The organism is Gordonia sp. IITR100 (assembly GCF_002009645.1).
GTDB classification, from domain to species: domain Bacteria; phylum Actinomycetota; class Actinomycetes; order Mycobacteriales; family Mycobacteriaceae; genus Gordonia; species Gordonia hongkongensis.
This window is the reverse complement of record NZ_MVKV01000006.1, coordinates 1-57,671: the sequence shown is the minus strand read 5'-3', so window position 1 is coordinate 57,671 and position 57,671 is coordinate 1. Positions and strand designations below refer to the sequence as shown.

Genomic DNA, 57,671 nt, shown 5'->3' with positions numbered 1-57,671 from the left:
TCATGGCCGACTCCTTGTGGTTGCGGGTCCTCGCGCGAAGAGTAGGCATGGGTGCGCTCGCAGAACGTCTCACCTTGAGACGACTGCCCGGCCGGGAAGAAGTCTCACTTGATGGCGACAGGGTTGACAGGAGAACCGGTGGCCTCGTTGATCTTCAGCGGCGCGGCCACGTAGAAGAACGTGTAGACCCCGTCGTCGGCGCAATCGGCGGCGAGCTTCTCGAGGTCGCAGATCTCGGTGAACGCCACGCCGAGGTTGCGCATGAGCGCGTTGTGCAGCACCAGAGCGGCGCCGTTGTTCGGGTCCACGGTCACCTCGTTCGCGATGGTGTCGGTCACGAGATTCGGTATCTCCATCTCCTGGAACCAGGACACGAGTTCGCGGGAGTAGACGAGGCCGGATTCGCAGAAGTCGCTGTAGAACTCGACGGCGTTCTCGAAGAACAGTTGCAGGTGATTGGTTCGGATCACCACGATGTCGCGCGGTTGGATCTCCGTGCCCTGGTACTCGGCACACGCGATCAGATCCTCGTGGTCGAACGTCTCGTACGGCTCCAGGTAGGCCTTACCCCGGTGACGTGCGATGTCGAGGAGCACGGCGCGACCGACCACTCCACGCTCGGCGATCGGCGCGACGCTGGCCCTCGACAAGCCCCCGATCGTGGTCCTCGAGTCGTACCCGTTCCAGATCTGGCCGTCGTACCAGACGTGGCCGAGCGCGTCGTACTGCGTGGAACCCTGGAGCGATGCGGTGAGCTTGTCGTCGGCGCAGTGCATGCCGCCGGGGAAAGCAGGCCCTTTGCCGTCATCCCAGTGCGATTCGTCAAGGGTCATCTCGCGAGTGGCAGGGCTACGACCCGGCCACACGGGGTCACCGTGGGGATCGCCGATCAGGCGCTGAAGCGTGAACACCGCGCCCCGCCTGATCTGTGCCGCGCCCGCCAAGACCTGTGCGGCCGTCAGATGGTTCAGGCTGCCCACCTCGTCATCGGGTCCCCATCTGCCCCAATTGGTGGGCGAGTCGGCGAGGATCTCGCTGAGATCGGGCACGGCGGCATCTGCCATCGATTCACCTTCCGCAGGGTGTCAGCGCGCGACGCGCGCTGGATGTGCAATCGGGTGCCGAACGGCAACGCTGACGTGCGTCGAAACAGCACCCGCAATACGGCATGTGATCCGTAACACTTTTGGGACTTGTTACCCTGCCGACTCACCGAATACGACCGTAGTTTGGACGAATGACCCGTGATGTATACGTCGAAGACCTCGTACCCGGTGACCGGATTCGCCTCGAAGGCACCCCGCGAGTGGTTCGCACCACCAGCCGTCTCGATGACAACCAGCTACGCATCGAGCTCGTCAAGGGCCACGACGACCTGAGTGAGGTCGTACTGGACCGGACGGTCAAGCTCCAGGTCAACTGAGGCTCGAGCCAGCGCATCCCGATGGCGCGGACGACCTATGGGTCAGGCCGCCCGAGCCCCGCCGAGATCGCCGAACACCGCCTGATTGTGGTCGAAGGCCGCGATCGCCTCGGCGACGAGACGGTCGATACTCTTCGCGTCGAGGGGTAGTGCGTCGAGCCGTGCCCGGTAGGCGTCCTTGTAGCGCTTGAGCTTGTCGATCTCGTCGAACGAGTAGAAGCTCAGCGCCGCGTCGTCGACCCCGTAGTGCTCTCGCATGCGGTGGGCCACCACCTGGCCACCGCTGAGGTCGCCGAGATAGCGCGTGTAGTGATGAGCCACGTAGCGCGCCGGGTCGGTGCGGGTTGATTCGATCGCGGCCACATAGCGCGCCACCGCCGGCAGCGGCGACGCCGTCGACGGGTCGATGCCGAAGGAGGCGAGGTCGGCGCCGAGGCGTTGCAGGCGAAGCAGTTTCGGGTCGAGCACGGCGTCGGCCACCGGGTCCCCCGCCAGGTCGGCACCGACACGCTCGAGCGCCTCGTAGACGAAGTACAACTGGACCGCCAGGCGCTGATACTCGCCGGAGTCCAACCGGCCCGACATCAGATCGTCGATGAACGGCGCATGCTCGGCGCGCTCGTGCGCCACCGCGGTGGCCGAACGCAGACGTTCGGAGATACTCGGGCGGTCGTGTGGTCCGACGTTCTCGGGATCGGGCGTCATGATGCCACCAGTGTTACCACCAGAGTCCGGTGATCGGAACCCGGCAGGTAGTGGGTGTCCATCGACGTGGCCACGAAACCGCGCAGGATGACCCGGTCGATGGCGACCAGCGGCCGGTTGCCGAGCTGCTTGTCGGTGGGATAGCTCGGCAGGAACCCGGCACCGGCCATGTCGGTGCCGTCGACGAGCCCGTTGGTCAGCAGGCTGCGGTACTTCGCGTGATTCCAGGTGGAGTTGTAGTCCCCGATCGCGATCACCCGGCCGGGTGGGAGCTCGGCGAAATGTGCGGCGAGCGTGTCCATGTCGTCGTGCCAGTCCCAGTTGCGACCCCACAGCGGCGCCGCCGGGTGGATGGCCAGGACCTGGGTCCCGGCGGCGCCGGGCAGGTCGGTGCGGGCCTGCAGGTTGTGCAGCACCGTCCCCGGGATGTTGTATCGCTCGTCCAGCGGGCGCTTGCTGAACATCGCGGTGCCGGCCGCGTAGGTGTATGGGATCGCGAACTCGTGCGGCAGGGTCCGGCCGATCTCGCTGCGCCGCAGACGTTCCAGCGCCTCGGGGGTGACCTCTTGGAGGGACACGAGGTCCGGATCGGCGTCGGCGACGATCTTCTCGAGCGCACCCAGGTCGCCTCCGCCGAAGAGGAGGTTGGCGGAGACGACGGTGAACCGCTCGCCGGACGGCGCCGCGTTGGCGATGACGAGCGGCACCTGGGTGTAGGCCAGGCCGCCGACGGCCACGATCGCGATCGCCAGCATGAACCAGCGCCGCAGGACCGCGAAGACGACGATCGCGATCACTCCGGGGATCAACGCGAACTGCACGGCGCTGGTGAGGTACAGCGCGACGTCACCGCGGGACGGGTAGAAGTGCAGGAACACGCCCAGCACCACGCCGGCGAGCATCGCCCACCCCAGGACGTACGCGGCCGCCCACAGAAATCTCGTCATCGCTCCCCCATGTGATCCGGTGTTCCCCCGCCGGAGTCAGCTGCGCCCTTCCACGCCCGTCCGCTTCTCTCCGCGCTCAGGCCCCGAAGACCTTCAGCACCACGGCCTTGGCCCGGCGCGTCACCCGGAGATAATTCTCCAGGAACTCGTTGGCCTGGTCCTCCGGCCATCCCGCGGCAAACGCGATCTGGCGCAGTTGTGCACCCGGCCCAGGTAGTTGATCGATCGGCTTGCCACGCACCAGGACCAGCGCGTTGCGCGCCTTCGTCGCGGTCGTCCAGGCGTCCTTCAACAGCGCGACGTCGTTCTCCGACAACAACTCCGCCGCGCCGATGGCATCCAGTGAGTCCAGCGTCGACGTGTTGTGCAGGCTCCGATAGCGGTGCGCATACTTCAGCTGCAGGAGCTGCACCGTCCACTCGATGTCGGCGAGACCACCGCGGCCGAGCTTGGTGTGGGTGGCCGGGTCGGCTCCGCGCGGCAGTCGCTCGGCGTCCACGCGGGCCTTGATCCGGCGGATCTCCCGAACGGCGTCGTTGCTGACACCGCCGGCCGGATACCGCACGTGGTCGATCATGTGCAGGAAGTCGATGCCGAGCGCCTCGTCGCCTGCGACCTGGTGCGCGCGCAGCAACGCCTGGACCTCCCAGGGCTGGGCCCATTGCGCGTAGTACGCGGCGTAGGACGCGAGGGTTCGCACGATGGGGCCGTTCCGGCCCTCGGGCCGTAGTCCGGTGTCGACCTCCAGCGGCGGGTCCGCGCTGGGGCTGCCGAGCATCGACCGCACGTTCTCCGCGATCGTCTGTGCCCACTTGAGTGCCTCGGACTCCTCGGCGTCTCGATCGGGCTGGCAGACGAACATCACGTCGGCGTCCGAGCCGTAGCCGAGTTCGCCGCCACCGAGCCGGCCCATGCCGATCACCGCGATGCGCGCCGGCGCCCGAGTTCCCCGCTCGCGCTCGGAGATGTTGATAGCCACGGTGAGCGCTGCGTTGAGCACCGCCGCCCACACGCTGGACAGTGCCTTGCAGACGGCAGGCACGTCCAACAGTCCCAGTACGTCGGCGGACGCGATGCGGACGAGCTCGGCGCGCCGATGCGAACGCGCTACGGCCACAGCGCGTTTCATGTCCTGCTGGCGGACCGTCGAGGCGACGAGGCCCTTGGCGACGTCCTCGGGGCGCACGTTGCACAGCTTGGGCCCGTCCGGCCCGTCGGAGTACTGGTGGATCACCTCGGGGGAACGCATCAGCATGTTCGCGATGTACTCCGACGTCCCGAGCACCTTCATCAGCCGCGCCGCCACCACGCCGTCGTCGCGCAGCAGTCGCAGGAACCAGTCGGTGTCGTCCATCACGTCGCACAGCCGGCGGTAGTTCAGCAGGCCGGCATCGGGATCCGGTGTGTCCCCGATGTGTTCGAGCAACTGCGGCAGGATGAGCAGCTGGATCTGACCACGGCGTCCCGGCGCGTTCGACAGCGCGCGGATATGGCTCAGTGCCCGATCGGGTTTCGCGTAACCCAGTGCGGCCAGCCGCCTCTCGGCGGAGGTGTCGGTCAGGGTGAGCTCGTCGGTCTTGAAGCGCGTGACCGCCTCGAGCAGCGGGCGGTAGAACAGCTTCTGGTGCAAGCGGCGGACCCGCAGGCTCTGGTGGCGGATCTGTTCGCGCAGCACCCCAGTCGCGTCGAGTTCGCCCTCTCGCCGGATGTGCGCGGCGCGGGCGAGCCAGCGCAACGCCTCGTGGTCGTCGGGCTGCGGCAACAGATGCGTCCGGGACATGCGCTGCAGCTGCAGCCGATGTTCGAGGAGACGCAAGAACTGGTACGACGCACTGAGATTCGCGGCGTCGTCGCGTCCGACGTAACCGCCCGCGGTGAGCGCGGCCAGCGCATCGACGGTCGGCATCACGCGCAGGTTCTCGTCCACCCGGCCGTGCACCATCTGCAGGAGCTGGACCGCGAACTCGACGTCGCGCAGACTGCCGCGCCCCAGTTTGAGGTTGCGCTCGCGCTCGTCCTCGGGGAGCAGGGATTCGACGCGGCGGCGCATCTTCTGCACCTCGGGCACGAAGTCGGGCCGCTCGGCCGCCTTCCACACCATCGGTTTGACCGCGGCGATGTAGTCGTCGGCGAGCTGCATGTCGCCGGTCATCGCCCGTGCCTTCAGGAGTGCCTGGAACTCCCAGGTCTTGGCCCAGCGCTCGTAATAGGCCACATGCGATTCGAGCGTCCGCGTCAGCGCGCCGGACTTGCCCTCTGGCCGTAGCGCGGCGTCGACCTCGAAGAACGCGAGCGAACCGATGCGCATCATCTCGCCGGCGATGCGCGCGGCGGTGCCGTCGGCCGGGTCACTGACGAAGATGACGTCGACGTCGCTGACGTAGTTCAGTTCGCGCGCACCGCATTTGCCCATCGCGACGACGGCGAGCCGGACCGGGATGGGATCGTCCCCACAGACCTCGGCGAAGGCGACGGCGAGGGCGGCGGTCAGGGCGGCGTCGGCGCAGTCGGACAGGTAGGCACCCACCTCGGGCAACCACATCACCGGTTCGTCCTCGACGGTCGAGGCGACGTCGTGGGCCGCGAGTTGCAGGATCAGGTTGCGGTAGGCCAGGCGGAGGGCGATGACGGCCTTCGGGCCGGTGAGCGCCGACCGGTACACCCGGTTGCCCTTCTCGACCTCGCCCGGAACGGGCTCGGCACCGACCGAGGCGAGCATCAGACGGTCTACCTCGGCACGGTCGGGCAACTCGTCGGCGAGCAGGAGCCGCCAGCTCGACGGTTCGGCGACCAGGTGATCGGCGAGCGCGTCCGACGAACCGATGACCGCGAACAGGCGCCCACGGAATGCGCGCTCCGCGCGCACCAGGCCGTCGATCTCGGACCACTCGTCGCCGACGGCGCTGCGCAACCGCACGAGCGTACGGAGGGCCAGGTCGGCGTCGGGAGACCGCGACAGGGCCCACAACACGTCGACCGATTCTGGCGTGTTCCACCCGAGATCGGCGAGGTTCCGGGGTGCGGAGTCGTCGAGCAGACCCAGCCGGCCCGCGCTGGGGACGGTGCTGCGTCCGGCTCGCCCCGGGGGTCCCGATCGTGTTGTCACATCACAAAAGTAGCGACCGGATCCGATCGGCACGACATCGCGGTCCCCGACCGGGCAAGGCAGCCCTTACAGCGGCAGGTAGTTCTGCAGCTCGAACGGGGTCACGAGGCTGCGGTAGTTCGTCCATTCCGTCCACTTGTTGCGCAGGAAGTAGTCGAACACGTGCTCGCCGAGGGCCTCGGCGACCAGCTCCGAGTTCTCCATCTCCTTCAGCGCGTCGGCCAGGCTGCCGGGGAGTTCCTTGTAGCCCATCGCGCGACGCTCGGCCGAGGTGAGCGCCCAGACGTCGTCCTCGGCCTCGTCGGGCAGCTCGTAGTCCTCGTTGATGCCCTTGAGCCCGGCGGCCAGCAGCACCGCGAAGGTCAGGTATGGATTGCAGGCGGAGTCGGGGCTGCGGACCTCGATGCGGCGCGAGGACGCCTTGTTCGGCGTGTAGAGCGGGAGTCGGATCAGCGCCGAGCGGTTGGCGCCGCCCCAGGTGGCCGCGGTCGGCGCCTCGCCACCGTGGATGAGCCGCTTGTAGCTGTTCACCCACTGGTTGGTGACCGCGCTGATCTCGGAGGCGTGATGCAGGATGCCGGCGATGAACTTCTTTCCGGTGGCCGAGAGCTGCATCGGGTCGTCGGGGTTGTGGAAGGCGTTGAGGTCGCCCTCGAACAGGCTGAGGTGGGTGTGCATCGCCGACCCGGGATGCTCACTGAACGGCTTGGGCATGAACGTCGCCCAGACGCCCTCGTTGATCGCGACCTCCTTGATGAGGTAGCGGAACGTCATGACGTTGTCGGCCATCGACAGCGCGTCGGCGTAGCGCAGGTCGATCTCCTGCTGACCGGGCGCACCCTCGTGATGGGAAAACTCGACCGAGATGCCCATCGACTCCAGGGCCTCGATCGCATGCCGCCGGAAGTTGGGCGCGGCGTCGTGGACGGCCTGGTCGAAGTACCCCCCGGAGTCCGCCGGAGTCGGCACCGACCCGTCCAGGGGCGCTTCCTTGAGGAGGAAGAACTCGATCTCGGGGTGGACGTAGCAGCTGAAGCCGAGGTCGGCGGCCTTGTTGAGCTGCCGGCGCAGCACATGCCTTGAGTCGGCCCAACTGGGAGTGCCGTCGGGCATCGCGATGTCGCAGAACATGCGTGCGGAATGGTGCCGACCGGCCGAGGTTGTCCACGGCAGCACCTGGAAGGTCGACGGATCAGGCTTGGCCACGGTGTCGGCTTCCGAGACCCGGGAGAATCCCTCGATGGACGAGCCGTCGAAGCCGATACCCTCGGCGAACGCGCCCTCGAGTTCGGCCGGGGCGATCGCCACGGACTTCAGATAACCGAGGACGTCGGTGAACCACAGTCGGACGAAGCGGATGTCGCGCTCTTCGAGGGTCCGCAGCACGAATTCCTTTTGGCGATCCATGGTCGCCGACATTAGAAGTACGCTGTTAAATCCGTGTTACACGCGCAATTCCAACTCGATGTGCTGCAGTTTTACGGACTCAATCCCACATCGTGAGACGTCCGACCAGTAGCTGGGACGCGGGGCCGGGCACGAAATCCCAAGTGAACTGCCGACAGAGTCGCACACGGCGCTCTCGACCCCGTCCGCGCGTGTGACCAATCGCATAAACATGGCAGGTCACAACAGGTCGTCCTAGTGAAACAATTGCCTACGTCCGTGTTCAACCCGGGTACCCGCCGCGCCCTCTCCGGCCAGTCGGGACTCGAGGCAGAAAAGAGACAACGATGTCCGATTTTTCGGTATACGGCGCGTCCGCCCCCGCCCAGTCCGCCAAGCGACGCGTGACCCGCATCCACCACCTCGCGCAAATGAAGGCCGAGGGCGAGAAGTGGTCGATGCTCACCGCATACGACTACTCCTCCGCCCGCATCTTCGACGCCGCCGAGATCCCCGTCCTGCTCGTCGGCGACTCCGCCGCCAACGTCGTCCTGGGCTACGACACCACCATCCCGGTCACCGTTGACGAGATGATCCCGCTCATCCGCGCCGTCGTACGGGGCGCACCGCATGCACTGGTCGTCGCCGACATGCCGTTCGGCAGCTACGAGATCGGTCCGCAACACGCGCTCGAGAACGCGTTCCGGATCTTCAAGGAGACCGGTGCGCACGCGGTGAAACTCGAAGGCGGCGAACGCGTCGCCCCGCAGATCGCGGCGCTGACCGCGGCCGGCATCCCGGTCATGGCCCACATCGGGTTCACCCCGCAGAGCGTCAACGGGCTCGGCGGCTTCCGTGTCCAGGGCCGCGGGGACGGCGCCGATCAGCTCGTCGCCGACGCCATCGCCGTCCAGGAGGCGGGCGCCTTCGCCGTGGTGATGGAGATGGTGCCGGCCGAGCTCGCCGGGCAGATCACCCGCAAGCTGACCATCCCGACCGTCGGCATCGGCGCGGGCAACGAGACCGACGCGCAGGTGCTCGTGTGGCAGGACATGGCCGGACTCACCCACGGCAAGACCGCGAAGTTCGTCAAGCGCTTCGCCGATGTCGGAGGTGAATTGCGGTCGGCCGCCGAGCAATACGCCGACGAGGTGCGCCGCGGAGTGTTCCCCGGCCCCGAACACAGCTACTGAGAGCCCGGACGCCAGCACTACGCTGGCGTCCATGCGGAACTTCTACCCGGAGATCGAGCCCTACGCCTCCGGCCATCTCGACGTCGGCGACGGCCAGCAGATCCACTGGGAGACCTCCGGCAACCCGGACGGCAAACCCGCCGTGTTCGTGCACGGCGGACCCGGGGGCGGGACGTCCCCCGCGCAGCGCCGGTTCTTCGACCCGGCGAGGTACCGGATCGTCCTGTTCGACCAGCGCGGCTGCGGACAGTCCCGGCCCCACATCGCCGACGGCGCGGACCTCACCGTCAACACGACACCCCATCTCATCGCCGACATGGAGCGCCTCCGTACTCATCTCGGGATCGACCGCTGGCAGGTCTTCGGCGGTTCCTGGGGTTCGACACTCGGTCTGGCCTACGCGCAGGCCCATCCCGACCGGGTCACCGAACTCGTGCTGCGCGGCATCTTCCTGCTGCGGCGCAGCGAGATCGACTGGTACTACAACGGCGGGGCCGCCAACATCTACCCCGATCTGTGGGAGAGCTACCTCGAGCCCATCCCCGTCGACGAACGCGACGGGGACCTCGTCGCGGCCTATCACCGCCTGCTCACCTCCGGGGACGCCGCGACGGCCCGCGCCGCCGCCCGCGCCTGGACGGGTTGGGAGCAGGCGACCAGCTATCTCCTCCCCCGCCCCGACGAGGAGTCGGACGGTTCCTCGACGGACGACCCCCAGAAAAAGGACACCGACCGCTTCGACCTCGCCTTCGCATCGATCGAGAACCACTACTTCGTCAATCACGGATTCCTGCGCGACGGTCAGCTCCTCGACGAGATCGACACGATCGCCTCCATCCCCGGCGTGATCGTGCAGGGCCGCTACGACGTCGTGTGCCCGATGCGCAGCGCCTGGGACCTGCACCGCGCCTGGCCGGCTGCCGATCTCCGCATCGTCGCCGACGCCGGGCACGCGTCGTACGAGCCGGGTATCAGACATCACCTGATCGAGGCCACGGACCGGTTCGCGCGGTAGCCGACGCCAGTACTCCGCGCGCACCACTAAGCTCGACGGACAGCCGTCGAGAAACCAGGAGGAACAGGTGGCCGCATCCGAGCAGGTCGAGGTGGAGCTGAAGTTCGACGTGGACGCCGGACACGTGGCCCCCGACCTGCGGGTGCTGCCCGGCGTCGTCTCGGCGACGACCCCTGAGACGTTCTCACTCGACGCCACCTACTTCGACACCGAGAACCTCGACCTCGCCGGCAACAAGATCACCATGCGGCGGCGTACCGGCGGAAGCGACCAGGGCTGGCACCTCAAGCGCCCCACGGGCATTCCGGGAACCCGGCGAGAGCTGCACGTGGGCTTCGACGAGGCTCCCGCGGACGGCGACGTCCCCGCCGCACTGTCGACGCCGGTCCTGGCCCACATCCGCGAACGCACCCTGATGCCGGTCGCCGTCATCTCCACGACGCGCACCGTGACCCGGTTGCTCGGCGCCGACGACGAGCCGCTCGCCGAACTCGCCGAGGACCTCGTCACCGCCCAGTCGCTCCTGCCCGGCGGTCACAGCCAGCAGTGGGCGGAGTGGGAGTTCGAGCTCCTCGCCGGTGGCACGCCGAAGCTCCTGAAGGCCGCCGACAAGGCGCTGCGTGCCGGGGGCGGCCGCGAGGCGTCGAGCGCGTCGAAACTCGCCCGTGCGATCGGCGCCACCCCGACCGTGCACGAACCGCGCCTGTCCAAGCGGCCCACCGCACTCGAACTCGTCGTCACCGACATTGCGCTGCATCGCAATTCGCTGGTCGACTACGATCCGCTGGTGCGCGTCGACGCCCCCGACGCGGTGCACCAGATGCGCGTGGCGTGCCGCCGCCTGCGCAGCGTGTTGTCGGGCTTCCCCACCGTCCTCGACGCCGAGCGCACCGCCCACATCGGCGCCGAGTTGAAGCTGCTCGCCCAGATCCTCGGCGACGCACGCGATTCAGAGGTGCAGCTCGAGTTGAGCGAATCACTGCTGCGTGGCGAGAACGCCTCGCCGGAGCTGCTCGCCGAGCTCGCCGGCACCGAGGTCACCGCCCACGATCGCGCCCTGCGCGCGGCACACGCCGCGATGACGTCGAAGCGGTACTTCGCCCTGCTCGACAGCATCGACGGCCTGATCGCGTCGCCCCCACCGGGCCCCGACGCCGACATCCCGGCCACCACGGTCGTCGACAAGGCGATCGCCCGCAGCCGCAAGCACATCCACCGCGCACAGGCTCGTCTCGCCGGCTTCGCCGAGGGTTCCGACGAGTGGGAGGAGCAGCTGCACACCATCCGCAAGCGGGCCAAGCGGCTGCGCTACAGCATCGACGCGACCGAACCGCTCGGCAAGAAGAAGTATCGCGAGGTCGGCGTGGCGGCCAAGAAGATCCAGTCCGCGCTGGGCGATTTCAACGACACCCGGATCAACCGGACGCGACTCGCACAGATCGCCTCGGCCGGCACCCTCGGCGGCCCCGACATGTTCGTACTCGGCCGGATCGACGCCCGGCTCGAGGCCGACGGGCACCGCGCGATCGCCGCGTACCGCCGAGTCGCCAAGGAACTCTGACCGAACACCTCACACCTCGCGGAACTCCACCGTCCGAGTCACTTCGTCGGCTTTGGTGAGTTCGACGGCCACGCGGTCGCCGGGGCGTAGATCACCCGCGCTGCGCGCGACCACCGGCGGATCGGACAGGAAGATCTGCGCCTGCCTGCGCTCGGTCGCGCCCGACATCACGACCGCGTCGAACCGCTCACCCACCCGCTCACGCAAGATGACGGCTTCCGCCAGGTCGATGCTCGCGCGATCCGCGGTGGCGCCGAGAGTGTCGGCCGACCGCAGGATCTTGGGCAGCGTCGGCAACGCGCGGTGCACCCAGTCCGGTACCGGCGTACCGGATGCGATCGCCAGACACACCTCGGTGGCGAACCGGTCCCCGAGCCGCCGCAGCGGTGCGGTGACATGGGCATAGAGCCCACCGATCGCCGAATGCCGCATCAGCGCGTCATCGACGGGCTCGTCGGGTCCGGTGAGGGCGAGGTAGTTGGCACCCCGCATGAGCCCGGCCGCGGCCGATTGCAGGGCGAGCGTGCTCGGCTCGCCACCCGGTAGCCCCGCCAGGAACCGGCCCACCGGCAAGCCGGCCGGCCACTGAACCCCGAGGGCCCGGGCAGCGGCACGCAGATCCTCGATCGCGTCCTCCTCGGCCGGCGGCAGGGTGCGCAGCAGCCCGACACCGGCCTCGGCCATGATCGTGCCCGCGCACATCCCGGCCAGCAGCGACACCTGCGAGTTCCACATGTCGGCGGGTGTGTGTGCCTCGAGATCAAGACGCCACCCGTCGGCCGTGCGGACGACCGTCTGGTCGGGCAGGTCGAGTTCGACCGCGCCCCGCGCCAGCGCGACCTCGCGTCGCAGTTCGCCGAATGCGGGCAGGGCGGCGATGGCGGGATGCAGCCGGCCGGCGGCGGCATCGGCCGAGACCCCGGCGTAGTCGAGGCGCGCGACCGAGGCGATGCGGGACCGCCGCACCCGGACATCGGTCACCGATCCGTCGCCGGCCACCCGGATGGTCCACAGCACACACAGTCTGACCTGCTCCGGCAGAAGGGAACCCGCGCCCTCGGACAGTGCGCGAGGGTGCAACGGGACCGACCCGTCCGGGAAGTACACGGTCGCGCCGCGTCGCCGGCTCTCCTGGTCGAGAGCACCTTCGGGGGTGATCAGGGCCGCGACATCGGCGATCGCGTAGTCGACGACGAACCCGTCGCCGTCGGCGGTGAGGTGCACCGCCTGGTCGAGATCCCGGGACGTCGGCGGGTCGATCGTGACGAAGGGGACGCCGGTGTGGTCCTCGCGGACGTCGGCGTACCGGTCGGCACCCGGAGCGCCGGAGTCGATCATCTGCGCGGTGGCCCGGGCTTCGGCGAGGGCATCGTCGCCGTACTCCTCGTCGACGCCCAGTTCGGTGCGTATACCGGCGAAGTCGATGTCGGGGGCGGAGAGGATGCGCTTCACTCCCCCAACCCTAGAGAAGAGTGAGGCGAACGAGTCGGCACGTAAGCCGGATCCTGTTCCCGCACGGTCGTGAGACCGCGTGGGCGGCGACCATCCATCTGGGCACACCGTCGCCGGGTACCTCGAGCGGCCCACCCGCGGGCTGGGGCGAGCAGCCCTCGTGACGCCCGCGCACACGCACCGTGAGGTGCCTGCTTCGGCCTTGCTCCGGGTGGGGTTTACCGAGCCGGCACGGTCACCCGTGCCGCTGGTGCGCTCTTACCGCACCGTTTCACCCTTACCGACCTCGCGGCCGGCGGTCTGTTCTCTGTGGCACTGTCCCGCGGGTCACCCCGGGTTGCCGTTGACAACCACCCTGCTCTGCGGAGTCCGGACTTTCCTCGATGCGCGGCGTGGCGGGAGACCGCCCGTTCCGCGCACCGCGGCCGCCCGGCCGACTCGTTCGCGCACTCAGGATACGCCCGGGGCGACGGCACAAAACATCCGCGGTCAGACGCGCCAGTGCGCGGCGTCGTTGACGAGCCGCACAACGGAGCCGCCGTCGTCGAAGTACTCGGCGATCGACACCGACGCGAGGTCGAGGTGCAGCCGGAACAGGAGTTCGGGTCCGACGCCGAGCGCGTCCTGCAGCAGTGTCTTGATGGGCGTGACATGCGAGACCAGCACGACGGTCTGACCCGGATACTTCTGCAGCAGTTCCGTTTTCGTGGCGTCGATCCGCTCGGCGACCTGCGTGAAGCTTTCCCCGCCGGGCGCGGGCACGGTGATGTCGGACAGCCACGCGCGGTGCAGATCCGGGTCACGCTGCGACGCCTCGGTGAACGTCAGACCCTCCCAGTCACCGAAGTCGTTCTCGATCAGCCCGGGATGTTCGACGACGTCGATCCCGGTCAGGGCGGCGACCTCCTCGGCCGTCGACCGTGCACGCCGCAGCGGCGAGGTCACGATCGCGGCGATCCCCTCCTCGCGCACCACGCGCGCGGCGGCGGCGCGGGCCTGGCGTCGGCCCTCGTCGGTGAGGTCGGGATTGCCCCGCCCGGAGTAGCGCCGCTCCACCGACAGCGGCGTCTGGCCGTGCCGGAGCAGGATCAACCGGGTCGGATCGCTGCGCCGACCCTGCCACGACGGCGCCTTGGTCGCCGAATCTCCCTCGGGGACAGACTCTTCGGCGGTCGCGGTCACGAATCTAGATCCCGGACTCGGCGGTGCGCACGAGGATCGCGCCGCACTCTTCGCACCGGATCACCTCGTCGGACTGTGCCGCGGCGATGGTGGCGATGGTCCCGCGGTCGAGTTCCATCCGGCATGCACCGCATCGGCGTGCCCGCAGCAGGCCGGCGCCGATGCGGCCGCCGGCGCGTTGCTTGTCGTACATCGCGAGCAGCGGCGCATCGATCTCGGCTTCGAGGGTCTCGCGGCGCTCCCGCGCGCGCGACAGGTCCTCGTCGATGGTCTCGAGCGACTTGTCGCGCCGGACCTGCGCTTCGGCGACCTTCTCTTCGAGGTGGCTGATGGTCGCCGCGGCCCGGGTGCGTTCGGACTCGACGGCCTCCTGCTGCTCCATCAGCGACAGCATCTCGTCCTCGAGCACCGCTCGCCGACGACCCAGGCCCGCGAGCTCGTGTTGCAACTCCGACAACGCTTTCGGCGCCAGGCCACCGGCGGTCAACAGGGCCGAGTCCTTGGCCTCACGGTTGGCCATACCGGTCACCTCGGAGTCGATCCGGCGGTACTCGCGTCCGAGGTCCTCGGCGGCGATCTCCGCGCGCACCAGATCGTCACGGGCGGCATCGATCGCGGAATTGTGTTCGGCGATCTCGGCGTCCTCCGGCAGGGTCTTGCGGCGATGAACGAGACGATTGATCTCGGCATCGGAGTCCGCGAGATCGAGCAGCAGTCGCTGCACGGCGGCGTCGACTTTCATTGCGGTCTCCTCTTCGGCGAAAGTCCCCCCACCGTACGCGGGGGGCGCGCGAGAGCCGGCGGCGGCTCGGTTTCTCCCGAGTCAGCCCGCACTGTGCAGCGCGAACGGATCGGTCGGCGCCTCGAAGACACTCACCGGCGTGCCCAATTCGGCCTCGAGCAACGCTTCGACCTGCGCACACCACGGGAACTCGGTCGCCCAGTGTCCGGCGTCGACCAGGGCCGGCCCACCGTCGCGCAGACTCTCGTCGACCGGATGATGACGGAGATCACCGGTCAGGTAGACGTCGACGCCGAGACCGTGGACACGTCCGAGCAAGGAGTCCCCGGCCCCGCCGCACACCGCGACGGTCCGCACCAGCGCGTCCGGGTCTCCCGCGGCGCGGACACCCGCCGGGGTTCGCAACACCCGGGCGGCCTCGGCGACGAAGTCGCGCAACGTCATCGGCTCGGTGAGCGACCCGACGCGACCCAGCCCGACGTCGCTGCCCAGGTCGGCCAGTTCGAACACGTCGAAGGCCGGCTCCTCGTACGGGTGCGCGTCGCGTAAGGCGCGCAAGACGCCGGCCCGCAGTCCGCGCGAGGCGACCATCTCGACCCGCGCCTCGTCGACGTGGGTGCGCATCCCGATCTCGCCGATCGTCGGTGAGGCGTCGTCGCCGGCCTCGAATTGCCCGGTTCCGACGACCGTCCACGAGCAGTCCCGGTAGTCGCCGATCGCCCCCGCACCCGCGGCGAACATCGCCTCGCTGACCTGCTCGACGTTGCCCTCCGGCACCATCACGACCCACTTGTCCATTGCCGCAACCGGTTTCGGGTCGATGGGGACGGTGCCGCGCAGCCCGAGCCGGTCGGCCAGCGCGTCGGAGACGCCGGGCCGCGCACTGTCGGCGTTGGTGTGTGCGCACAGTAGCGCGATCCCGTTGCGGATCAGCCGATGGACGATCCGGCCCTTGGGGGTGTCGGCGGCCACGGTGGTGACACCGCGCAGGAGGAGCGGGTGATGGGCGACGACGATCCCTGCGCCGGCCGCGACCGCGGCGTCGACCACCGCATCGGTGACGTCCACGCACACCAGCACGCCGCGCGCCGGGTCGGCCCGGTCGCCACACACCAGACCGACCGCATCCCACGATTCGGCGAGGGCGGGCGGATAAGCCCGCTCCACGACGTCGACCACGTCGCCCACCGTCACAGTCGCGTCAGACGCGTTCGCCGGTTCCACTGTCGATCTCCTCTCGTACCAACTCGATCGCCCGCGTGAGCGCGCGGACCTGCGGAAGTGCCCGGACGGCAAGACGAAGATGCGAGTCGCCGAGGCCGACGAAATTGGCGCAGCTGCGCACCGCGAATCCGTGGCGGATCAGCCGCTGCTTCACCTCGGTGGCGTGGTTCATCTCGACGAGCAGGAAGGGCGCCGCGGGCTCGGCCGCCACTCGGAGCCCGATCCGCGTCAGCTCGGCGACCATCTCGCTGCGCTCGTCGGCGACCCGCCGCGCGACCGCGGCGCAGTATCGCTGCCCCTGTTGCTCGACACAGGCGGTCAGCGCGGCCAGCGCGGGGGTCGACACGGCCCACGGTCGTCGGCCGGCACGGAGTCGATCGAGCAGGTCGACCGGCCCGAGCAGATAACCCGCGCGGAGTCCAGCGAGACCGAAAGTCTTTGTCACACTGCGGATCACGAGTAGGTCGGGCCAGTCGACCGAGGCGAGGGACTGGGGTTCGAGTGACCCGTCGGCGCCCAGGGTGAGGTCGGCGAAGGCCTCGTCGACGACGAGGATCCGTCCCGGCCTGCGCAATGCGGCGATGGCCTCGACCGGGTGCAGCACCGACGTCGGGTTCGTGGGATTGCCCATGATGACGAGATCGGCGTCGTCCGGCACGGTGGTCCCGCTGTCTCCCGGACCGGGCAGCTCCCAGGGTGCGGTCAGCGCGACCTGCGTGATCGGGATGCCCGCGGCGCGGAGCACGACCTCCGGCTCGGTGAACGACGGCTGGATCAGGGCCGCGTGACGAGCCCCCAGTCGCGGGAGCATCTCGAACCCGTCGGCGGCTCCGGAGAGCAGCAGCACTTCCTCGGGGCGACGGCCGTGTGCTGCGGCGATCGCGTCGACGGCGCGTCGCTCCTGCACTCCGGTCGGATATCGCGCGAGATCGTCGAGTCCCGACCGGATGGCGTCGAGGACGAACGCGGGCGGTGTACCGCGGACGTTCACGGCGAAGTCGACGAGCCCCGGCGCGGCGTCCTGGTCGCCGTGACGTTCCGGGTCGGTCAGATCGGCGCGCGGCGGCGGTGTCCCGGCCGGGCCGGTCTCGACGTCGAGCGCGTCGTACCCAACTGTCATGTGTTCAGACCTTACGTGCACGATGGAGAGGTGACGACGACGCCGGATCCCCGCCATCCCGAGACCGTCCTACTCGTCGACCTCGACGGCACGGTCACCGACAGTTTCGCAGGTATCGAGAACAGCTTTCGGCATGCTCTCGCCGTGGTCGGGGCGCCCGAGCCCGATCCGCGCATCGTGGCCGGCATCGCCGGGCCGCCGATGATCGACACGCTGGATGCCCTGGGACTCTCGCCCGAGACGGCCGACAAGGCGATGCGCGCGTACCGAGAGCGATACACCGAGGTGGGCTGGTTGGAGAACTCGGTGTTCGACGGGATGGCCGAGTTGCTCGCCGATCTGGCCGCCGGCGGCCGGACCCTGGCGATCGCGACGTCGAAGAACCAGACCACCGCGCGTCGGATCCTCGAGCACTTCGGTCTGGCCGGACACTTCCGCTACATCGCCGGGGCCAGCGACGACGGCACCCGCCGCGAGAAAGCCGACGTGATCGCCTCCGCCCTCGCCGAACTCGGACTGCCCACCGACCCGCAGACCGGGCACGTGACCACTCCGGTCGTGATGATCGGCGACCGCAGCCATGACGTGCTGGGCGCGGCCGAATTCGGCATCTCAGCGATTCTCGTGCGGTGGGGTTACGCTCTGGGCGGGGAGGACCAGGGTGCGACCTGGGTGGTCGAGTCCGTGGCCGAACTCCGCGACGTCCTGGGTGCGTGACCAGCACCCGACGATCAGCGCAGGCGCAATCGACTTGTTGGGGTAGCAGTGTCTGACGAACTTCACATCTGCTTCGTGTGTACGGGCAACATCTGCCGGTCACCGATGGCGCAGAACATCTTCCGAACGGCACTCGACGACGCCGGACTCGGCGGCAAGGTGCGCGTGTCCAGTTGCGGGACGAGCGGCTATCACATCGGTGAGCCGGCCGACAATCGCGCGCGAACCGAATTGGTCGCGCACGGCTACTCCGACGCACATGTCGCCGCGTTGATCGGACCCGAACATTTCGAGGCCGACCTTCTGCTCGCGATGGACGAGGGCCACGTGCGCGAACTCGAACGCAAACGTCTCGGCGACCGCACACGACTGCTGCGCTCGTTCGATCCGTCCGCGCCCGCCGACGACCTCGATCTCGCCGACCCGTACTACGGCACCCCCGACGACTTCGTGGTGACACGCGAACAGATCGAGGGTTCGATGCCGGGCCTGATCGACTGGGTGCGGGCCGAACTCGGGGTGTCCTGATCCGAAAGAACCACAAAACCGCCGGTCTGTCCTCTGCTCCCTGAGGAGCGCCCGCATTGACAAGACTCGTTGCCCTCGGAGCGAGCCCAACTACTGCTCCCTGAGGAGCGCCCGCATTGACAAGACTCGTTGCCCTCGGAGCGAGCCCAACTACTGCTCCCTGAGGAGGCCGGAGCTTGCGGAGGCCGTCACGAAGGGTCTTGAAGAGGTCGGTTGCGAAGACCCTTCGTGACGCGCCCTCCGCAAGCTCCAGGCGCTCCTCAGGGAGCAGGGGGCGGGTCGTTCTTTCGGATCAGGGACTCAGTCTCAGGCCGCCGGCGCGATGAGATTGTGCACGAAGCGGATCTTTGTCAGAACCGTCTCGGGCAGCACGAACGGGTAGAGGTCGGGATGGCCCATCGACCGGTTGATCTGGTTGAGCGCCCACGTCAGCGGTAGCCACTCGTCGATGACCCGGTCGAATCCCACGTCCCCGGGCGGCACCCCGTCGAAGGTCGTGCCCGCGGGCGCCATGGCGAACGCCGCTGCGGTGTCGAGCGTGTCGCGGATGTGCAGGTAGTGCGCGAACGTCTCCGCGAAATCCTCCGCCGGGTGCATCGTCGCGTATGAGGACACGAAGTCCTGCCGCCAGCCCTCGGGAGCGCCCTCGCTGTAGTGGCGGTCGAGAGCCGCCTGATAGTCGTCGTCGGGGTTTCCGAACAGCTCCTCGAAGCCCGCTCGTCGCTCGTCGGTGATGAGGACGAGTTGGTAGTAGTGGCCGATCTCATGCCGGAAGTGCCCGAGGACGGTCCGGTACGGTTCGGCGAGTTCGACGCGCATCTGTTCGCGGTGGACGTCGTCCCCCTCGGCGAGGTCGAGGGTGATGACGCCGTTCGCATGACCGGTGATGACCGACTGCTTCGCACTGGAGAGCAGGTCGAAGGCCAGCCCGGACTCCGGGTTCTCCTCCCGGGTCTCGATGGGGAGCCCGAGTTCGTCGAGTTCCAGGATGAGGCGACGCTTGGCGGTCTCGGTCTGGCCGAAGATGACCAGCGCCTCGGGATCGTCGTCGCCGGGACGGGTACGGGTGAGGCGGCACGACTCACACATGGTCGGCTTGCCGCTCCACTTCACCAGCCAATTGCATTGCGCGACCTTGGTATTGGCACAGCGTTCGAGCAGCACGCCGTCCACCTCCACGCGCGCCTGGTCGTCGAGGACGTGGATGGTCCTGGTCTTCAGCCAGAAGCCGAGCGGGCTCCGGCAGTTCAGACACAGACTGTTCTCGAAGGAGAGACGCTGACCGCACTTCAAGCAGAGGAAGTCTCGCATTTCGATCAGGCTACCCCCGCTCGGTAGCCTGGGCGGTGTGCACGTACTGCGAACGATCCTCCGGCCCGGGTGGATTGCCCTCGGTCTCGTGGTCGCGGCGTTCGCGGTGGCCTGCTTCACCCTGCTCGCGCCCTGGCAGCTGGGCAAGAACTCCGACACCGAACGCCGCAACGACCTGATCCGCACTGCCACGTCGATCGAGACGGCACCGTTGGCGGAGGTGGCGCCGTCGTCGACCTTCGTGCCGTCCTCGGAGTGGCGTTCGGTCGCGGTGACCGGGCGGTACCTGACGGACCGGCAGGCTCTCGTCCGGCTCCGCAACGTCGATCAGCGCCCCGCGGTGGAGGTGCTCACCCCGTTCGCGGTCAGCGGGTCCGACCGGGTCATCCTCGTCAACCGCGGTTTCGTCCGCCCGGTCGAGGGAGCGGTCCCCGACATCCCGGCCCCGCCCGTCGGCGAGCAAACCGTCGACGGCCGCATCCGGGCCGCCGAGAGCGTGAGCACCGACCGCGGCACACGCGTCGAGAACGGCGCACTGACCGTCGCGACCATCAACCCGGGGCTGGTGTCCGCGGCGACGTCCACCCCGATGGACGACTTCTACCTGCAGCTCTCCCCCGACCAGCCGGGCTCGCTCGGCGAGATCCCGCTGCCCCAGCTCGACACCGGCCCCTACCTGTCGTACGGCCTGCAGTGGCTCGCCTTCGGCGTGATGGCCCCCCTCGGCGTCGGCTACTTCCTCTACTCCGAGATCCGCGCCCGTCGCCGGGCTGCCGCTGCGGCCACCGAGACATCGGCGACCGCGGCCGCCGACACCGCCGTCGACCAGCCGTCCGACCCGGTCGCCGCTGCCACCACGACCGTCGAGTCCCGCTCCCAGCGCCGGCAGCACCGTCGAGAGGAATTGCGGGCCGCCGCCGGGACGACGGTGACCCAGCAGGTCGGCGACATCGGCCATGGCCCGCGCGCCGGTGACGAATCCGGCGACGTCCGCGACAAGCTCACCCGGCGATACGGCGGCTGAGCCGCCTCGCCGCGGCTCCGACGCCCGGTCGTACCACGGCGACGACCGCGCAGGTGAGCACCGTCGCGCGTTGCACGCGCCGCGACAAGGCGACCGCGGCCCGGAGATCGGCCGGCCCCGGCGCCGGTCCGGAACCGAGCGTCGGACGCATCTCGACGCCGTACGGGTAGACGGTCCGACCGCCCAGCTGCACCCCCAGCGCCCCGGCGAACCCGGCTTCGACGACCCCCGCGTTCGGACTCGGGTGGGCACTGCTGTCCCGGCGCCACGCCGCGATCGTCCGCCGCGGGGCGCCGCCGATCACCACCAGCAGCGAACCCGCCAGCCGCGCGGGCAGCAGGTTCACGAGATCGTCGAGGCGCGCGGCCGCCCAGCCGAAGTTCCGGTAGCGCTCACTCCGATAGCCGACCATCGCATCGAGCGTGTTGACCGCCCGATACCCCAGCACTCCGGGGACACCCGCCAGTGCACCCCACACCAGCGGACCGACGGTCGCATCGGAGGTGTTCTCGGCGATCGACTCGAGAGCTGCACGGCAGAGCCCCGCCTCGTCGAGTGACTCCGGGTCCCGGCCGCACAGGCTGGGAATGAGCGCTCGCGCACCCTCGAGGTCCTCGGCCTCCAACGCTTGCGCGACCGCATCGCCGACCCGACACAGCGACGTGCCGCCCAGCGCCACCCACGTCGACGCCGCGGTCACCGCGACGCCGACGACGCCTGCAGATCGCCGACCGGGCAACGCCGCGAGCGCCACCGTCGAACCGACCATCACCCCGACCAGCCCGACGCCCGCCGCCCGCGAGTCCCGGTACATACGCCGCTCGACCGCACCCGTCAGCCGTCCGAATCCGGCCACCGGGTGACCGCGCGACGGATCACCGAACAGCTCGTCGAGCACGAACCCGGCCACCAACCCCGCCGCGGTGACGTCACCACGACGGCGATCGGGGTGCGGACTACGGAAACGCGACGGTCTGGGCACCGCGCGATGGTATCCACAGATGGTCGTGCCACACTTGGCCCCCGTGGCCCGGACAACCGCACACCCGACACCCGGTCGGTACGACATCGACACCGGCGTCGCCGAGTTGAGCCCCGACACCATCGCGGGCGGGTGGCTGCTGACCATCAACGGGGCGCACAGCTCGCACATCCACCCCGACGACCCGACCGCGCTCGACTTCGAGTACCTGCGGCAGATGGCGGCCGTCATCGACGAACGGCACCCCACGACCGATCGGCTACGGGTCCTGCATCTCGGTGGGGCCGCCTGCGCGCTGGCGCGCCACCTCGACCACCGCTACCCGGACGCCCGCCAGGTGGCCGTCGAGATCGACGCCGAACTCGCACGCCTCGTACGGGAGTGGTTCGACCTCCCGCGGGCGCCGAAACTCCGGATCCGGGTCGGCGATGCGCGGCAGGTCGTCGAGTCGCTGCAACCGGGCACCCGCGAGGTCGTCGTGCGGGACGCGTTCGCCGGCGATCGCACCCCACGGCACCTCACGACGCGCGAATTCACCGAACGCGTCCGCGACGTCCTCGTCCCCGGCGGCCTGTATCTCGCCAACTGCGGCGACAGCCGGGACCTCGCCGGCGCCCGCGCCGAAGCCGCGACCGTCGGATCGGTGTTCGGCCATCTCGCGCTCATCGCCGACGCCGCGATGTTCAAAGGTCGACGCACCGGCAACATCGTGATCGCGGGCAGCGACACCCCGCTCGATCCGTCGGCCACGCTCGTCCGCACCCTGCTCAGTGATCCGCTACCGGCGCAGATCCTCTCCGGTGCCCGGGCCCGCGAGTTCGCCCGCGGCGAGGCCCTGACCGACAAGCCCTGAGCACCGGGTGGTCGCGCAGCCACCCGCCGGACGCGGAGTCGTGACCCGGCTGCCGGCACACGCTGCACACCTGTCGTCGCCAATGGATAGGGTTGGGTTCGATCCCGACGCCGAGGAACCGAGGATGACGTGAGCGATCCATCGTCGCGTGCGGGTACGACGCTGGGTCCGTACCGCATCGACAGACTCCTGGGTCGTGGCGGGATGGGTGAGGTCTACGAGGCCTACGACACCGTCCGGGAACGCCGCGTCGCCCTGAAACTCCTGCCCCCACACCTGGTGCACGACAAGGACTTCCGCGAGCGTTTCGAGCGGGAGTCGAAGACCGCGGCGAAGCTCTCCGACCCGCACGTCATCCCGATCCACGACTGGGGCGAGAAGGACGGCGTCCTCTTCATCGACATGCGGCTCGTCGACGGGCAGGACCTGCGCAAGGTGCTCGCCGCCGGTCCGCTGCCCGCCGCCCGGGCGGTTGCGATCCTCGGCCAGGTGGCGTCGGCTCTCGACGCCGCGCACCGCAACGGCCTCGTCCACCGAGACATCAAGCCGGACAACATCCTCGTCGACGCCGACGACTTCGCCTACCTCGTCGACTTCGGCATCGCGCAGGGCGCGAGCGACAGCCGCCTCACCCAGATCGGGACCGCGCTCGGGACACTCGCCTACATGGCGCCGGAGCGGTTCGGTGACGACCCCGCCGGGCCCAGTTCGGACAACTACGCGTTGGCCTGCGTGTTGTACGAATGTGTCACCGGTCAGACCCCGTATCCGGTGAAAACCGATCAGGGTCTGATGGCCGCGCACATCACCAAGGAACCGCCGACGATGGGCGGTCCGCTCGACCCGGTCATCGCGCGCGGACTCGCCAAGGATCCGGCGCAGCGCTATCCGACGGCGCGCGAACTGATCCGGGCCGCGGCGTCGGCGCTGACCGAACCGCCCGCGTCGTCGGCACCGCCGACGGTGACACCGCGCATCGTGACACCACCCCCGATGGCCCCGCCCACCTACGCGCCCGGAGGGCCCGGCTCGGACGCGTTTCGCAAGCCAGGGAGTCCGGTCCCCTCGGATCGGACGGTCATCTCGCCCGGCACACCCGTACCCGGACAGCCCGGCGGCGCCCCCGGGTTCGGGCCACCGCCGGGACAGTCCGGCCCGCAACGACATTCGGGTCCCCAGTCCTATTCGGGACCCCAGTCGCATTCGGGCGCGCCGTCCTACCCGGGTCCCCAGCGCTCGGGCCCCCAGTCCTATTCGGCTCCCCAGCACTCCGGCCCGCAACAGTTCTCCGGCCCGCAACAGTTCGCGGGCCCGGGCCAGTGGGGCACCCCGACCGCCCCGCCTCGGAAATCGAACACCGGACGGAATGTGGCCATCGCGGTGGGTGCCGGGCTGGTCGTGATCGCGCTGGCGGTCACCGGCATCATCGTGGTCCTGGCCGGTTCGGGCGGCGACGACCCGGCCCCGCCGAGCACGTCGACCAGTGCGATCCCGGCGGGCACCGTCGCATGCGACTACCCCACACGGACCGCGGTCGGCGGCATCACCCAGCCCGCTCCCGCCGCGAGCCAGCCGAACACCGGAACGGTCGACGCACAGATCCCGATCGCCGGCCAGGGCACGATCGACCTGACGCTCGACCGCGCCGAGGCGCCCTGCAACGTGGGGGCGATGGTGTCGTTGATCGAGTCCGGTTTCTACGACAACAGCAAGTGTCACCGCGCCTCGCGGCAGTACTTGATCTGCGGCTCGTCCGGTGGCCGGGAAGGCACCAACCCGGGCTGGACCAGCCCCGACGAGCTGCCCGAGAACCTGCCGTCGGCCGGCACCGACGACGACGGCGTACCGCAGGTCACCTATCCACGCGGCACCGTCGGCATCCTCGATCTGCCCGATGACGAGGGTGCCACCGGATCCACGACGTTCTTCCTGCTCGCCGACGACACCGACCTCCCGCTGACCTACTCGACCGTCGGCACCATCGACCCGTCCGGACTCGCCGTCCTCGACAAGGTCCTGGCAGGCGGTTTCACCCCGAATGCCCCGGGTGCGGCGTCGGGCCCGCCGAAGCAGAACCTGCTGATCCAAAAAGCGACCGTCGGCGGGTGACCCGCGGAGTCCATGTGGATCCAGTTGCGGTTTGTCCCGGCAACCGGGACAAACCGCAACCGGAATTCTGGGCCATCACCGATCGGCGCGCGCACAGGCACGGATCGCGGTGCTCTCCGTGAGCTCGACGCCGCGTTGGGTGGGGTTGCCGCCGCTTGGTGGTTGGGCCTTCACCCGAAAGAACCCCGAAAACACCTGGTGTTCACCGGCTCTCACGGAGCGCATTCGCGCTCGTCGGCGACTGCGGTGGTCCGGCACCGCCGCCTGACCGACGCCGACGTCACCACGCACGCCGACCTCAGGGTCACCGCAGCGGCGCTCACCGTCCTCGACGCCTCCGCCGAACTCGGAATCGCTGTCCTCGATTCGGCGCTTCTCTCCGGCTAGGTGAAACTCGCCGACCTACAGGCCGCGCACTTGCGCTACCCCGGGCGGCATGGTTCTCCGGCCATCACTCAGTACTTGCGACTTCTCGGCGACGGCGCGCGATCGGAGGCGGAGCGAATCGTGGCCACGTTGTTTCGCGAGTCGGGCATAGTGAGCTGGACACCGAACGTGAGCGCCGAGGGATATGTCATCGACGTGGCCTTCACCCGGGAGAAGCTGGCTGTCGAAATCGACGGATTCGACTATCACCGCGATGTCACGACGTTTTAGCGAGACCGGACAAAGCGCAATGCGCTCATCGCCGCGGGCTGGACCGTCCTGAACTTCACCTGGGCCGACATCGTCGAACGCGGCGATCAGGTGGTGACCACGGTGAGAAATGCGTTGAGCCGTTCGGCCGCATGATCCGGTTGCGACTTGTCCCGCAAAGCGATACAAACCGCAAGCGGATCAAGACGAGCCGCAAAGGGCCACCCGACTAGATCACGTAGTTCATCCGGCTCAGGATCGCTTGTCCGAGAGCCTGATCGCCGTGCAACTCGACCGCGGACGGATCGGCATCCCGTCGGCCGCCGGCGTACCGCGCAAGATTCATCGCATCCAGCCGGATACGCACGTCGGCAGCGTCGTCGCCGCCGTCGAACTCGTCGACGACGCCCGCCCGGTCCCCGACGGCGATTCGCACGGTCCGCGGAGACACCCCGGTGATGTCGAAGAGGACGGTGCTGCCCTTCGGTGCATCGGCTCGCTTCCCGACGACGAAGGGCAACGACGCGCCGATCTCGTCGAGTGCGAACGACGCCGGGCCCGGCTCGGCCACGGCGGAACGATCGGTGCCGTCGCGCAGGTCGATCTCGTGCACCCAACAGTCGAAGATCCGAATCCGCATGAATCTCCCGTACGTGTCCGGCCCGGCAGGCGTCATCGCCTCGGCGTCGAAGTCGTTCTGCGACATGGCTTTCAGCGCCTCGGTCCGGACGCCGATGATCTCGTCGAGGGCGGCGACCACCTCGGCACGCGGCTTCGGGCGGTAGTGGTCGACCCACTTCTCGTTCAGTTCGCCTATCGGGTTACGAACGTGGTCGAGGGCGCTGACCGTACGGGTGGCCTCGACGTCGCGGCCGTCGAGCATGCTTTCGGTCCCGACGATGTGGGCGACGATGTCGGCATTGGTCCAGCCGGGCAGAACCGACGGCGCCGACCACGCATCGTCGTCGAGCGCGCGGGCCAGTTCGCCGATCACGCCCCACTGCGCGATCAGAGCCTCGGTCACCTCGTCGATCGGCAGGATCGTCGTCGCCATCGTTTCTCCTCGGGTCTGGATCGGCGATCAGGGTCGCCGGCGGGTCACTCGGTTCAACCGTATCGGGGACCGATCTGCGGATCCCGGGACCCGCCGAACGGAGGACACTGCGCGGTGTCGGCCCCGGCGAACGACCCGGGCACCCTACGCTTGTCCGCGTGTCTGCATCCGTGCGCGCCGGCGACCGACTCGGTCCGTACCTCATCGACGGGTTGATCGGCCGGGGCGGAATGGGCGAGGTGTACCGCGCGACCGACACCCGCAAGGACCGGGTCGTCGCCCTGAAACTGCTCAGCCCTCAGGTCGCCGACGACCCGGCTTTCCGTGACCGGTTCCACCGCGAGTCGCGCGTTGCCGCCCGCCTCAACGATCCACACGTCATCCCGATCCACGACTGGGGAGAGATCGACGGGCGCCTGTTCATCGACATGCGCCTGGTCGACGGCCGCGACCTACGCACCCTGCTCCTGCAGGACGGACCCCTGCCGGCTGAACGCGCGCTGCGGATCGTCGGTCAGATCGGTGACGCCCTCGATGCTGCGCATCGATCCGGCCTCGTCCACCGCGACGTCAAACCCGACAACATTCTCGTCGACGATCGCGACTTCGCGTACCTCGTGGATTTCGGTCTCGCACAGGCGGACACCGACACACGGTTCACGAGCACCGGCACCGCGGTCGGTTCCTTCGGCTACATGGCGCCGGAGCGGTTCGGCGACGATGCCGTCGGGCCGCCCGCCGACATCTACGCGCTGGCGTGCGTGCTGTTCGAATGTCTGGCCGGAGTGCACCCGTTCGCGTCGGCGACCACCATCGAGCGGTTGATCGCCGCCCATCTCACCGCCCCGCCGCCGCGCCTCGGTGCCGCCGTCGACCACGTCATCGCCCGCGGGATGGCGAAAGATCCGTCGCAGCGCCAGCTCTCGGCGGCAGCGCTGGTCGCCGACGCCGGCGCCGCCCTGCGGTCGGAGCCTCTCGGTGGCGCGCCGACGATCGTCCCGGCCGGAACCCCCACCGTCGTGCCCGCCACCCCGTCGGCATCGACACCCGCCGCTCCAGCCGGGCCGTGGGACGCCACCCGGGCCGCGGTCTGGACCACACCGCCCCGCCGCCGGTCACCTCTCGTTCCCATCGTCGTGGCGACGTCCGTCGTGCTGCTGTTCTGCGCCGGCGTCGTCGCCTGGGCGATCATCACGACCGAGCGGGACAACCCGGCGACCACAGCCGCCGATGCATCCGCAGTGTCCACGACCACCGAGGCGGCGCCCCAGCCGACGACGTCGGCCGGACCGACACCCCTTCCCGGACCGACTTCGCAACCGGGCCCCGCGTCGCAGCCGGGTCCGGCACCCCGGCCGTCGGCGAGTCCTCAACCCGCAATCGTCCCCGGCGATCTCGGTCTCACCGTGCCGATGACCCGGCCGGCGTGCGACGGCACGGGGATCGTCGTGGTCGCCAACGCGACCGCACCCGGGACCTACCCCGGCGAGGTGCAGTCCTATTTGAACCAGTACCCGGGTGCGAGCTACTTGCGCACAGATCAGTCGTGTCCGTCGCTGAAGCAGGTGAGCGATGACGGCACTCCGATCTATGCGGTCTACTACGTCGCGGGCCGCACTCTCGAGGACATCTGCACGATGCGCAACCAGATCGGCGGCCTTGCATACGGCCGCTGGCTCGACTACACCACCGACCCGGAATCGCAGATCACCTGCTGACCGCGCCCCTACAGGGACGACGCGACGAACAAGGACCGGACCTGTCCGCATCGTCGGGCAGGATGGGCACATGTTGGAAACCTCCGCGCGGTTACTGGCGCTGCTGTCGCTGTTGCAGACGCGGCGTGAGTGGTCCGGCCCCGAACTCGCCGAGCGCCTCGACATCACCACCCGCACCGTCCGGCGCGACATCGACAAATTGCGCGAACTGGGCTACCCGGTGGACGCCAACGTCGGCTCGCGCGGTGGCTACCGGCTGGGCGCCGGCGCGGAGATGCCGCCGCTGCTGCTCGACGACCAGGAGGTCCTCGCGGTCGCCCTGGGTCTCGACGCGGTGACGACCGGTGCGGTCGCCGACATGGCGGAGGCCTCGGCGGGCGCGCTCGCGAAGCTGCGTCAGGTCATGCCGTCGAGGCTGCGCCACCGGCTCGACGCCCTGCGGATCGAGGCCGTGCCCCGTACCGCGCCGGCGAGCGCGGTGTCCGCCGACCGGCTCACCGAGATCGCGACCGCATGCCATCGGAACGAGCGGCTGCGGTTCGACTATCGGCGCAACGACGGGGAGGAGAGCCGACGCGAGATCGAACCCTATCGACTCGTCCGCAACGGGAACCGTTGGTATCTGGTCGGTTTCGACATCCAACGCGGCGCCTGGCGGTCGTTCCGGGTCGACCGGATGGAACCCAAGGTGCCGACCGGACCGCGTTTCACCCCGCGCGAACCACCCGAGGGCGGCGCGGCGGCGTTCGTACTGCGCGGTCTCGGGTCCGTCTACCGACGCGTCACGGCGCGGGTGCGTATCCATGCCTCGCTCGACGCGGTGTCGGCGATGGTCCACGAATCGTGGGGTGCACTCGAGTCCGGCGACGAGCACAGTTGCGAGATCACGCTGTACAGCACGTCGCTCGCGGAGATCGCTCGCTGGCTGTACGCCTTCGGCGCGGATTTCACCGTGATCGAACCGGTTGAACTCCGGGCCGAGTTGGTGGCCGCCGCGGAGTACCACGACCGGGTCGCCGAACGGTACCGACGGGCAGTCGTCGCGCAACCGTGACCGTCACCGACGCCGTTACCCGACCGTGACATCGGCACCGTGTCTGTCACATGGACGCTCCCGAGCCGACCGACTCCGCCGATTTTCTCTACCGTCGGTGTCATGCGACTTCTCATCACTGGCGCCACGGGGTACGTCGGTTCCCGCTTGGTGTGCGCACTGCTCAAGCAGGGACACGACGTGGTCGTCACGTCGCGGGACACCCGGAAGCTGGCCAAGTTCGGTTGGTCGGACCACGTCAGCATGGTGACCATGGACGCCGACGACCCGGCTTCGGTCCAGAAGGCGATGTCGGACGCCGGCCAGATCGACGCGATCTACTACCTCGTCCACGCCATCGGCCAGGCCGACTTCGCGAACGGCGACCGCGACGCCGCACGCAACGTCGCCGAAGCCGCACGCGACGCCGGAGTGGGACGGATCATCTATCTCGGCGGTTTCGTGCCGTCGGACGACAAACTGTCCACCCATCTGCAGAGCCGCGCCGACGTCGCCGACGGACTGGTGGTCGACGGCGGGCCCGAACTGGTGTGGCTGCGCGCCGCAGTGGTCATCGGCGCGGGTTCGACGTCGTTCGAGATCATTCGCTACATGGCCGACCGACTGCCGGTGATCCCCGAACCCGACTGGATTACCAACGAGATGGATCCCATCTCCATCCGCGACGCGGTCCACTATCTGGCCGCGGCGTGCGACTCCTCCGTCTTGCCCGCCGGGAACTACGACATCTCCGGACCCGACAGCGCACGCTACATCTCGATCCTGCACGAGTACGTGTCGGCGATCCGGATGCCGAGGCTGCGGCTACCGGTCTTCGGGATCTCGACCCGGCTCGCGGGCCGGGTGGGCGGCATGCTGGTGCCGGTCCCGGCGTCGCTCACCGAGGAGCTCGTCACCTCGCTCGACCATCCGATGACGGCGTCCGAGCACCGCATCCGCGATCTCGTCCCGCCGCCGGCGGGCGGTCTGACACCGATGCGCGAGGCCGTTCACGCATCCGTGCGGTCGCCGTATCCCCGCTCGGTGTGCGACCTCGACGACCTCCACCACCTCGCCGACACCGACCCGGCCTGGGCCGGCGGCGACTGGTTGCGGGTGAAGCGCAGCGTCGTCGAGACGATCGGCACATCCCTCGGGGTGGCCACCAAGGTCGTCGGAGTCCTCCGACCGAGTCGCGCCGATGTAGCGTCGTGACCGGTAACCCTTGATCGACCGACTCCATGACCGATCGAACTAGGTGGTGATGTGCTGGTGACCTCACTGGCGCGCGACCTGTACGACTCCGTCGCCGCGGACCGCGACCCCGATCCCGGCGCGCACTACATCCGACGACGCTGGCTGGTCGGCGTCTTCCTCGTCATCGGTGCGGTGGTTCTCGGCATCTCCCTGCGCGTGGAGCCGGGTGACGCCGCGTTCTACCCGCTGACCATCGGTCTGGCGGCGGTGTGGATCGTCGGTGCGTTCGTCTCCGGACCGCTGCGGCTCGGTGCCTTCAGCCCCACCCCCTCGCGCCCGCCCGACCGGATCGGGGCGATCGGACTCGGCGTCGTCGTCGGCCTGGCCGTGGGCGGCGCGTTCGTGGTCGGTGGCCTGGTGGCACGGATGATCCCCGGCGTCAGCGACCTCGCCAACCAGGTGCTGGCCTTCGCCGACTTCGGCAGCCTAGCCGTGGTCACCGCGATCACGATGCTCAACGGCCTCGCCGAGGAGCTGTTCTTCCGCGGCTCGGTCTACTCGGCGGCCCGCCCGCACAATCCGATCCTCGTGTCGACGGTCATTTACGTGCTGGTCACCATGGCCAGCGGCAACGTTATGCTCGGCTTCGCCGGCGCGGTCCTCGGCACCGTCTGCGCCATCCTCCGACGCAGTACCGCCGGCGTCCTGGCCCCTGCGATCACCCACGTGATCTGGGGCGCGGTGATGGTCCTGGCCCTCCCGCCCGTCTTCGCCTGACCCTCTGCTCCCCGATCCGCGAGAAGCGACCCCCATTGCTCCCTGACAACCCCCTGCTCCCTGAGGAGCGCCCGGAGCTTGCGGAGGGCGCGTTCCCCTGCTCCCTGAGGAGCGCCCGGAGCTTGCGGAGGGCGCGTTCCCCTGCTCCCTGAGGAGCGCCCGGAGCTTGCGAAGGGCGCGTCACGAAGGGTCTTCGCAACCCGACCCACCAAGACCCTTCGTGACGCTCGCAAGCTCGCTCCTCAGGGAGCAGGGTGACGCTCGCAAGCTCGCTTCTCAGGGAGCAGGGCGACGCTCGCAAGCTCGCTTCTCAGGGAGCAGGGCGACGCTCACAAGCTCGCTCCTCAGGGAGCGTGGTAATCCCGGCCAGACCCGGTTTGAGCGACCGGCATCGGAGCGACTAAATTCGTGTGCGCAGCGCCACGTTCGTCAGCGCGGCACGCGCGTATAGCTCAGCGGTAGAGCTCTGGTCTTACACACCAGCGGTCAGGGGTTCGAATCCCTTTGCGCGCACTCCCCGATCTCGTAGCCCCAACCCGCGCCGAGCTCCGCTCCAAGCCCTGAAATCGCTACCGGCTCAGCCACTCTCGGGTGTACACGTCCTGCCAGCGCACCGAGATGTTGCGTCGGGCCGCGGCGCTGCTCTTGGCCCCGAGGGTGTCGAGCAGCACCTCGTCGACGATGTCGCGCACCTCGTCGGAGAGCGCGGGCAGGTCGTCGGCGTAGCGGGCGATCAGGCCGACGCGCACGCCGTCGACGGTGTCACCAGGGCCGTCGACCGACACGAAGACCGTCAGGCGGCCGAGTTCGCGTCGGGTACGCACGGCGATGAGTTGTTTGACGACGCGGTCGCTCGTGTTGACGCGCAGTTCGTCGGTCGCCACGGTCCGAGCCGGCCGCCGAATCCGTTGCAGGCTGCCCGAGATCGAGGTGATCAGCCGATCGACGTCACCGATGGGTTCGTCGGCGGCGATCTGCTGTGTCGCCTCGACGAGCCAGGCGTCGGCGACGTCGGTGGCCTCGAAGTCGCGTCCGTGCTTGTCAGGCACCGACCTCGCCTCCCTCCGCGTCGTCGACGGTCTCCGTCGGTGTGATTCTCGGTTTACCAGGGTTCCACGGCGCCAAACGGGTCAACAGGAACTTCCGGCTCCGTTGGAGATGACCGCGCACCGATCCCGTGGTGATGCGCAACACCTGTCCGATTTCCTCGAGCGTAAGCCCCTCGACTTCCTTCAGCCACCACGCGGCGCGCGAATTGGCGGGGAGATTGTCCAGTTCGGCGCGCAGGGCATCCATGAGCAGACTCCGTTCGGCCATGTCGGAGGGCAGCGGTCCGGCGGCCTCGAGTTCGGCGAACCGCTCGTCGTCGAACGGGACGTCGCGTCGGCGGCGGTGGTAGTCCACCGCCTTGCGGTGCGCGATGGCGAACATCCAGGTGCGGAAGCTGCTCCGGAAAGCGAAGTCGGGCAGCCCCTTCCACGCGTCGAGCAAGGTCTCCTGCGTGAGGTCCTCGGCGGTCTGCTGACCGTCGACCATCCGCAGCATGTATCGCAGCAGACCCGGGGTCACGCGCCGGACGAGCACGTCGAACGCCTCGGTGTCGCCGACGGCGGCCGCGCCTGCGAGTTCGTCATCACCGAGCTCAGATAGGTCCAGCGCAGACAGGTCGAGCGGCTGCCTGTGAGCTGAATCACCGATATTCATGCGTGCAACTCCCCCCGTCCGTCCCGACTGACCTTACAGACGGATCGTGAACAGCCTTTGCGATCGCGCATCATCCGAACGCGGTCCGTCTACGAAGAAGACACGACGACCGAAGGAGTTCGACATGTCCGCAAGCGCCACCGCCACCAAGGACGCCACCAAGGACGACGCCACCACCGTCGACGCCACGCGCACCGACGGCGCCGCGGGCCGTGCCCTCGCCCGCCGTGATCCGTCGGGCGACCGGGGACGCACCTCCATCGCCGACATCGTGGTCGCCAAGGTCGCCGGCATCGCCGCACGCGAGATCGACGGTGTCCACGACCTGGGCGGCACCACCGAGCGCGTGGTCGGCCGGGTCCGCGACGTCCTGCCCGGCACGACGGTGAGCACCACCCAGGGCATCGAGGTCGAGGTCGGCGAGCGTCAGGCCGCCGTGGACGTCTCGATCGTGGCCGAGTACGGCGTCGCGATTCATCAACTCGCAGCGGCCATTCGACGGAATGTGGTCTCGGCGATCGAGCAGATGACGGGTCTCGAGGTCACTGAGGTCAACATCACCGTGCACGACATCGCGTTCGGCGACGACGAGCAGGAGTCGAACACCACCCCGCGGGTCCAGTGATGACGTCGGACCTCCCGGCGGCGCGGACCGATGACGGGGGCCCACTGGCGGAACGCCTCGCCACCGCCGTCCTCGCCGTACCGGGCGTCCGTGACCTGCACAGCGGCCTGTTCGGGGAGATCGCCACGTACCTCCCCGGGCGTCGGGTCCCGGGCGTGTCCCTCGCCGACGACCACGGCGAGGTCCACATCGTCGTCGACGCAGCGTACGACCTCCACGGCACTGCCGCGCGGGTACGCGATGTCACCGAGGAGCTCGCCGCGAGACCCGTCACGGTGACCGTGGCAGACATCAGCGTCAGCTCGAAGCCCACTCCGAAAGATGGTGAAGCGCAATGAACAACGCGATCGTGGGCCTGTTCGCCGGCCTGCTCCTCGCTCTGGCCGCCGTCGCCGGCGGGCTGGCCGGTTTCCTGCTGGCCATCGTGCTCGGCGCCGCGGGACTCGTGTTGGGACTCAACCGGGACGGCACCATCGATCTGGGCGCACTCCTGCGGAGCCGGGGTCGTGGCTGAGCACGAATCCGGCGGGCCCGCCCGGGATGCTCACCCGACCGCGGGTGACTCGCCGCCCGGCACGCTCACCGTCGCCGATCGCGTGATCGAGAAGATCGCGGCCCGAGCGGCTCTCGACATCCCGGGGGTCGTCCGCCATCGCGGTGGCGTCGGGTCGGTACTGGGAGTCGGTGAGCGGAACTTTCCCGACGCGGCCGTTCATGCGGGCGGCGCCAGGATCACCCTGTCCCTCGCCCTCGAATGGCCGTGCGCGGTCGCCGAGGTGTCCCGCAGCGCACGCGATCACGTCGCCGCCGAGGTCGAGCGACTCGCCGGGATCGTTCCGATTCGCGTCGATGTGACGGTGTCCAAATTCGAGCCACGACAGGCGATCCGGCGCCTGCAGAAGGGATACGTGGACCTGCCGCCGGTCTCCGACGAGCCCGAATACGACGACGCTGACGACCACGTTCGTGACAACGACCCGCTCCCCGACGACCCGGACCCGGACCCGGACAACACCGACGCATTCACTCCGACCATCAGCATCGACACGGGGGTACGACGATGACGCAGACCGCACCCGAATCGGGTACCGCTCCTGTCGCGACCCTACGGAACACCGACGCCCAGAACGTCTTCCCACCTGCAGCTCTCCCGGGCGCTGCGATCGCCGGCGCAGCGTTGGGGCTCGCTCTCCTCGCGTTCGGCGCGGCAGCCGTACGCGACATCGCCGTCGACGCGAGCTGGCTCAATGGTCGTCCGTGGTCGGTCACCGCCGGCGAGTGGGTCGCAGAACTGCAGTGGCAGAACTGGATGTGGCCCGCCGCGATCGGGTTGATCTTCGTAGGCCTCGTCCTACTGTGGATCGCGATCAAGCCTCGTCGCCGGACCCACCTCGAACTCGCCGCCGGCGAGGGGATGTGGACCCGCCCCGGAGACGTCGCCCGACGCTGCAGCGCTGCCGTGTCCGACCTGCCCGGCGTATTCGACGCCGACACCGTGGTGACGCGACGGAAGGTCACCTGCACCGTCGGGGTGCGGAGACAGGTCGCCGACCGCGCCCTCATCGACAGCACGGTCGCCGCCGTGGCGGCCGATCTCGCCTCGTCACCGCGGGTTGTGGTGCGAATGCGCGATCGAGGACCGAGGAGCGTCCGATGAATCGTCTTCCCGCAACCGCACATCGGCTGTCGGTCGGACTCGTGGCACTGCTGCTCATCGCGGTCGGCGCCGCCGCCGTCGCCTGGCGAATCGACGCCCAACCGGTGGCCGGGTGGGTCGACCGCCTCGACGAGCGCGCCGCTCTCGACGCCGCGCAGGCGTCCTGGTGGGTCTGGGTATTGGCCGGCGTCACCGTGGTCGCGATCGGCTGGGGCCTGTTGTTGGTGGCCACCAACGTACGGCCCCGCGCAGTGGACGACGCCCTGCTCGACGGTTCCGATCAGACCGGTGCGCTCACCGTCGCACCGAAACTGATCGCGAACGCGGCCGCGACGGAACTGGCCGGGAACCCGCTGTTCCAGAAGGTGACCGCGAGAGCGATCGACGACCGGTCGCGCAGCATCATCCGACTCGAGGTGTCGGCGACGCCGAATCGGAGCTTCGACGAGGTCACCGCGCCCGTCGCGGAGACCGTCGCCGCCATCCGTACCGCGCTCGGAGAGTCCGGAGTCCACGTCCAGGCTCTCATCCACCTCGACAGGTGACCCGAAGAAGCGACCCCGACGGACGGCCTCATCCGAGGCTGTCGTCGAACCAATGAGATGAAGGAGAAGAGAATGGGATTCAGCGACAAGGTCGGCAACAAGGCCGAGGACCTCTCGGGTAAGGCCAAGGAGGCCGCCGGCGATGTGACCGGTGACGACCAGCTCAAGAGCGAGGGCAAGGGCGATCAGCTCTCCGCGGCCGTCAAAGACGGCGTGGAGAACGTGAAGGACGCCGCGTCGAACATCAAGGACAAGCTGACCGGCAAGTGATCATCGCCGCCGGCAGCCGAACCTCCCCGCCGGCGGTGACAGGGCGAATCCCGAAAGTGCTCAGCACCTTCGGGATTCGTCCTGTTGGGGCCACGAACGGCCCGTCACGTCCCCTTGACGTTGAGGATCTGTCGCAGGGTGTGCTCGATGTCCACCAGATCGACGGCGTCGGCCATGACCTGATCGATGTCCTTGTACGCGTCCGGGATCTCGTCGACCCACTGCTCGCCGTGACGGTACTCGATCCCCGCCATCCGGGCGGCGAGATCGTCGGCGGTGAACCGCCTCCGCGCCTCGCTCCGCGAGAACCGCCGGCCGGCACCGTGCGGTGCCGAGCACAGGCCCGCGGGATTCCCCTTGCCACGCACCACATACGACCGTGTACCCATCGAACCCGGGATGACGCCCCGTACGCCCTCATGGGCGTCGATCGCACCCTTCCGGGTGAGCCAGACGTCCTGGCCCGCGTGCGACTCCCGCACGGTGTAGTTGTGGTGGCAGTTGATCCGGTCCACCTCCAGGGATTCCGTTTCCTCGACGACGCCACCGGAGGCGTTGTCTGCGAACCACTTTCCGAACACCTCGACGAAGCGGTCCATCATCTCGGCGCGGTTCTCGAACGCGAACCGCTGCGCCCAGGACAGATCCCGCAGATAGGCGGTCAGTTCCGGGGTCCCCTGCGGCAGGTATGCGAGGTCGGCGTTCGGCAGCTTGATCCACCACTGGCGGCACAACCGCTGAGCGATCTTGATGTGCTTCTGCGCGATCTTGTTGCCGACGCCCCGCGAACCCGAGTGCAGGAACAGCCACACCACGTCGCCCTCGTCGAGGCACAGCTCGATGAAGTGGTTGCCACCGCCGAGCGAGCCCAGCTGCTCCCGCCACTTCGGCGAATGTGACAGGTCGACACCGTCTTTCGTCGCCTGTTCGGCGAGGGCATCGATGCGTGGCCGGGTGAACTCGAACCGGTCCAGACCGCGGTTGTAGTTGCCGGGCGACAGCGGGATCGCGTCCTCGATCGTCCTCCGCAGTCGCCCGAGGTCCATTCCGTCGATGTCCGCGGCGCGCAGGCGCGTCTGCACCGCGATCATGCCGCAGCCGATGTCGACGCCGACGGCCGCGGGAATCACCGCGCCGGTCGTCGGGATGACGGTGCCCACCGCGGAGCCCTTCCCGAAGTGTGCGTCGGGCATGAGGGCGATGTGCGGGTGCACGAACGGCAACCGGGCGGTCTCGGCCGCTTGGGTCAGGGTGTTGTCGTCCACGTGCGATGCATAGTTCAGCACCTTGGGCGACACCTTGGTCGGCATGGAGTTCTTCCTCTCGTGTGCGCCCGCGTCGACGGGCTCGCCCATCACACCGTCGAATCCGCTCGGCGGCAACCGCTTTTCCAGTCCACGATGCCACTCGCCGCAGGGGACGGCACCCGTCGGCGACGATGAAGGATCTTTCATGTGCGACTCACGGAGACCTCATCGGGGTCCGTGACAGTGAGAACCGTTCCGCTCGGGACCACCGGCGGAACGATCACGACACCCGACGAAAGGTCTTCTCATGTCGCACTCCAACATCCTCTGCGCACTCGCGCCGGCAGTTCCCGGCGCTTGCCGTCCCCACGACACGTCCACGGACAACCGCCGACGCGCGCCCCGCCGTCCGCGTCGTCGCCCGCCGGTCACCACCACCGATTAGGCGGTGCGGCCCGATCTGTTCCCCCGAAGCAGATCGGGCCACCCGCCCGCCCGCTCTCGCAACCGCGAGCACGACCACCACCACGAACCCGGATGGACGTCTCCGTCATGCCCTCGCCGTCACCGTTCTTCGCGCTGCTACGACCCCGCGCCGACGATCAGCCCCTCGTCCAGCACTCCGCGACCCTGACCGTCCTGCAGATCTTCCGCACGTTCTGGCCGCGGTTGCGCACGCTCCGGTGGTGGCTCCTGCTCAGCCTGATGCTGTCGGTGATCCCCGCCCTGATCGCCGTCGCCGAGATCGCGCTGTTCGAGCGTCTCGTCGACGACGTGCTGGTGCCTGCGGACCTCGGCCCCTTCCCTTACATCACGGCGATCTACGTCGGGCTCAACCTGCTGGCCGCGGTAGTCGACGGCGCCGACGACTATCTGGGTACCTGGATCTCCCAGAGGTTCCTCACCACGTTGCGGCGCGACGCGTTCGCGCACGTGTTGGCACTGCCCGCACACCGACTCGACCATCTGCGGCTCGGCGATGTGATGAGCCGTCTCACCTCCGACATCGGCACGGTCGAGTCGTTCATGGTCCGTCACCTGACCTGGGGCTTCCGCCAAGCGGCGACCCTGATCATCTATGTGGCCGCCCTCCTCTGGATGGATCTCCTCCTCGCCCTGGCGGCGATGGTCGTCGTACCGCTGTTCTTCTGGGCCGCAACCCGATTCGCCGAATACACCAAGTCCGCATCACGCGAACGGCGGCGTCGGGCCGGGTCCCTCAGCGCGATCACCGAGGAACACCTCGCCAATGCCGCCCTCGTGCAGGGGTACAACCAGGAGGCCACGGCGATCGCGCGCTACGAGCGCCAGAATGTTGCCATCATGGACGCCGAGCTGGTCGCCAGCCGGGTCCGTGCCGTGTTCCTGCCGATGGTCGGCCTGTTCGAACTCCTCGGCGTCCTCGTGGTCATCGGGCTCGGCGTCTGGGCCCTGGCCACCCAGCGGATGACCCTGGGCGAAGTCCTGGCGTTCCTGGCCCTCCTGGGGAGCTGTTATCGCCCGGTGCGCGACCTCGGCAACCTCCTGCCCTCGCTGTTCGCCGCGACCGCCGGCATCGAGCGGGTACAGGAACTGCTCGACGAGCCCACCATGGCCGATCCGCCCCACGCCGTCGCACTGCCGGCCGAGGCCGCGGGCGTCGCGCTCCGAAACGTCCACGCGCGCTATCCCGGCCGGGACGTCGACGCCGTGCACGACCTCGACCTCACGATCGAACCCGGTGAACGCGTCGCAGTGGTCGGCGGCAGCGGGGCGGGCAAGACGACGTTGACCCGCCTGCTCGACGGTTCCCTGCAACCGCATTCGGGAACGGTTCGATTGGGCGACAACGATCTCGCTCTCGTGACGCGAGAGTCGATCCGCGCCTCGGTCGCCGTCGTCGCCCAGGAGATGTTGCTGTCCGACGCGACTGTCGCCGAGAACATCGCCTTCGGCGAACCCGGCGCCACCCGTGCGGACATCGTCGCGGCCGCTCGACGCGCCGACGCCCACGACTTCATCACCCGGCTCCCAGACGGGTACGACACCCGCATCGGACAGCGGGGCCGCACCCTGTCCGGCGGACAACGACAACGGCTCAACGTGGCACGCGGACTTCTCCACGGTGGCGGATTGCTCATCCTCGACGAGCCGACCACCGGACTCGACCCGGCGGGCGCCCATCGCCTGATGCGCTCGCTGACCGAGCACCGGGATCGGAGTCTGTTGATCCTGACCCACGACCCGGTCGTCCTCGACCACGTCGATCGGGTGATCGAGCTGCCCGCCGTCGAATCCGTCGGCACCCGACTGATCACATCGGCGAGTGACGTTCGATGAGGCAACTGTCAGACCTGTTGCAGCGCAACGGCACCGACGACCCGACACCACGTTTCCCCGGTGTCGAACCACTTGCCCCGTTGGCCGTCGGCAAGCGCACCGTCACCTGGGACGCGTTCGACACCGACCGCCGCACAGGATGCATCCTCAAGGTCATCCGACGGCATCGACGCCACGATGAGGAGGTCGCGGAGTCCGTCCGTCGGGAGGGACGCGCGCTCGCCGAACTCGCCCACCCGCATCTCGTGCGCGGCTACGGCATGCTCCCCCGGGACGAGTCTGGTCTGATCGGTTTCACCATGCAGACGATCCCCGGCGCCACCCTGGATGGGGTGATCGAGAACGGCCCGCTGAGTGTCGACGACGTGGTGCAGCTCGGCGTGCAGATGGCATCCGCGCTGCGATACCTGCACTGCCACAGCTGGATTCACCTGGATGTGAAGCCCTCGAACATCATCGTGCACGGCGGGCAGGCGATCCTCATCGATCTCGGGCTGCTCGGCCGTCCCGGAGAGCGCCGAGACGGCTCGGGCACGCGCGGTTACCTGCCGCCCGAGCAGGCCGTCGACGTCGCCCTGACCCCGGCGGCGGATGTCTTCGCCCTGGGCGTCACCCTCTTCGAGGCATTGACGGGGCGACGACCATACGGCGCGGTCCCGCCGTGGTCCGAACGGGGCATCCGACGCCTGCGCACTCTGCGTCGCGCGACGTCGGCCACGACGCGCGACTCCGGATTTTCGACGAACCGCGCTCTACCCGATGTTCTGGCCGAACTGCTCGACCGGATGCTGGATCTCGAACCCGAGCAGCGACCTGGGATGGACTCCGTATGGCACCGACTCGACTCGATCGCGCGGGATGCGGAGAAGCGCCGACTCAGCCGATGACGCCGAGTGCCTTGTCCCAGACGGCGTTCTCGCGCACCTCGCCGGGACCGACCATGTCGGCGAAGACGATCGTGCCGTCCCGATCGACGAGAAAGGTCCCGCGGTTCGCGTAGCCGCGGTCCTCGTTGAACACCCCGTAGGCGCGCGCGGTGTCGCCGTGCGGCCAGAAGTCGGACAGCAGCGGGAACAGGAAACCCTGCGCGGCGGACCACACCTTGTGCGTGGGAGAGGGTCCGACCGAGATGGTCACCGTGGTCACGTCGTCGTTGTCGAAACGGGGCTGCTGGTCGCGGATGTAGCCGAGCTCGCCCTGGCAGGTACCGGTGAACGCGAGCGGGAAGAACACGACGAGCACGTTGCGGTCGGCTCGCAGGGTCGACAGCGACACGAGCTGGTTGTTCTGGTCGCGCAGGGCGAAATCCGGGGCCCGGTCACCGACGGTCAGGGGCGCAGAAGGCAGAGCACCGCTCATGCTTTCTTGCCCGCGCGGGCCTTGGGCTGGACCAGTCGGGCCGCCGACCAGTCACCGAGGCTGATGGCCGACGTCTGGGTGAGTCCCGCGGTCGGGGCCGCCTCGGCGATCTCACTCGGATCGACGTAGCCGGACTTGCCGGTCTTCGGCGACAACACCCACACGAAACCGTCTTCGGCGAGCGGACCGATCGCATCCATGAGGGCGTCGACGAGGTCGCCGTCGCCGTCGCGCCACCAGAGGACCACGACGTCGACGACGTCATCGGCATCCTCGTCGACCATCTCGGCGTCGATCGCGTCCTCGATGTCAGCGCGCAGTTCGTCGTCGGTGTCCTCGTCCCAGCCGAGTTCCTGCACGACCAAGCCTGCGGTCAAGCCCAGTTTCTGGGCGTTGCTACCGTCTGTGGCGGCTACCACCGCGCGTGACCTCCTGAAGATTCGTGGATCGTTCTGTGCGTCGTCTGTGGCGAATCCGCGTGCGCTCCCGCACGCCGTTCGCCTGTCAGCATAGGCAACAGCCTAGAGCCTCACATTGCAAGCCGAACGCCGTCAGGGATTTCGGGCGTTTCGCACCGGTTCCGTGACCGACCCGCCCGATCGTTACCCACAGCGGGGCGGAACAAACCGTATCCAGCGGCGCAAGGCGGACGGCGCCGTCAACCCCCGGGTCGCTCGGCCGACGACGTGGCGGGAACCGACGGTCGAGGTGTGGCCGAGGACGTGGCCGGGAGCGGCGTGTAGGTACCGCACACATCGAGCAGGCGCTGTTTGGTGCGAGACCACTCGCTCGACACCGGGTTCAGGCCGGCACGCAGTTCGCGACTGATCGCGTTCTCGAGGCGCGCGGTCGACGCGAGGAACGCCCGCGCCGGCGTGGAGACGGCCGCCGGCGACGTCTCGGTGATCTTGGGGCGGATCCCGTCGGCACCGGCGATGAGACTGGCACGTGCCTTCTCGTCGAGATCCCCGACCCCGGCGTAGGTCTGCGCCGCGTTCAGCCGGGCGACGAAGGCGTTGAACCCGCGGACCATCACGACCATCGACGCCATCGACTCGCGGCAGAGCTCGACACCCTCGGCACGCACCTCCGCGGCCGCCGAGGCGGACAGTTCGGAGCGGTACACCGCCACCTCGCCGGGCGCCGGCGCCCCTGCGCCATCGACGGTCGACGCGCACGCCCCCGACAGGGCCGCGCCGAGTGCGATCGTGGCCGCGGTCGCCGACCGGACGGCACGACCCCGGCGCCGCCCGTCGGCCGCGCCTCCTCGATCCGGCATCCACTCCCCCTACTGGTCAGTAACCGTTTCTGGACGCTACCGCATCACGCCGATCGGGACACGCGACACGGATCCACCCGGTGCCAAGCCACCCCACATGGGGCACGATGAGGGTAGGCGCCGCACCACATCGGAGTGCGGTGCCGACGCCATGCGGTCGGACCACCACCCCGAGTTCGGCCTGTCAGAGGGAGTAGGCATCACCGTGACCAACCAGATGGACCAAGCGACACAGGACGTCTCGCCGAGCGCCGCCGGGAACACCGGCCCCAGCTCGAACGGACGTGCCGCCGGACAACGAGTCCGGGTCATCCGTGAAGGAGTCGCGTCCTATCTGCCCGACATCGACCCCGACGAGACCGACGAGTGGCTCGACTCGTTCGACGCCCTCCTCGACGCCGCGGGCCCCGGTCGTGCCCGGTACCTGATGTTGCGTCTGCTCGAACGCGCCGGCGAGAAGCGGGTGTCGATCCCCGCGCTCACCTCCACCGACTACGTCAACACCATCCCCACCGAGGCCGAACCCTGGTTCCCCGGTGACGAGGACGTCGAACGCCGTTTCCGCCAGATGATCCGGTGGAACGCCGCGATCATGGTGCACCGCGCACAGCGCCCGGGCGTCGGTGTGGGCGGCCACATCTCCACCTACGCCTCGTCGGCGTCGCTGTACGAGGTCGGCTTCAACCACTTCTTCCGCGGCAAGGACCATTCCGGCGGCGGCGACCACATCTTCATCCAGGGCCACGCCTCCCCGGGCATCTATGCCCGCGCCTACCTCGAGGGCCGCATCGACGAGGCCCGCATGGACGGGTTCCGGCAGGAGCACAGCCACGCCGGCGAGGGCGGCGGCCTGCCGTCGTACCCGCACCCGCGACTGATGCCGGACTTCTGGGAGTTCCCGACGGTGTCGATGGGCATCGGCCCCATGAATGCCGTCTACCAGGCGCGGTTCAACCACTACCTGCACGACCGCGGCATCAAGGACACCTCCGACCAGCACGTGTGGGCCTTCCTCGGCGACGGCGAGATGGACGAGCCGGAATCGCGCGGCTTCGCCAGCTTCGCGGCCACCGAGGGCCTCGACAACCTGACCTTCGTCATCAACTGCAACCTGCAGCGTCTCGACGGCCCCGTGCGCGGCAACGGCAAGATCATCCAGGAGCTCGAGTCGTTCTTCCGCGGTGCGGGCTGGAACGTCATCAAGGTCATCTGGGGCCGCGAGTGGGACTCGTTGCTGCACGCCGACCGTGACGGCGCGCTGGTCAACCTGATGAACACCACCCCCGACGGCGACTTCCAGACCTACAAGGCCAACGACGGCGCGTTCGTCCGCGAGCACTTCTTCAACCGCGACCCGCGCACGAAGGAACTCGTCAAGGACCTCTCCGACGCCGACATCTGGAATCTGAAGCGCGGCGGCCACGACTACCGCAAGATCCACGCCGCCTACGCCGCGGCGATGACCCACAAGGGACAGCCGACGGTCATCCTGGCCCACACCATCAAGGGCTATACGCTCGGCAAGCACTTCGAGGGCCGCAACGCGACGCACCAGATGAAGAAGCTGACGCTCGACGACCTGAAGGCCTTCCGCGACAGCACTCGCATCCCGATCACCGACGAGCAGCTCGAGAAGGACCCGTACCTGCCGCCGTATTACAACCCCGGCAAGGACTCGCCGGAGCTGCAGTACATGCTCGACCGGCGCAAGACCCTCGGCGGCTTCCTGCCGAGCCGCCGCACCAAGGCGAAGGTGCTGAAGGCCGACATGAGTTCGGCACTGAAGGCCACCGCGAAGGGCTCGGGCAAGCAGCAGGTCGCGACCACCATGGCGCTCGTGCGCGTGTTCAAGGATCTGTTGCGCGACAAGGAGGTCGGCAAGCGGATCGTGCCGATCATCCCGGACGAGGCGCGGACCTTCGGTATGGACTCGTGGTTCCCGACCCTCAAGATCTACAACCGCAACGGACAGCTCTACACCTCGGTCGACGCCGAGCTGATGCTCGCCTACAAGGAGAGCCCGGAGGGGCAGATCCTGCACGAGGGCATCAACGAGGCCGGGTCGGCAGCCAGCTTCGCCGCGGTCGGCACGTCGTACTCGACCCACGACGAGCCGATGATCCCGCTGTACATCTTCTATTCGATGTTCGGCTTCCAGCGCACCGGTGACAGCTTCTGGGCCGCCGCCGACCAGATGGCGCGCGGCTTCATCATCGGCGCGACCGCGGGCCGCACCACGCTGACCGGCGAGGGCTTGCAGCACGCCGACGGGCATTCGCCGCTGCTCGCCGCGACCAACCCCGCCGTTGTCTCCTATGATCCGGCGTTCGCCTACGAACTGGGCCACATCGTCGAGAGCGGTATGGAGCGCATGTTCGGCGAGGACCCGGAGAACGTCTTCTACTACCTGACCGTCTACAACGAGCCGATCAGTCAGCCGGCGAAGCCCGAGGGACTCGACCCGACCGGCATCGTCAAGGGCGCGTACCGGTTCCAGAAGGCGCCGGAGGGCACGGAACACCCGGCCAACATCCTCGTGTCCGGTGTGACCATGCCCGACGCACTGCGCGCCGCCGACATGCTCGCGGAGGAATGGAACGTCGGCGCCGACGTCTACTCGGTCACGTCGTGGAGCGAGCTCGCCCGGGACGGGATCCGCGCCGACCGCGAGGTACTGCGCGATCCGGCCGCCGAGCCGGCACCGGCGTACCTGACCGAGCTGCTCGCCGACGCCGCCGGCCCGTTCGTCGGTGTCAGCGACTACATGCGCGGAGTGCAGGAGCAGATCCGGGCATACCTCCCGGGCACCTACCTCACGCTGGGGACGGACGGGTTCGGGTTCTCCGACACGCGTCCGGCGGCGCGACGGTTCTTCAACGTCGATGCCGAGTCCATCGTCGTCGCGGTGCTCGTCGCGCTCGCCCGGGACGGCAACATCGAGATGTCGGTGGCCAAGCAGGCCGCCGACAAGTACCAGATCGACGACGTCTCGGCCGCACCCGAGCAGACCAGCGATCCGGGAGTCGCCTGACCGGTCGCGCCGACGGACACGGCCTCCACTCGCCTCGGTCGGGGAACCCACTCCGGCCGAGGGGCTAGATTGAGGTCGTGTCCGATGCGCGCGTGAACAGGAAGCAGCCACCGGCTGACGTGTTCGGTGAGCGGGGCGCGCACGTACCGGCACCCGCCACCGTGCACGACGCGCTGCCGGACACGCTTCTCCGGCGGGTCAAGCAGTACAGCGGCCGACTCGCCACCGAGGCGGTCCATTCGATGCAGGACCAGCTGCCCTATTTCTCCGACCTCGACGCTGCGCAGCGCGCGAGTGTGCAACTCGTCGTGCAGACCGCGGTGGTCAACTTCGTCGAGTGGATCCAGGACCCCGAGGGCAACGTGAAGTTCACGGTCCAGGCCTTCCAGGTGGTCCCGCAGGACCTCGCCCGCCGCATCACGCTGCTGCAGACCGTCGAGATGGTCCGCGTGGCCATGGAGTTCTTCGAGAAGTGGCTGCCGCTCCTCGCCCGCAACGATGCCCAGCTCCGTGCGCTGACCGAGTCGGTGCTGCGCTACGGACGCGAGATCGGTTTCGCCGCGGCGGCGATCTACGCCTCGGCCGCGGAATCACGCGGAGCGTGGGACTCCCGACTCGAGGCCCTCGTCGTCGACGCGGTGGTCCGCGGCGACACCGGGCCGCAATTACTCTCTCGCGCAGCGGCGCTCAACTGGGACTCGGATGCGCCGGCCACCGTGATAGTCGGGACGCCGCCGCCGGAACAGAACGTGTCGGTGCCACTGGCGATCCACAACACGGCCAAGTCCTTCGACCGGTCGGCCCTGTCGGTGGTGCAGGGTTCGGTGCTGGTGGCCATCGTGAGCGGTCCCGCCCGTCCGACCGAGAAGTTCGTCGGCGCACTGCTCTCCCACTTCGCCGACGGTCCGGTGGTGATCGGTCCGACCATGCCGAACCTCGGCAGCGCGCACTCGAGTGCCACCGAGGCCATGGCCGGGATCGAGGCGGTGGCCGGCTGGCCGAGCGCACCGCGGCCGGTCCACAGTCTCGAACTGCTACCCGAGCGCGCGCTCAACGGCGACGAGTCAGCGATGACCGCTTTGATCGAATCCCTCGTCCAGCCGCTCGCCGAGGGCGGTGCGACGTTGACCACCACTCTCGAGGCCTACCTCGACTCCGGCGGCTCGGTCGAGTCCTGCGCCCGAATTCTGTACATCCATCCAAATACGGTTCGATACCGACTGAAGAAAATTTCGGAAATCACAGGACGTGACCCAACTAACCCGCGCGACGCCTACGTTCTGAGGGTCGCGTCGACGGTGGGTCGACTGACACACTTCCGGCACAAATCGCCAACATCTGCCACATGAGTCACACGGGTTTCATGTCCGATTCACCGTTTGTGCTGATTGGAGCCTTAAGAACACGGTTCGGTAACAAATCTCAGACTGATGACGAACCAGGTGACCTCTAGGTCTCCTTTGTGGGAACCCCACAAAAGCCCGCGACAAGCTTCATGCTTCTCCACACCCACATCCCACGGGTAAAGGGTGTTCTCTGGTCACGTGCTTTCGATGCTTGCTCCCGGACAGGGATCTCAGACACCCGGCATGCTCACGCCATGGCTCGAATTGCCGGGCGCGCGTGACCAGATCGCCACCTGGTCCAAACAGACCCGTCTGGACCTCGAACGCCTCGGCACCACCGCCACGGCGGAGGAGATCACCGACACCGCAGTGACCCAGCCGCTCGTCGTCGTCGCCGCACTGCTGGCCTACGACGAGGTGCGCAAGCACGGTGAACTGCCCGCCGACGCCGTGGTCGCCGGCCACTCGGTCGGCGAACTCGCCGCCGCCGCGATCACCGGTGTCATCTCGGCCGACGAGGCCGTCACGCTGGCCGCGCTGCGCGGCTCGGAGATGGCGAAGGCGTGCGCCCTGCAGCCCACGACCATGGCCGCGGTCCTCGGGGGCGACGAGGCGGCCGTCCTCGCACGTCTCGACGAACTCGATCTCGTCCCCGCCAACCGCAACGCCGCCGGGCAGATCGTCGCCGCCGGCGCGGTCGCGCAGATCGACGAGCTGATCGCCTCGCCGCCGGAGAAGGCCCGGATCCGCAAGCTCGCGGTCGCCGGCGCGTTCCACACGCACTTCATGGCCCCGGCGCAGGACGCCGTCGCCGCAGCCGCCGCCCGCATCACGCCCGCCGATCCCACCCGGACCCTGCTGTCGAACTCCGACGGACAGCCGGTCACGAACGGCGCCGACGCGCTGGCCAAGCTGGTGGGACAGGTGACCAGGCCGGTCCGCTGGGATCTGTGCTCGGCGTACCTGCGAGACCACTCGGCACACGCCCTGGTGGAACTGCCCCCGGCAGGGACGCTGGTGGGCATCGCGAAGCGCGAGCTCAAGGGCACCCCCGCGCTGGCGCTCAAGGAGCCCGGCGACATCGCGAAGATCATTGAACTTGGATAGCGGTCGCGGGTAGTCCGCGACCCCCGGAACGTCGGCTTCAATGTCGGCGTGTCCAAGCGCGCGGACTTCTCCGTCCGTGCTGCGCTCCGGAAATCTCACATCCACGTAGGAAGACGAAAGGGAACCACACAGTGGCTGCCACCCAGGAACAACTCATTGCCGGCATCGCCGAGATCATCGAGGAAGTCACCGGCATCGAGCCGTCCGAGGTGACCCTCGAGAAGTCGTTCGTCGACGACCTGGACATCGACTCGCTGTCCATGGTCGAGATCGCGGTCCAGACCGAGGACAAGTACGGCGTCAAGATCCCCGACGAGGATCTGGCCGGCCTGCGTACCGTCGGTGACGCGGTCGCCTACATCCAGAAGCTCGAGAGCGAGAACCCCGAGGCCGCAGCTGCCATCAAGGCGCAGGTCGAGGCAGACGAGGCCTGATGACCCCCTCTTCCCTCCGCGAGTACTCCACGCTGGGTGGGAACTTCCCGAGTGTGGTGGTCACCTCCATGGTGGCCACCACCTCGTTGGGTGGGGATCTCGACTCGACCTGGAAGAACCTGCTGGCCGGCGAATCGGGCATCCGTGAGCTGACCGACGACTTCATCACCAAGTACAACCTCCCGGTGCGCATCGGTGGTCGTCTCCTCCAGGATCCCGCCGAGGAGGTCACGCGCATCGAATCCCGGCGGATGGCCTACGTCGAGCGCATCTCCCACGTCATGAGCAAGCGCCTCTGGGCGCAGGCCGGCGAACCCGACGTCGACAAGGACCGCCTCGCGGTCGTCATCGGCACCGGTCAGGGTGGCTCCGACGCGATGGTCGACGCAGTCCAGGCCATGGAGGGCACCGGCAACTACCGCAAGGTGTCCCCGCTCGCCGTCTCGATGGCGATGCCGAACGGACCGGCGGCCGTCGCGGGACTCAACGTCGGCGCACGCGCCGGCGTGATCACCCCCGTCTCGGCCTGTTCGTCGGGCGCCGAGGCCATCGCGCACGCCTGGCGACACATCGTCATGGGTGACGCCGACATGGTCGTCACCGGCGGCGTCGAGGGTCACATCGACGCGGTGCCGATCGCCGCGTTCTCGATGATGCGGGCGATGAGCACCCGTAACGAGGACCCCGCAGCGGCGTCGCGACCGTTCGACAAGGATCGCGACGGTTTCGTGTTCGGCGAGGGTTCGGCGATGCTGATCCTCGAACGCGAGGAACACGCCCGCGCACGCGGTGCACATATCCACGCCCGCCTGCTCGGTACCGGCATCACCTCCGACGGATTCCACCTCGTCGCCCCCGACCCGAGTGGTCAGGGCAACGCGCGGGCCATGACCCGGGCCCTGCAGACCGCTGGTCTGCAGCGCTCCGACATCACCCACATCAACGCGCACGCGACGTCGACCCCCATCGGCGACACCGCCGAGGCCGCGGGCATCCTCGCCGCCATCGGACAGCATGCTGCGGTGTACGCGCCGAAGTCCGCGCTCGGACACTCCATCGGTGCGGTCGGGGCGCTCGAGTCGGTCCTGACGATCAAGAGCGTCGAGGAAGGCGTCATCCCGCCGACCCTCAACCTCGAGAACCTGGACCCGGAATGCGACATCGACGTCGTGCACGGTGAACCCCGGTACGGGCAGATCGATTACGCGATCAACAACTCGTTCGGTTTCGGTGGGCACAACGTGGCGCTCGCCTTCGGTCGCTACTGAGCATCACCGCCACACCCCCGACACCCAGGAGACATCGATGACGACCTTGGCTCCCGTTGCCGGCCGCGAAGAAGCCGCCGATCCCCGCGACCCGCTGTTGCGGCTCACCAACTTCTTCGACGAAGGCACGATGTCGCTGCTCCATCCGCGCGACAAGTCGGGCGTCCAGGCCGCCGTCGGACTGGTGCACGGGGTCCGTACGGTCTCCTACTGCACCGACGGCACCGTCATGGGCGGCGCCATGGGTGTCGTGGGGTGTGCGCACATCGTCAACGCCATCGACACCGCCATCACCGAACAGGCGCCGGTCATCGGCATCTGGCACTCGGGTGGCGCCCGCCTCGCCGAGGGTGTCGAGGCGTTGCACGCGGTGGGGCAGGTCTTCGAGGCGATGGTGCGCGCCTCGGGCTACATCCCGCAGATCTCGGTGGTCGTCGGCTTCGCCGCCGGCGGCGCCGCCTACGGCCCGGCGCTCACCGACGTCGTGATCATGGCGCCGGCCGGCCGGGTCTTCGTGACCGGCCCGGACGTCGTCAAGAGCGTCACCGGCGAAGAAGTGGACATGGAGTCGCTGGGCGGCCCGACCACCCACGGCAAGAAGTCCGGTGTCTGTCACATCGTCGCCGACTCCGAGCCCGACGCGCTGTGGCGTGCACGACGTCTGGTGTCGACGTTCACCCAGCAGGGACATTTCGACCGCGAACACGCCCGGGCCGGCGACACCGACCTCAAGGCCCTGCTGCCGGAGTCGAATCGGCGCGCCTACGACGTCCACCCGGTCGTCGAGCAGTTGCTCGACTCCTGTGTCGCGGCCGACGGCGAGACCCAGATCTCGAGTTTCGAAGAGCTGCAAGCCAAATGGGCGCCGAACATCGTCGTCGGCTTCGGCCGGTTGTCCGGACGCAGCGTCGGTATCATCGCGAACAATCCGCTGCGGATGGGCGGCTGCCTCAACTCCGAGAGCGCGGAGAAGGCATCGCGTTTCGTCCGCCTCTGCGATGCCTTCGGCATCCCGCTCATCGTCATCACCGACGTGCCGGGTTACCTGCCCGGCGTCGGCCAGGAGTGGAACGGCGTCGTCCGCCGCGGCGCGAAGCTCTTGCACGCGTTCGCCGAGGCCTCGGTCCCCCGGGTCACGCTGGTGACCCGGAAGATCTACGGCGGCGCCTACATCGCGATGAACTCGCGTGCGCTCGGCGCCACCGCGGTGTTCGCCTGGCCGGGCTCCGAGGTCGCCGTGATGGGCGCGAAGGCAGCGGTGGGCATCCTGCACAAGAAAGCTCTCGCCGCAGCGCCCGACGACGAGCGTGAGGCCCTGCATGACCGCCTCGCCGCCGAGCACGAGGCGATCGCCGGCGGTGTCGGCCGCGCACAATCCATCGGCGTGGTCGACGAGATCATCGACCCGGCGCACACTCGCAGCATCATCGCCGAGGCGCTCGCCGCGGCACCAGCGCGCCGCGGCCGCCACAAGAACATCCCACTCTGAGGCATCGCACAGACGACGAAAGTGCCCCGGTCCAGGAGGACCGGGGCACGTCTCGTTGTCGTTCGTCCCCCTGCTAACCCACCCGCTGCTGCAACCAGGTGACCTCGGCGCCGGCACCGCCCATGCGGTACTGCTCGAGCGCGTTGTCCCACGCGGTTCCGAGCGCGCCTTCGAGTTCACCGGCGAGACCGGCGCTGTCGGGTTGCGATTCGATCATCGAACGCAACTGGTTCTCGCCGATGATGACGTCGCCGTTGGCGCTCGTGGAGCCGCGCCAGAGGCCGAGTCCCGGGACGTAGCAGAACCGTTCACCGTCGACACCCTCGCTGGGGTTCTCGGTCACCTCGAAACGCAGCGCCGACCACTCCCGCAGCGCCGTCACCAGACGAGCCGCGGTACCGACCGGACCCGCCCAGTCGACAGTGGCACGCTGCATGCCGGGTTCGGCATCCTGTGCCGACCATTTCAGGTTGGCGCGCGCATTCAGGGTCGACGACAGAGCCCACTCCACATGCGGGCACAGCGCCACCGGCGCCGAGTGGATGTAGACCACTCCTGTTGTCATGTCCGCAAACTGATTCAGATTGCGCACCTTGTTCACCTCCGTTGTCGACGAGGAACGTCTTCCCCAACACACCTCGCGACAGCGGATATCACATTCGTAGGGTCAATTGTGCCCCATGATGCACGTGTTGCGCTAGTTTCTCCTGCGAGAAAAATTCAGTCCTGTGACGAGAGTTCATCAACGACACGATCGTTGAACTCGCTCCACAGCGGCTTCGCCCATGGTCCGAAGAGCCGATCCGTCAGCACGACGCAGGCCGCGTCGAGCGCCGGATCCACCCAGAGAAACGTCCCGGCCTGACCGAAGTGCCCGAACGTCCGCGGGGAGTTCCTCGTCCCGGTCCAGTGCGGCGACTTCTCGGACCTGATCTCGAAGCCGATCCCCCAGTCGTTGGGTCGGTGCTTGCCGTACCCGGGGACGAATCCGTCGAGTCCGGGGAACCGCACCGACGTCAGCGTCCCGAAGGTCTCCGGCGCCAGCAGGCGCGGATCCAGCAACTCGCGGGCAAAGGCCGCCAGATCCGCCACGCTCGAGCGGGCGGCATGCCCGGCCGGCCCGTAGAGCGTCGTCGACGACATCTCCAGCGGCGCGCAGACGGCTTCGGAGAGATAGCGGCCGAACTCGATACCGGTCGCCTCGGCCACGACCTCGGAGGCCACCTCGAAGCCGGCGCTCGAGTAGATCCGCTGCTCCCCCGGCGGCGCCTCGACCTCGCGGGTGTCGTAGGCCAGGCCGGACGCGTGCGAGAGCAGGTGGGCGAGGGTCGACCCCGACGGACCGGCCGGGTCGTCGAGCTCGACGGCTCCCTCCTCGACGGCGACGAGCACTGCGTAGGCCACCAGCGGCTTCGTGACCGAGGCGAGCTCGTAGACGCGAGCGGGGTCGCCGAACTGGTCGGCGACCCCGTCGCGGGTGATGATCGCCGCCGACACGTGGTCGACGGGCCATTCCGTCAGAGAATCAAGGACAGACACATCGGGTCACGTTACCCGGGTGCTCACCAGTCCTCTTCGGTGTAGCGGATGACTCCGCGGATGTTCTTGCCGTCCAACATGTCCTGGTAGCCCTCATTGATCTGGTCCAGACGGTACTGCCGGGTGATCATGTCGGCGATGTTGAGCTTGCCGATCTTGTACATCGACAGCAGCTGTGGGATGTCGAGCTTCGGGTTGGCACCGCCGAAGATCGAACCCTGCAGATTCTTCTGGAGCAGGGTCAGCATGGCGAGATTGAGGTTGACATCGCTCTCGAGCATGTTGCCCATACCGGTGAGGACGCAGGTGCCACCCTTGGCGGTGATACCCATCCACAGGTCGACGTCCTTGCCGTGGACCTCGCCGACCGTGACGATCACCTTCTGGCACATGCCGCCGTGAGTGGTCTCCGCGATCGCCATGGCCGCCTCTTCGACCGTTGCGAAGGCCGCGGTGGCCCCGAACTTGAGCGCCTGCTCCCGCTTCCACTCCACCGGGTCGATGGCGAACAGGTTGCGGGCGCCGGAGATGACCGCGCCCTGTAGGGCCGCGGTACCCACGCCGCCGACACCCACGATCGCGACGTCCTCCCCCGGTCGTACGTCGCCGCTGCGGGTCGACGAGCCGTAACCGGTGGGGATGCCACAGCCGCAGAGCGCCGCGACCTCGAACGGGATGTCCTTGTCGATCTTCACCGCCGAGGCCTCGTGCACGACCATGTACGGCGCGAAGGTGCCCAGCAGCGTCATCGGGTAGACGTTCTCGCCGGCGGCGGTCTGGATCCGGAAGGTGTTGTCCGACACCGCCTCACCCTGCAGCAGCATGGCGCCGAAGTCGCACAGGTTGGCCATTCCCGACTGACACGACGGACACTTGCCGCACGACGGGATGAACGACAGCACGACGTGGTCGCCGACCTCGAAGTCGGTGACTCCCTCACCGACCTCGGCCACGACGCCCGCACCCTCGTGACCACCGAGGATCGGGAACCCGGCCATCGGGATGCCACCGGTCATCAGGTGATGATCGGAGTGGCACATGCCGGCGGCTTCCATCTTGATCTTGATCTCGTGGGCCTTGGGATCGCCGATCTCGATGTCCTCGATCGCCCACGGCTTGTTGTGCTCCCGCAGCAATGCACCCTTTGTCTTCACTGAACTCCTCCGTTCGAACCCGGCGACGTCTCGCACCGGGAGGATCTACTCACTCCGACGGTTGCCGCCATGACGTGACAGTAGTCACTCAACCACAAAATTGGAACGTGTTCTAGTGCGTGTTTCTTGGCGCGTCGACGCCGGCGGTGGTCGGGACGGACGAGACCACGACGACCTGGGCGCGAGTGCTCGCGCCCAGGTCGGAGGGTGTCGACGTCGCCGAGGCGTCCGACGACAGTGGATACGACGGCGTCAGTCGGCCAGGCCGGCGTCCTTGCTGCCGTAGCTCTGGCGCAGGGTCGGCTTGACGACCTTGCCACCGGCGTTGCGCGGCAACTCGTCGACGATGACGATGTCCTTCGGATGCTTGAACCGCGCGAGGTTCTCGTTGAGGTACGGCTCGAGGTCGGCGAGCGTCAGGTCCTCGACGCCTTCGGCGAGCACGACCACTGCGACCGGCACCTCACCCCACTTCTCGTGTGCGCGACCGATGATCGCCGCCTCGGTGATGCTCGGATGACCGAAGAGGACGTTCTCGACCTCGGCGCAGTAGATGTTCTCGCCACCGGAGATGATCATGTCCTTGGCGCGGTCGACGACGTAGAGGAAGCCCTCCTCATCGGCACGGACCAGGTCACCGGAGTGGAACCAGCCGCCGGCGAAGGCGTCGGCGGTGCCCTGCTCGTTCTGCCAGTACCCCTTCATCATGTTCGGGCCGCGGTAGACGATCTCGCCGACCTCACCCTGCGCGACGTCGTTGCCCTCGGGGTCGACGATGCGCGCGGTCACGGCCGGGACGACCTTGCCGATGGAGCCGATCTTGCGCAGGGCGTCCTTGCCCTCGAGTACGCAGGTGATCGGCGACATCTCGCTCTGTCCGAAGACGGCGACGTTGAGCGCCTCCGGGAAGGTCTCGTTCATCGCGTTCAGGACGGTGTCCGACGCCGGGGCCGCACCCCAGCTGATCACACGTAGCTTGAGATCACGCGGCTTGGCCTGCTGCGCGGCACAGACGGCCTGCCACTGTGCGGGCACCAGGAAGATCGAGGTGGTGCCCTCGCGCTCGATGGTGTCCAGCATGTCGTCGGGGTCGAACGCGCCGAGCGGATGGATCACCGAGAGGGCGCCCATGTAGAACAGGGGCGCCATGGCGCCGAGGCCGGCGATGTGGAACATCGGGGCAACACACGAGCCGATGTCGTCGGAACGGGTCTGCAGGGCCTGCAGACAGGTGACCGCCTGCGCCTGCATGTTCGTGTGGGTGAGCATGGCGCCCTTGGGCTTTCCGGTCGTGCCCGAGGTGTACATGATCAGCGCGACGGTCTCCTCGGGAACGTCGATCTCCTCGAGATCCGACGAATCCTCGGCGACGAGCGCCTCGTAGTCGAGGTGGTTGTCCTTGTCCGAACCGCCGACCACGATGGTGTGCTCGATCGCTCCGGTGGAGGCGGCCGCGGCGTCGGCCAGCGGGGCGAGCAGGGTCTCGGTGACGATCACCTTCGCGCCGCTGTCGTTGACGAGGAACGCGACCTCGGCCGGGCTCATCCGGATGTTCACCGGCACGGGGATGGCCCCGATCAGGTTCGCGCCCAGAACCGCTTCGACGTACTCCGAGCGGTTGAGCAGGACGATCAGCACACGATCGCCGAACTGCACGCCGCGGCGGCTCAGCGCGGCCGCGAAGGCGCGGCTGCGCTCGTCGAGTTCCTTCCAGGTGGTGACGTTGCCCAGGAACTTCAGCGCCGCCTTGTCCGGGGTCATGAAGGCGTGGCGGCGGATCTGGTTGTTCCAGTGGTTGCGGCGCGAACGCAGCGGCTCGGTGGCCAGGTCGCTGAAGGTGTCGACGGTCGCGGTCATACGATCGGTCTCCTCGTTGTCTCTCTGGTGGTGATGGGGTCGGGAACGGTTGTGGTACAGCGATTCCGACGTGTCGCAGTGCTCACTTGGAGGCGCCGGCGAACGCGGTGATGGCCGCCTGGAACTCCGGGGACTGAAGCAGTTCGGTCTGGCCGTCGAGTTCTCGTTCGATCGCGGCCTCGAAACCGGACATCGTGTGCGCGTCGAGCGCGGCCTTCGTGAGCCGGAGCGCCGCGGCGCTCTTGCCGGCGAGCTTGCGGGCGACCTTGCCGACCACCTCGTCGAGCGCGGCACGGTCCTCGACGACGCCGTTGACGAGTCCGGCGTCGAGAGCCTCTGCGGCACGCAGCTTCTCACCGAGCAGCGCCAGCTCGTTGGCTCGCACGCGGCCGACGGCCGTGGCGAACGACATCGAGGCCGCGCCGTCGGGCATCAGACCGATGTTGACGAACGCGAGCAGGAAATACGACCTGGCCGTCGTGTAGATGAGGTCGGCACCGAGTGCGAGCGACGCACCGATCCCGGCGGCCGCACCGTCGACCGAGGCGATGACCGGGACCGGGACCGAACGCACGGCCCGGATGAGATCAGAACCTCCGGAGATGATCTGACGCGCCTGCGTCGGAGTGAACCCGGAGGCGCCGCCCGCGGTCGACTGTTCGGCGAAGCCCCGAACATCGGCGCCCGCACTGAAACTGCCGCCCGCGCCGTCGAGCACGATCACGCGGACGTCGTCGCGAGTCGACCACTCCGCCAACGTGTCCTCGATCGCCTGATGGGCCCCGCCGTCGAGGGCGTTCATCCGTTCCGGACGAGAAATCGTCAGGCGCCCGATCCCGGAGTCGTCCACCGATGTGATGACTCCGCCGCGCGTGATCTCTTCGCTCACTGCTCCCCCCACTCCAGGCCGGCTTCTCGGTAGACACAGCCCCCCGCATCTGTGCCATCGCCTAGATTACTACCACAATGCGACGCAGATCACGAGAATCTCGGTTAACTTACCAGACCCGCAAGCCGGGCTCTCCTGCAGTTTTGCCGGTCGATGCCGAAATCTGTCACGAGAACGTGGTCTCCGGATAGGCTCTGTCGTCATGACCGCACGTCCGCAGACGTCGCGCCCGGACACCGGCGCCCGGCGTCGCCGTCCCGCCGACCGGCGACGCATGATCGTCGACGCCGCGGCGAAGGCCTTCAGCGACGGCGGGTACCACGCGGTGCGGCTCGACGACATCGCCGACGCCGTCGGAATCTCCACCCCGGCGCTGTACCGGCATTTCCCGAACAAGTACGCACTGTTCGCCGAGACCACCGCCGACCTCGCGACCGGCCTGCGCGACGTTCTCGACACCGTCCCGGAGGGGTCGCCCGAGGAGTTGCCCGCACTCCTCGAGGCGATCACCGCCACCTCGTTCGACAATCGCCGCCGCGGTGGGCTGTACCGGTGGGAGTCGCGCTACCTCGAGCCCGCCGACGCCGCGATCGTCCGCGATGTCGTCGTCCACCAGCATCGTCGTGTGCGTGCCGCCGCCCGCCGGCTGCGCCCGTCGCTGACCGATCTCGACGCCAATCTCGTTGCCGCCGCAATGATCAGCGTCGCGGCAAGTCCGACAACGCATCGCGCCTCGTTGCCGGCCCGCGAGGCGACGGCGTTGATGTCGGCCGCCGCGATCGGCCTGCTCGAAGTCGAGCTGCCAGAGCCGACCGACCCCGAGCCGCCGTCGGTGACCGGACTCGCCCCGGCCGCCAAGCGCGAGGTCATCCTGACCGAGGCGATCGAGCTGTTCGCCGCCCGCGGGTTCCGGGACGTGACGATCGAGGACATCGCACACGCGGCCGACCTGCCGGCATCAGGCGTGTACCGCCACTTCCCCAGCAAGGTCGCCATTCTCGAGGCCTCGTTCTGGCGCGCGACCGACCGGGTCACGTCGGCCATCTCCGACGCGCTGGCGGCGTCGACCACGCCCCGCGAGGCGATCGCCGCGATGGTCGCCTCGTACGTCCGGTTATCATCCAGCGCAACCGATCTCATCGCGATCTACGAGACCGAGATCGGGCACACGACTCCACAGGCACGCGAGGAACTACGCAACCAGCAGCGGATCACCGTGGACGAGTTCGCCACCTGGCTCACCCGCGTCCGCGACGAGCTGTCGCTCTCGCAGGCGCGGTTCCTCGTACACGCTTCCCTGAACGTGGTCACCGACCTGTCGCGTCAGTCCCTACCGCCCTCCCCCGACCGGATCGACGCACTGGCGATGCGGATTCTGTTGCACGGCTGACTATCTGATGACCGGCAAGCACGCCGAACCTCGCTCCCTGATCCGAAAGAACTGCAGAACCCGAGAGACGTGCTGTGCCACTGCTCCCTGAGCCTGAATCCGTGGAAGGGTTTCAGGTGGGGTGGGTTGGGGCGCGTGATCGTCTGATTGTGTTGTGGGCGTGTGGT

54 protein-coding genes, 1 tRNA gene, 1 other RNA gene and 1 pseudogene (1 of these 57 running past the window's edge) are annotated in these 57,671 nt (G+C 68.4%); 31 read left to right on the top strand and 26 right to left on the bottom strand.

Annotation, left to right across the window (positions count from 1 at the left end; genetic code table 11):
• On the bottom strand, positions 1–4 hold the start of the coding sequence (locus B1818_RS11275; RefSeq protein ID WP_058253114.1) for an alcohol dehydrogenase catalytic domain-containing protein. 1,055 nt of this gene lie to the left of the window's left edge; 4 of the gene's 1,059 nt are visible here — the first part of the coding sequence; its start codon is at positions 2–4; its stop codon lies off the left edge, out of view.
• Positions 5–104: 100 nt separating this feature from the next.
• The gene (locus tag B1818_RS11270; RefSeq protein WP_068971684.1) at positions 105–1,064 is read right to left on the bottom strand and encodes a cyclase family protein; all 960 of its coding nucleotides are present in this window, start codon (positions 1,062–1,064) and stop codon (positions 105–107) included.
• Between the two features lie 173 nt (positions 1,065–1,237).
• Here B1818_RS11270 and B1818_RS11265 point away from each other — a divergent pair, with 173 nt between their 5' ends.
• On the top strand, positions 1,238–1,423 hold the full coding sequence (locus B1818_RS11265; protein WP_065630063.1) for a hypothetical protein: 186 nt from the start codon (positions 1,238–1,240) through the stop codon (positions 1,421–1,423).
• Between the two features lie 42 nt (positions 1,424–1,465).
• Here B1818_RS11265 and B1818_RS11260 read toward each other — a convergent pair whose 3' ends face one another.
• From B1818_RS11260 to glnA, 4 genes are all read right to left on the bottom strand, one after another.
• Positions 1,466–2,128, bottom strand: a complete 663-nt coding sequence (locus B1818_RS11260) for a heme oxygenase (biliverdin-producing) (protein ID WP_078112791.1) — start codon at positions 2,126–2,128, stop codon at positions 1,466–1,468.
• A complete protein-coding gene (locus B1818_RS11255) occupies positions 2,125–3,075 on the bottom strand; it encodes an endonuclease/exonuclease/phosphatase family protein (RefSeq protein ID WP_078112790.1) in 951 nt (316 codons plus the stop codon). The genes B1818_RS11260 and B1818_RS11255 overlap by 4 nt, the downstream gene beginning before the upstream one ends.
• Before the next feature lie 76 nt (positions 3,076–3,151).
• Entirely contained in the window at positions 3,152–6,181 is a 3,030-nt protein-coding gene (locus B1818_RS11250) for a bifunctional [glutamine synthetase] adenylyltransferase/[glutamine synthetase]-adenylyl-L-tyrosine phosphorylase (RefSeq protein ID WP_078112789.1), read from the bottom strand.
• Positions 6,182–6,247: 66 nt separating this feature from the next.
• On the bottom strand, positions 6,248–7,588 hold the full coding sequence (glnA, locus tag B1818_RS11245) for a type I glutamate--ammonia ligase (RefSeq protein WP_065630066.1): 1,341 nt from the start codon (positions 7,586–7,588) through the stop codon (positions 6,248–6,250).
• Between the two features lie 326 nt (positions 7,589–7,914).
• Here glnA and panB point away from each other — a divergent pair, with 326 nt between their 5' ends.
• From panB to B1818_RS11230, 3 genes are all read left to right on the top strand, one after another.
• On the top strand, positions 7,915–8,760 hold the full coding sequence (panB, locus tag B1818_RS11240; RefSeq protein WP_078112788.1) for a 3-methyl-2-oxobutanoate hydroxymethyltransferase: 846 nt from the start codon (positions 7,915–7,917) through the stop codon (positions 8,758–8,760).
• A 31-nt stretch (positions 8,761–8,791) separates the two neighbouring features.
• Positions 8,792–9,775: a prolyl aminopeptidase gene (gene pip, locus B1818_RS11235; RefSeq protein WP_078112787.1), complete on the top strand. Its 984-nt coding sequence runs from the start codon at positions 8,792–8,794 to the stop codon at positions 9,773–9,775.
• A gap of 67 nt (positions 9,776–9,842) precedes the next feature.
• Positions 9,843–11,336: a CYTH and CHAD domain-containing protein gene (locus tag B1818_RS11230; RefSeq protein ID WP_078112786.1), complete on the top strand. Its 1,494-nt coding sequence runs from the start codon at positions 9,843–9,845 to the stop codon at positions 11,334–11,336.
• 9 nt (positions 11,337–11,345) lie between these two features.
• Here the strand turns inward: B1818_RS11230 and B1818_RS11225 are convergent, their stop codons facing one another.
• From B1818_RS11225 to cobC, 6 genes are all read right to left on the bottom strand, one after another.
• Positions 11,346–12,788: an RNB domain-containing ribonuclease gene (locus B1818_RS11225; RefSeq protein ID WP_078112785.1), complete on the bottom strand. Its 1,443-nt coding sequence runs from the start codon at positions 12,786–12,788 to the stop codon at positions 11,346–11,348.
• Between the two features lie 26 nt (positions 12,789–12,814).
• An RNA gene (rnpB, locus tag B1818_RS11220) (RNase P RNA component class A) lies at positions 12,815–13,229 on the bottom strand.
• 48 nt (positions 13,230–13,277) lie between these two features.
• Entirely contained in the window at positions 13,278–13,970 is a 693-nt protein-coding gene (locus tag B1818_RS11215; protein ID WP_078112784.1) for a histidine phosphatase family protein, read from the bottom strand.
• A gap of 4 nt (positions 13,971–13,974) precedes the next feature.
• Positions 13,975–14,712, bottom strand: a complete 738-nt coding sequence (locus B1818_RS11210) for a zinc ribbon domain-containing protein (RefSeq protein WP_058253125.1) — start codon at positions 14,710–14,712, stop codon at positions 13,975–13,977.
• 81 nt (positions 14,713–14,793) lie between these two features.
• Positions 14,794–15,906 carry a Nif3-like dinuclear metal center hexameric protein gene (locus B1818_RS11205; RefSeq protein ID WP_139363018.1) on the bottom strand — a complete coding sequence of 371 codons (1,113 nt, stop codon included), beginning with the start codon at positions 15,904–15,906 and terminating at the stop codon, positions 14,794–14,796.
• Positions 15,907–15,913: 7 nt separating this feature from the next.
• On the bottom strand, positions 15,914–17,056 hold the full coding sequence (gene cobC, locus B1818_RS11200) for an Rv2231c family pyridoxal phosphate-dependent protein CobC (protein WP_078112782.1): 1,143 nt from the start codon (positions 17,054–17,056) through the stop codon (positions 15,914–15,916).
• 30 nt (positions 17,057–17,086) lie between these two features.
• Here cobC and B1818_RS11195 point away from each other — a divergent pair, with 30 nt between their 5' ends.
• Together B1818_RS11195 and B1818_RS11190 are read left to right on the top strand one after the other, a co-directional pair.
• Entirely contained in the window at positions 17,087–17,773 is a 687-nt protein-coding gene (locus B1818_RS11195) for an HAD hydrolase-like protein (protein ID WP_078112869.1), read from the top strand.
• Between the two features lie 48 nt (positions 17,774–17,821).
• Entirely contained in the window at positions 17,822–18,301 is a 480-nt protein-coding gene (locus tag B1818_RS11190; RefSeq protein WP_058253128.1) for a low molecular weight protein-tyrosine-phosphatase, read from the top strand.
• A gap of 306 nt (positions 18,302–18,607) precedes the next feature.
• Here the strand turns inward: B1818_RS11190 and B1818_RS11185 are convergent, their stop codons facing one another.
• On the bottom strand, positions 18,608–19,612 hold the full coding sequence (locus tag B1818_RS11185) for a putative zinc-binding metallopeptidase (protein WP_058253129.1): 1,005 nt from the start codon (positions 19,610–19,612) through the stop codon (positions 18,608–18,610).
• A 37-nt stretch (positions 19,613–19,649) separates the two neighbouring features.
• On the opposite strand from B1818_RS11185, the gene B1818_RS11180 reads away from it, so the two are divergent.
• Complete coding sequence (locus tag B1818_RS11180; protein ID WP_176455916.1) at positions 19,650–20,636, top strand: SURF1 family protein; 987 nt, start codon at positions 19,650–19,652, stop codon at positions 20,634–20,636.
• Here the strand turns inward: B1818_RS11180 and B1818_RS11175 are convergent.
• Complete coding sequence (locus B1818_RS11175) at positions 20,614–21,618, bottom strand: cobalamin biosynthesis protein (RefSeq protein ID WP_058253130.1); 1,005 nt, start codon at positions 21,616–21,618, stop codon at positions 20,614–20,616. The two genes, B1818_RS11180 and B1818_RS11175, sit on opposite strands and share 23 nt — an antisense overlap.
• A 43-nt stretch (positions 21,619–21,661) precedes the next feature.
• Here B1818_RS11175 and B1818_RS11170 point away from each other — a divergent pair, with 43 nt between their 5' ends.
• From B1818_RS11170 to B1818_RS11160, 3 genes and pseudogenes are all read left to right on the top strand, one after another.
• Positions 21,662–22,471 carry a spermidine synthase gene (locus B1818_RS11170; RefSeq protein ID WP_078112781.1) on the top strand — a complete coding sequence of 270 codons (810 nt, stop codon included), beginning with the start codon at positions 21,662–21,664 and terminating at the stop codon, positions 22,469–22,471.
• Between the two features lie 129 nt (positions 22,472–22,600).
• A complete protein-coding gene (locus B1818_RS11165; protein ID WP_078112780.1) occupies positions 22,601–24,580 on the top strand; it encodes a protein kinase in 1,980 nt (659 codons plus the stop codon).
• A gap of 64 nt (positions 24,581–24,644) precedes the next feature.
• Positions 24,645–25,372: pseudogene (locus tag B1818_RS11160) on the top strand (endonuclease domain-containing protein); the annotation flags it as partial.
• A 73-nt stretch (positions 25,373–25,445) separates the two neighbouring features.
• Here B1818_RS11160 and B1818_RS11155 read toward each other — a convergent pair.
• Complete coding sequence (locus B1818_RS11155; protein WP_078112779.1) at positions 25,446–26,270, bottom strand: maleylpyruvate isomerase family mycothiol-dependent enzyme; 825 nt, start codon at positions 26,268–26,270, stop codon at positions 25,446–25,448.
• Positions 26,271–26,428: 158 nt separating this feature from the next.
• Here B1818_RS11155 and B1818_RS11150 point away from each other — a divergent pair, with 158 nt between their 5' ends.
• The 5 genes from B1818_RS11150 (at position 26,429) to B1818_RS11130 (ending at position 31,508) form a co-directional block, all read left to right on the top strand.
• Complete coding sequence (locus B1818_RS11150; protein ID WP_078112778.1) at positions 26,429–27,988, top strand: serine/threonine-protein kinase; 1,560 nt, start codon at positions 26,429–26,431, stop codon at positions 27,986–27,988.
• A 70-nt stretch (positions 27,989–28,058) separates the two neighbouring features.
• Positions 28,059–29,042 carry a YafY family protein gene (locus B1818_RS11145; RefSeq protein ID WP_065630075.1) on the top strand — a complete coding sequence of 328 codons (984 nt, stop codon included), beginning with the start codon at positions 28,059–28,061 and terminating at the stop codon, positions 29,040–29,042.
• A 102-nt stretch (positions 29,043–29,144) separates the two neighbouring features.
• The gene (locus B1818_RS11140) at positions 29,145–30,236 is read left to right on the top strand and encodes an NAD(P)H-binding protein (protein WP_078112777.1); all 1,092 of its coding nucleotides are present in this window, start codon (positions 29,145–29,147) and stop codon (positions 30,234–30,236) included.
• A gap of 51 nt (positions 30,237–30,287) precedes the next feature.
• Positions 30,288–30,995 (top strand): type II CAAX endopeptidase family protein, encoded by a 708-nt coding sequence (locus B1818_RS11135; protein ID WP_078112776.1) that lies wholly within the window; start codon positions 30,288–30,290, stop codon positions 30,993–30,995.
• A 441-nt stretch (positions 30,996–31,436) separates the two neighbouring features.
• Positions 31,437–31,508 (top strand) — tRNA-Val (locus B1818_RS11130).
• A 56-nt stretch (positions 31,509–31,564) separates the two neighbouring features.
• Here B1818_RS11130 and B1818_RS11125 read toward each other — a convergent pair.
• Together B1818_RS11125 and B1818_RS11120 are read right to left on the bottom strand one after the other, a co-directional pair.
• Entirely contained in the window at positions 31,565–32,044 is a 480-nt protein-coding gene (locus B1818_RS11125; RefSeq protein WP_078112775.1) for a hypothetical protein, read from the bottom strand.
• On the bottom strand, positions 32,037–32,699 hold the full coding sequence (locus B1818_RS11120) for an RNA polymerase sigma factor (protein ID WP_078112774.1): 663 nt from the start codon (positions 32,697–32,699) through the stop codon (positions 32,037–32,039). Before B1818_RS11120 ends, B1818_RS11125 begins: the two co-directional genes overlap by 8 nt.
• Before the next feature lie 124 nt (positions 32,700–32,823).
• Between B1818_RS11120 and B1818_RS11115 the strand changes: the two genes are divergently transcribed.
• The 7 genes from B1818_RS11115 to B1818_RS11085 all read left to right on the top strand — a co-directional run bounded on the left by B1818_RS11115 (position 32,824) and on the right by B1818_RS11085 (position 35,796).
• Positions 32,824–33,324: an Asp23/Gls24 family envelope stress response protein gene (locus B1818_RS11115; protein WP_078112773.1), complete on the top strand. Its 501-nt coding sequence runs from the start codon at positions 32,824–32,826 to the stop codon at positions 33,322–33,324.
• The gene (locus tag B1818_RS11110) at positions 33,324–33,662 is read left to right on the top strand and encodes a hypothetical protein (protein ID WP_058252040.1); all 339 of its coding nucleotides are present in this window, start codon (positions 33,324–33,326) and stop codon (positions 33,660–33,662) included. The genes B1818_RS11115 and B1818_RS11110 overlap by 1 nt, the downstream gene beginning before the upstream one ends.
• Entirely contained in the window at positions 33,659–33,838 is a 180-nt protein-coding gene (locus tag B1818_RS11105) for a DUF2273 domain-containing protein (RefSeq protein WP_065630080.1), read from the top strand. Before B1818_RS11110 ends, B1818_RS11105 begins: the two co-directional genes overlap by 4 nt.
• Positions 33,831–34,388, top strand: coding sequence for an Asp23/Gls24 family envelope stress response protein (locus tag B1818_RS11100; protein ID WP_078112772.1), 558 nt, complete (start codon positions 33,831–33,833; stop codon positions 34,386–34,388). The genes B1818_RS11105 and B1818_RS11100 overlap by 8 nt, the downstream gene beginning before the upstream one ends.
• Positions 34,385–34,981, top strand: coding sequence for a DUF6286 domain-containing protein (locus B1818_RS11095; protein WP_078112771.1), 597 nt, complete (start codon positions 34,385–34,387; stop codon positions 34,979–34,981). The genes B1818_RS11100 and B1818_RS11095 overlap by 4 nt, the downstream gene beginning before the upstream one ends.
• Positions 34,978–35,526: a hypothetical protein gene (locus tag B1818_RS11090; RefSeq protein WP_078112770.1), complete on the top strand. Its 549-nt coding sequence runs from the start codon at positions 34,978–34,980 to the stop codon at positions 35,524–35,526. Before B1818_RS11095 ends, B1818_RS11090 begins: the two co-directional genes overlap by 4 nt.
• A gap of 72 nt (positions 35,527–35,598) precedes the next feature.
• Positions 35,599–35,796 carry a CsbD family protein gene (locus tag B1818_RS11085; RefSeq protein ID WP_058252045.1) on the top strand — a complete coding sequence of 66 codons (198 nt, stop codon included), beginning with the start codon at positions 35,599–35,601 and terminating at the stop codon, positions 35,794–35,796.
• A gap of 104 nt (positions 35,797–35,900) precedes the next feature.
• On the opposite strand, the gene B1818_RS11080 is transcribed toward B1818_RS11085, so the two are convergent.
• Positions 35,901–37,106, bottom strand: coding sequence for an RtcB family protein (locus B1818_RS11080; RefSeq protein WP_078112866.1), 1,206 nt, complete (start codon positions 37,104–37,106; stop codon positions 35,901–35,903).
• 489 nt (positions 37,107–37,595) lie between these two features.
• Between B1818_RS11080 and B1818_RS11075 the strand changes: the two genes are divergently transcribed.
• Both B1818_RS11075 and B1818_RS11070 read left to right on the top strand, forming a co-directional pair.
• On the top strand, positions 37,596–39,362 hold the full coding sequence (locus B1818_RS11075; protein ID WP_176455915.1) for an ABC transporter ATP-binding protein: 1,767 nt from the start codon (positions 37,596–37,598) through the stop codon (positions 39,360–39,362).
• On the top strand, positions 39,359–40,249 hold the full coding sequence (locus B1818_RS11070; protein ID WP_078112768.1) for a serine/threonine-protein kinase: 891 nt from the start codon (positions 39,359–39,361) through the stop codon (positions 40,247–40,249). The genes B1818_RS11075 and B1818_RS11070 overlap by 4 nt, the downstream gene beginning before the upstream one ends.
• On the opposite strand, the gene B1818_RS11065 is transcribed toward B1818_RS11070, so the two are convergent.
• The 3 genes from B1818_RS11065 to B1818_RS11055 all read right to left on the bottom strand — a co-directional run bounded on the left by B1818_RS11065 (position 40,239) and on the right by B1818_RS11055 (position 42,000).
• Positions 40,239–40,721, bottom strand: coding sequence for a peroxiredoxin (locus tag B1818_RS11065; RefSeq protein ID WP_068971527.1), 483 nt, complete (start codon positions 40,719–40,721; stop codon positions 40,239–40,241). The two genes, B1818_RS11070 and B1818_RS11065, sit on opposite strands and share 11 nt — an antisense overlap.
• Positions 40,718–41,140, bottom strand: a complete 423-nt coding sequence (locus tag B1818_RS11060) for a DUF3052 domain-containing protein (RefSeq protein WP_058252048.1) — start codon at positions 41,138–41,140, stop codon at positions 40,718–40,720. The genes B1818_RS11065 and B1818_RS11060 overlap by 4 nt, the downstream gene beginning before the upstream one ends.
• 239 nt (positions 41,141–41,379) lie before the next feature.
• The gene (locus B1818_RS11055; RefSeq protein ID WP_078112767.1) at positions 41,380–42,000 is read right to left on the bottom strand and encodes a hypothetical protein; all 621 of its coding nucleotides are present in this window, start codon (positions 41,998–42,000) and stop codon (positions 41,380–41,382) included.
• 151 nt (positions 42,001–42,151) lie between these two features.
• On the opposite strand from B1818_RS11055, the gene aceE reads away from it, so the two are divergent.
• From aceE to B1818_RS11025, 6 genes are all read left to right on the top strand, one after another.
• Entirely contained in the window at positions 42,152–45,031 is a 2,880-nt protein-coding gene (aceE, locus tag B1818_RS11050) for a pyruvate dehydrogenase (acetyl-transferring), homodimeric type (RefSeq protein ID WP_058252050.1), read from the top strand.
• A gap of 77 nt (positions 45,032–45,108) precedes the next feature.
• On the top strand, positions 45,109–46,380 hold the full coding sequence (locus tag B1818_RS11045; RefSeq protein WP_058252051.1) for a CdaR family transcriptional regulator: 1,272 nt from the start codon (positions 45,109–45,111) through the stop codon (positions 46,378–46,380).
• A 195-nt stretch (positions 46,381–46,575) separates the two neighbouring features.
• Positions 46,576–47,484, top strand: a complete 909-nt coding sequence (locus tag B1818_RS11040; protein ID WP_058252052.1) for an ACP S-malonyltransferase — start codon at positions 46,576–46,578, stop codon at positions 47,482–47,484.
• Positions 47,485–47,615: 131 nt separating this feature from the next.
• Positions 47,616–47,918: a meromycolate extension acyl carrier protein AcpM gene (gene acpM, locus B1818_RS11035; protein ID WP_058252053.1), complete on the top strand. Its 303-nt coding sequence runs from the start codon at positions 47,616–47,618 to the stop codon at positions 47,916–47,918.
• On the top strand, positions 47,918–49,186 hold the full coding sequence (locus tag B1818_RS11030) for a KasA/KasB family beta-ketoacyl-ACP synthase (protein WP_058252054.1): 1,269 nt from the start codon (positions 47,918–47,920) through the stop codon (positions 49,184–49,186). Before acpM ends, B1818_RS11030 begins: the two co-directional genes overlap by 1 nt.
• 37 nt (positions 49,187–49,223) lie before the next feature.
• Positions 49,224–50,675 carry an acyl-CoA carboxylase subunit beta gene (locus B1818_RS11025; RefSeq protein WP_078112766.1) on the top strand — a complete coding sequence of 484 codons (1,452 nt, stop codon included), beginning with the start codon at positions 49,224–49,226 and terminating at the stop codon, positions 50,673–50,675.
• A 73-nt stretch (positions 50,676–50,748) separates the two neighbouring features.
• Here B1818_RS11025 and B1818_RS11020 read toward each other — a convergent pair whose 3' ends face one another.
• The 5 genes from B1818_RS11020 to B1818_RS11000 all read right to left on the bottom strand — a co-directional run bounded on the left by B1818_RS11020 (position 50,749) and on the right by B1818_RS11000 (position 56,114).
• Positions 50,749–51,267: a DUF3145 domain-containing protein gene (locus B1818_RS11020; RefSeq protein ID WP_010841193.1), complete on the bottom strand. Its 519-nt coding sequence runs from the start codon at positions 51,265–51,267 to the stop codon at positions 50,749–50,751.
• A 128-nt stretch (positions 51,268–51,395) separates the two neighbouring features.
• Positions 51,396–52,214, bottom strand: coding sequence for a serine hydrolase (locus tag B1818_RS11015; RefSeq protein ID WP_078112765.1), 819 nt, complete (start codon positions 52,212–52,214; stop codon positions 51,396–51,398).
• 23 nt (positions 52,215–52,237) lie between these two features.
• Positions 52,238–53,368, bottom strand: a complete 1,131-nt coding sequence (locus B1818_RS11010; RefSeq protein WP_065630090.1) for an NDMA-dependent alcohol dehydrogenase — start codon at positions 53,366–53,368, stop codon at positions 52,238–52,240.
• A gap of 252 nt (positions 53,369–53,620) precedes the next feature.
• Positions 53,621–55,225, bottom strand: coding sequence for a fatty-acid--CoA ligase FadD5 (gene fadD5, locus B1818_RS11005; RefSeq protein ID WP_078112764.1), 1,605 nt, complete (start codon positions 55,223–55,225; stop codon positions 53,621–53,623).
• A gap of 82 nt (positions 55,226–55,307) precedes the next feature.
• The gene (locus tag B1818_RS11000) at positions 55,308–56,114 is read right to left on the bottom strand and encodes an enoyl-CoA hydratase-related protein (RefSeq protein WP_058252059.1); all 807 of its coding nucleotides are present in this window, start codon (positions 56,112–56,114) and stop codon (positions 55,308–55,310) included.
• 202 nt (positions 56,115–56,316) lie between these two features.
• Here B1818_RS11000 and B1818_RS10995 point away from each other — a divergent pair, with 202 nt between their 5' ends.
• Positions 56,317–57,504 (top strand): TetR/AcrR family transcriptional regulator, encoded by a 1,188-nt coding sequence (locus B1818_RS10995; RefSeq protein WP_078112763.1) that lies wholly within the window; start codon positions 56,317–56,319, stop codon positions 57,502–57,504.
• Positions 57,505–57,671: the final 167 nt, after the last annotated feature.

Excerpts from the sequence above, each read along its gene's own strand:
- B1818_RS11145 (WP_065630075.1), top strand. The coding sequence starts at position 28,059 with ATGTTGGAAACCTCCGCGCGGTTACTGGCGCTGCTGTCGCTGTTGCAG.
- pip (WP_078112787.1), top strand. The coding sequence starts at position 8,792 with ATGCGGAACTTCTACCCGGAGATCGAGCCCTACGCCTCCGGCCATCTC.
- B1818_RS11255 (WP_078112790.1), bottom strand. The coding sequence starts at position 3,075 with ATGACGAGATTTCTGTGGGCGGCCGCGTACGTCCTGGGGTGGGCGATG.
- B1818_RS11025 (WP_078112766.1), top strand. The coding sequence starts at position 49,224 with ATGACGACCTTGGCTCCCGTTGCCGGCCGCGAAGAAGCCGCCGATCCC.
- glnA (WP_065630066.1), bottom strand. The coding sequence starts at position 7,588 with ATGGATCGCCAAAAGGAATTCGTGCTGCGGACCCTCGAAGAGCGCGAC.
- B1818_RS11085 (WP_058252045.1), top strand. The coding sequence starts at position 35,599 with ATGGGATTCAGCGACAAGGTCGGCAACAAGGCCGAGGACCTCTCGGGT.
- B1818_RS11155 (WP_078112779.1), bottom strand. The coding sequence starts at position 26,270 with ATGGCGACGACGATCCTGCCGATCGACGAGGTGACCGAGGCTCTGATC.
- aceE (WP_058252050.1), top strand. The coding sequence starts at position 42,152 with ATGCGGTCGGACCACCACCCCGAGTTCGGCCTGTCAGAGGGAGTAGGC.
- fadD5 (WP_078112764.1), bottom strand. The coding sequence starts at position 55,225 with ATGACCGCGACCGTCGACACCTTCAGCGACCTGGCCACCGAGCCGCTG.
- B1818_RS11030 (WP_058252054.1), top strand. The coding sequence starts at position 47,918 with ATGACCCCCTCTTCCCTCCGCGAGTACTCCACGCTGGGTGGGAACTTC.
- panB (WP_078112788.1), top strand. The coding sequence starts at position 7,915 with ATGTCCGATTTTTCGGTATACGGCGCGTCCGCCCCCGCCCAGTCCGCC.
- B1818_RS11105 (WP_065630080.1), top strand. The coding sequence starts at position 33,659 with ATGAACAACGCGATCGTGGGCCTGTTCGCCGGCCTGCTCCTCGCTCTG.
- B1818_RS11090 (WP_078112770.1), top strand. The coding sequence starts at position 34,978 with ATGAATCGTCTTCCCGCAACCGCACATCGGCTGTCGGTCGGACTCGTG.
- B1818_RS11065 (WP_068971527.1), bottom strand. The coding sequence starts at position 40,721 with ATGAGCGGTGCTCTGCCTTCTGCGCCCCTGACCGTCGGTGACCGGGCC.
- B1818_RS11265 (WP_065630063.1), top strand. The coding sequence starts at position 1,238 with ATGACCCGTGATGTATACGTCGAAGACCTCGTACCCGGTGACCGGATT.
- B1818_RS11185 (WP_058253129.1), bottom strand. The coding sequence starts at position 19,612 with ATGCGAGACTTCCTCTGCTTGAAGTGCGGTCAGCGTCTCTCCTTCGAG.
- B1818_RS11075 (WP_176455915.1), top strand. The coding sequence starts at position 37,596 with ATGCCCTCGCCGTCACCGTTCTTCGCGCTGCTACGACCCCGCGCCGAC.
- B1818_RS11080 (WP_078112866.1), bottom strand. The coding sequence starts at position 37,106 with ATGCCGACCAAGGTGTCGCCCAAGGTGCTGAACTATGCATCGCACGTG.
- B1818_RS11260 (WP_078112791.1), bottom strand. The coding sequence starts at position 2,128 with ATGACGCCCGATCCCGAGAACGTCGGACCACACGACCGCCCGAGTATC.
- B1818_RS11120 (WP_078112774.1), bottom strand. The coding sequence starts at position 32,699 with ATGAATATCGGTGATTCAGCTCACAGGCAGCCGCTCGACCTGTCTGCG.
- B1818_RS11210 (WP_058253125.1), bottom strand. The coding sequence starts at position 14,712 with ATGAAAGTCGACGCCGCCGTGCAGCGACTGCTGCTCGATCTCGCGGAC.
- B1818_RS11110 (WP_058252040.1), top strand. The coding sequence starts at position 33,324 with ATGACGTCGGACCTCCCGGCGGCGCGGACCGATGACGGGGGCCCACTG.
- B1818_RS11140 (WP_078112777.1), top strand. The coding sequence starts at position 29,145 with ATGCGACTTCTCATCACTGGCGCCACGGGGTACGTCGGTTCCCGCTTG.
- B1818_RS11115 (WP_078112773.1), top strand. The coding sequence starts at position 32,824 with ATGTCCGCAAGCGCCACCGCCACCAAGGACGCCACCAAGGACGACGCC.
- cobC (WP_078112782.1), bottom strand. The coding sequence starts at position 17,056 with ATGACAGTTGGGTACGACGCGCTCGACGTCGAGACCGGCCCGGCCGGG.
- B1818_RS10995 (WP_078112763.1), top strand. The coding sequence starts at position 56,317 with ATGACCGCACGTCCGCAGACGTCGCGCCCGGACACCGGCGCCCGGCGT.
- B1818_RS11070 (WP_078112768.1), top strand. The coding sequence starts at position 39,359 with ATGAGGCAACTGTCAGACCTGTTGCAGCGCAACGGCACCGACGACCCG.
- B1818_RS11095 (WP_078112771.1), top strand. The coding sequence starts at position 34,385 with ATGACGCAGACCGCACCCGAATCGGGTACCGCTCCTGTCGCGACCCTA.
- B1818_RS11270 (WP_068971684.1), bottom strand. The coding sequence starts at position 1,064 with ATGGCAGATGCCGCCGTGCCCGATCTCAGCGAGATCCTCGCCGACTCG.
- B1818_RS11055 (WP_078112767.1), bottom strand. The coding sequence starts at position 42,000 with ATGCCGGATCGAGGAGGCGCGGCCGACGGGCGGCGCCGGGGTCGTGCC.